The sequence below is a fragment of the Pseudarthrobacter sulfonivorans genome (genome assembly GCF_024391045.1).
Taxonomy (GTDB): domain Bacteria; phylum Actinomycetota; class Actinomycetes; order Actinomycetales; family Micrococcaceae; genus Arthrobacter; species Arthrobacter sulfonivorans_B.
The window spans coordinates 55935-111752 of the sequence record NZ_JANFCZ010000008.1 but is presented as its reverse complement, the minus strand read 5'-3'; the positions used below and the strand labels follow the sequence as shown (position 1 = coordinate 111752).

General features: G+C 66.4%; 53 protein-coding genes (2 of these 53 running past the window's edge). 27 read left to right on the top strand and 26 right to left on the bottom strand.

Annotated features, from left to right (window positions below):
* The 6 genes from NQJ30_RS07690 to NQJ30_RS07665 all read right to left on the bottom strand — a co-directional run.
* A protein-coding gene (locus NQJ30_RS07690; protein WP_255769260.1) for a dihydrodipicolinate synthase family protein crosses the window boundary here: on the bottom strand, positions 1–859 show its 5' portion. 71 nt of this gene lie to the left of the window's left edge; 859 of the gene's 930 nt are visible here — the first part of the coding sequence; its start codon is at positions 857–859; the stop codon falls past the left edge of the window.
* A 47-nt stretch (positions 860–906) separates the two neighbouring features.
* Complete coding sequence (locus tag NQJ30_RS07685; RefSeq protein ID WP_255769259.1) at positions 907–1713, bottom strand: ATP-binding cassette domain-containing protein; 807 nt, start codon at positions 1711–1713, stop codon at positions 907–909.
* A complete protein-coding gene (locus NQJ30_RS07680; RefSeq protein ID WP_255769258.1) occupies positions 1710–3845 on the bottom strand; it encodes a dipeptide/oligopeptide/nickel ABC transporter permease/ATP-binding protein in 2136 nt (711 codons plus the stop codon). Before NQJ30_RS07680 ends, NQJ30_RS07685 begins: the two co-directional genes overlap by 4 nt.
* A gap of 3 nt (positions 3846–3848) precedes the next feature.
* Complete coding sequence (locus tag NQJ30_RS07675) at positions 3849–4805, bottom strand: ABC transporter permease (protein ID WP_255769257.1); 957 nt, start codon at positions 4803–4805, stop codon at positions 3849–3851.
* A 96-nt stretch (positions 4806–4901) separates the two neighbouring features.
* Complete coding sequence (locus NQJ30_RS07670; protein ID WP_255769256.1) at positions 4902–6524, bottom strand: ABC transporter substrate-binding protein; 1623 nt, start codon at positions 6522–6524, stop codon at positions 4902–4904.
* A 133-nt stretch (positions 6525–6657) separates the two neighbouring features.
* A complete protein-coding gene (locus NQJ30_RS07665) occupies positions 6658–8415 on the bottom strand; it encodes a sialidase family protein (RefSeq protein ID WP_255769255.1) in 1758 nt (585 codons plus the stop codon).
* A 63-nt stretch (positions 8416–8478) separates the two neighbouring features.
* Here NQJ30_RS07665 and NQJ30_RS07660 point away from each other — a divergent pair, with 63 nt between their 5' ends.
* Complete coding sequence (locus tag NQJ30_RS07660; protein ID WP_255769254.1) at positions 8479–9438, top strand: carbohydrate kinase family protein; 960 nt, start codon at positions 8479–8481, stop codon at positions 9436–9438.
* A gap of 23 nt (positions 9439–9461) precedes the next feature.
* A complete protein-coding gene (locus tag NQJ30_RS07655; RefSeq protein WP_255769304.1) occupies positions 9462–10103 on the top strand; it encodes a DNA alkylation repair protein in 642 nt (213 codons plus the stop codon).
* A gap of 56 nt (positions 10104–10159) precedes the next feature.
* On the opposite strand, the gene NQJ30_RS07650 is transcribed toward NQJ30_RS07655, so the two are convergent.
* The 3 genes from NQJ30_RS07650 to NQJ30_RS07640 all read right to left on the bottom strand — a co-directional run bounded on the left by NQJ30_RS07650 (position 10160) and on the right by NQJ30_RS07640 (position 13237).
* On the bottom strand, positions 10160–10615 hold the full coding sequence (locus NQJ30_RS07650; RefSeq protein WP_255769253.1) for a GNAT family N-acetyltransferase: 456 nt from the start codon (positions 10613–10615) through the stop codon (positions 10160–10162).
* A gap of 64 nt (positions 10616–10679) precedes the next feature.
* Entirely contained in the window at positions 10680–11957 is a 1278-nt protein-coding gene (locus NQJ30_RS07645; protein ID WP_255769252.1) for a pyridoxal phosphate-dependent aminotransferase, read from the bottom strand.
* Positions 11958–12043: 86 nt separating this feature from the next.
* On the bottom strand, positions 12044–13237 hold the full coding sequence (locus NQJ30_RS07640; RefSeq protein ID WP_255769251.1) for an ABC transporter substrate-binding protein: 1194 nt from the start codon (positions 13235–13237) through the stop codon (positions 12044–12046).
* 322 nt (positions 13238–13559) lie between these two features.
* Between NQJ30_RS07640 and NQJ30_RS07635 the strand changes: the two genes are divergently transcribed.
* Positions 13560–14792, top strand: a complete 1233-nt coding sequence (locus NQJ30_RS07635; protein WP_255769250.1) for a glycoside hydrolase family 26 protein — start codon at positions 13560–13562, stop codon at positions 14790–14792.
* A gap of 21 nt (positions 14793–14813) precedes the next feature.
* Here NQJ30_RS07635 and NQJ30_RS07630 read toward each other — a convergent pair whose 3' ends face one another.
* Together NQJ30_RS07630 and NQJ30_RS07625 are read right to left on the bottom strand one after the other, a co-directional pair.
* Entirely contained in the window at positions 14814–14972 is a 159-nt protein-coding gene (locus tag NQJ30_RS07630; protein WP_255769249.1) for a hypothetical protein, read from the bottom strand.
* 3 nt (positions 14973–14975) lie between these two features.
* Positions 14976–16097, bottom strand: a complete 1122-nt coding sequence (locus NQJ30_RS07625) for a glycosyltransferase (RefSeq protein ID WP_255769248.1) — start codon at positions 16095–16097, stop codon at positions 14976–14978.
* 261 nt (positions 16098–16358) lie between these two features.
* Here NQJ30_RS07625 and NQJ30_RS07620 point away from each other — a divergent pair, with 261 nt between their 5' ends.
* The 3 genes from NQJ30_RS07620 (at position 16359) to NQJ30_RS07610 (ending at position 18361) form a co-directional block, all read left to right on the top strand.
* Positions 16359–17177, top strand: a complete 819-nt coding sequence (locus tag NQJ30_RS07620; RefSeq protein ID WP_255769247.1) for an HAD family hydrolase — start codon at positions 16359–16361, stop codon at positions 17175–17177.
* A 198-nt stretch (positions 17178–17375) separates the two neighbouring features.
* Complete coding sequence (locus tag NQJ30_RS19040) at positions 17376–17531, top strand: hypothetical protein (protein WP_308215158.1); 156 nt, start codon at positions 17376–17378, stop codon at positions 17529–17531.
* An 83-nt stretch (positions 17532–17614) separates the two neighbouring features.
* Positions 17615–18361: a glycerophosphodiester phosphodiesterase gene (locus tag NQJ30_RS07610; RefSeq protein WP_255769303.1), complete on the top strand. Its 747-nt coding sequence runs from the start codon at positions 17615–17617 to the stop codon at positions 18359–18361.
* Between the two features lie 38 nt (positions 18362–18399).
* Here the strand turns inward: NQJ30_RS07610 and NQJ30_RS07605 are convergent, their stop codons facing one another.
* The 3 genes from NQJ30_RS07605 to NQJ30_RS07595 all read right to left on the bottom strand — a co-directional run bounded on the left by NQJ30_RS07605 (position 18400) and on the right by NQJ30_RS07595 (position 22982).
* Positions 18400–19452 carry an EAL domain-containing protein gene (locus NQJ30_RS07605; protein ID WP_255769245.1) on the bottom strand — a complete coding sequence of 351 codons (1053 nt, stop codon included), beginning with the start codon at positions 19450–19452 and terminating at the stop codon, positions 18400–18402.
* Positions 19453–19650: 198 nt separating this feature from the next.
* A complete protein-coding gene (locus tag NQJ30_RS07600) occupies positions 19651–21186 on the bottom strand; it encodes a putative bifunctional diguanylate cyclase/phosphodiesterase (RefSeq protein ID WP_255769244.1) in 1536 nt (511 codons plus the stop codon).
* Between the two features lie 95 nt (positions 21187–21281).
* Positions 21282–22982 carry an ATP-binding protein gene (locus NQJ30_RS07595; RefSeq protein ID WP_255769243.1) on the bottom strand — a complete coding sequence of 567 codons (1701 nt, stop codon included), beginning with the start codon at positions 22980–22982 and terminating at the stop codon, positions 21282–21284.
* Positions 22983–23034: 52 nt separating this feature from the next.
* Between NQJ30_RS07595 and NQJ30_RS07590 the strand changes: the two genes are divergently transcribed.
* The 3 genes from NQJ30_RS07590 (at position 23035) to NQJ30_RS07580 (ending at position 25483) form a co-directional block, all read left to right on the top strand.
* On the top strand, positions 23035–23421 hold the full coding sequence (locus tag NQJ30_RS07590; RefSeq protein ID WP_255769242.1) for a DUF7793 family protein: 387 nt from the start codon (positions 23035–23037) through the stop codon (positions 23419–23421).
* Positions 23422–23498: 77 nt separating this feature from the next.
* Complete coding sequence (locus NQJ30_RS07585; protein ID WP_255769302.1) at positions 23499–24311, top strand: class I SAM-dependent methyltransferase; 813 nt, start codon at positions 23499–23501, stop codon at positions 24309–24311.
* A 47-nt stretch (positions 24312–24358) separates the two neighbouring features.
* A complete protein-coding gene (locus NQJ30_RS07580) occupies positions 24359–25483 on the top strand; it encodes a glycerate kinase (RefSeq protein WP_255769241.1) in 1125 nt (374 codons plus the stop codon).
* Between the two features lie 3 nt (positions 25484–25486).
* Here the strand turns inward: NQJ30_RS07580 and NQJ30_RS07575 are convergent, their stop codons facing one another.
* Entirely contained in the window at positions 25487–25981 is a 495-nt protein-coding gene (locus NQJ30_RS07575; protein WP_255769240.1) for a DUF6328 family protein, read from the bottom strand.
* A gap of 183 nt (positions 25982–26164) precedes the next feature.
* On the opposite strand from NQJ30_RS07575, the gene NQJ30_RS07570 reads away from it, so the two are divergent.
* The 3 genes from NQJ30_RS07570 to NQJ30_RS07560 all read left to right on the top strand — a co-directional run bounded on the left by NQJ30_RS07570 (position 26165) and on the right by NQJ30_RS07560 (position 28384).
* Positions 26165–26518: a hypothetical protein gene (locus NQJ30_RS07570; RefSeq protein ID WP_255769239.1), complete on the top strand. Its 354-nt coding sequence runs from the start codon at positions 26165–26167 to the stop codon at positions 26516–26518.
* 211 nt (positions 26519–26729) lie between these two features.
* Positions 26730–27524 carry a GAF and ANTAR domain-containing protein gene (locus tag NQJ30_RS07565; protein WP_255769238.1) on the top strand — a complete coding sequence of 265 codons (795 nt, stop codon included), beginning with the start codon at positions 26730–26732 and terminating at the stop codon, positions 27522–27524.
* Positions 27521–28384 (top strand): SGNH/GDSL hydrolase family protein, encoded by an 864-nt coding sequence (locus tag NQJ30_RS07560; protein WP_255769237.1) that lies wholly within the window; start codon positions 27521–27523, stop codon positions 28382–28384. The genes NQJ30_RS07565 and NQJ30_RS07560 overlap by 4 nt, the downstream gene beginning before the upstream one ends.
* On the opposite strand, the gene NQJ30_RS07555 is transcribed toward NQJ30_RS07560, so the two are convergent.
* The gene (locus NQJ30_RS07555) at positions 28385–29737 is read right to left on the bottom strand and encodes a uracil-xanthine permease family protein (protein WP_255769236.1); all 1353 of its coding nucleotides are present in this window, start codon (positions 29735–29737) and stop codon (positions 28385–28387) included. It lies immediately after the preceding gene.
* Positions 29738–29937: 200 nt separating this feature from the next.
* On the opposite strand from NQJ30_RS07555, the gene NQJ30_RS07550 reads away from it, so the two are divergent.
* Complete coding sequence (locus NQJ30_RS07550; protein WP_255769235.1) at positions 29938–30543, top strand: malonic semialdehyde reductase; 606 nt, start codon at positions 29938–29940, stop codon at positions 30541–30543.
* A gap of 80 nt (positions 30544–30623) precedes the next feature.
* Here NQJ30_RS07550 and pgm read toward each other — a convergent pair whose 3' ends face one another.
* Positions 30624–32306, bottom strand: coding sequence for a phosphoglucomutase (alpha-D-glucose-1,6-bisphosphate-dependent) (pgm, locus tag NQJ30_RS07545; RefSeq protein WP_255769234.1), 1683 nt, complete (start codon positions 32304–32306; stop codon positions 30624–30626).
* Between the two features lie 238 nt (positions 32307–32544).
* Between pgm and NQJ30_RS07540 the strand changes: the two genes are divergently transcribed.
* Both NQJ30_RS07540 and NQJ30_RS07535 read left to right on the top strand, forming a co-directional pair.
* A complete protein-coding gene (locus NQJ30_RS07540) occupies positions 32545–33495 on the top strand; it encodes a nuclease-related domain-containing protein (protein WP_255769233.1) in 951 nt (316 codons plus the stop codon).
* A 55-nt stretch (positions 33496–33550) separates the two neighbouring features.
* Positions 33551–34150, top strand: a complete 600-nt coding sequence (locus NQJ30_RS07535; RefSeq protein ID WP_255769232.1) for a DUF4190 domain-containing protein — start codon at positions 33551–33553, stop codon at positions 34148–34150.
* 74 nt (positions 34151–34224) lie between these two features.
* Here the strand turns inward: NQJ30_RS07535 and NQJ30_RS07530 are convergent, their stop codons facing one another.
* From NQJ30_RS07530 to NQJ30_RS07520, 3 genes are all read right to left on the bottom strand, one after another.
* On the bottom strand, positions 34225–34566 hold the full coding sequence (locus tag NQJ30_RS07530; RefSeq protein ID WP_255769231.1) for a hypothetical protein: 342 nt from the start codon (positions 34564–34566) through the stop codon (positions 34225–34227).
* Positions 34567–34743: 177 nt separating this feature from the next.
* Positions 34744–34947, bottom strand: coding sequence for a hypothetical protein (locus NQJ30_RS07525; RefSeq protein ID WP_255769230.1), 204 nt, complete (start codon positions 34945–34947; stop codon positions 34744–34746).
* Positions 34948–35031: 84 nt separating this feature from the next.
* Positions 35032–36456 carry an amidase gene (locus tag NQJ30_RS07520; RefSeq protein WP_374113231.1) on the bottom strand — a complete coding sequence of 475 codons (1425 nt, stop codon included), beginning with the start codon at positions 36454–36456 and terminating at the stop codon, positions 35032–35034.
* 154 nt (positions 36457–36610) lie between these two features.
* On the opposite strand from NQJ30_RS07520, the gene NQJ30_RS07515 reads away from it, so the two are divergent.
* The 3 genes from NQJ30_RS07515 to NQJ30_RS07505 all read left to right on the top strand — a co-directional run bounded on the left by NQJ30_RS07515 (position 36611) and on the right by NQJ30_RS07505 (position 38253).
* A complete protein-coding gene (locus tag NQJ30_RS07515; protein ID WP_255769229.1) occupies positions 36611–36937 on the top strand; it encodes a rhodanese-like domain-containing protein in 327 nt (108 codons plus the stop codon).
* A gap of 41 nt (positions 36938–36978) precedes the next feature.
* The gene (gene pheA, locus NQJ30_RS07510) at positions 36979–37959 is read left to right on the top strand and encodes a prephenate dehydratase (protein WP_255769228.1); all 981 of its coding nucleotides are present in this window, start codon (positions 36979–36981) and stop codon (positions 37957–37959) included.
* 84 nt (positions 37960–38043) lie between these two features.
* Positions 38044–38253, top strand: coding sequence for a hypothetical protein (locus NQJ30_RS07505; RefSeq protein ID WP_255769227.1), 210 nt, complete (start codon positions 38044–38046; stop codon positions 38251–38253).
* Between the two features lie 13 nt (positions 38254–38266).
* Here the strand turns inward: NQJ30_RS07505 and NQJ30_RS07500 are convergent, their stop codons facing one another.
* On the bottom strand, positions 38267–39325 hold the full coding sequence (locus NQJ30_RS07500; RefSeq protein WP_255769226.1) for a diacylglycerol/lipid kinase family protein: 1059 nt from the start codon (positions 39323–39325) through the stop codon (positions 38267–38269).
* Between the two features lie 89 nt (positions 39326–39414).
* On the opposite strand from NQJ30_RS07500, the gene serS reads away from it, so the two are divergent.
* On the top strand, positions 39415–40695 hold the full coding sequence (gene serS, locus NQJ30_RS07495; RefSeq protein WP_255769224.1) for a serine--tRNA ligase: 1281 nt from the start codon (positions 39415–39417) through the stop codon (positions 40693–40695).
* A 66-nt stretch (positions 40696–40761) separates the two neighbouring features.
* On the opposite strand, the gene NQJ30_RS07490 is transcribed toward serS, so the two are convergent.
* A complete protein-coding gene (locus NQJ30_RS07490; protein WP_255769223.1) occupies positions 40762–41769 on the bottom strand; it encodes an endonuclease domain-containing protein in 1008 nt (335 codons plus the stop codon).
* A gap of 157 nt (positions 41770–41926) precedes the next feature.
* Here NQJ30_RS07490 and NQJ30_RS07485 point away from each other — a divergent pair, with 157 nt between their 5' ends.
* Positions 41927–42778 carry an HAD family hydrolase gene (locus tag NQJ30_RS07485; RefSeq protein WP_255769222.1) on the top strand — a complete coding sequence of 284 codons (852 nt, stop codon included), beginning with the start codon at positions 41927–41929 and terminating at the stop codon, positions 42776–42778.
* Positions 42779–42861: 83 nt separating this feature from the next.
* Here NQJ30_RS07485 and NQJ30_RS07480 read toward each other — a convergent pair whose 3' ends face one another.
* Positions 42862–43461 (bottom strand): hypothetical protein, encoded by a 600-nt coding sequence (locus NQJ30_RS07480; protein WP_255769220.1) that lies wholly within the window; start codon positions 43459–43461, stop codon positions 42862–42864.
* 169 nt (positions 43462–43630) lie between these two features.
* On the opposite strand from NQJ30_RS07480, the gene NQJ30_RS07475 reads away from it, so the two are divergent.
* Entirely contained in the window at positions 43631–46060 is a 2430-nt protein-coding gene (locus NQJ30_RS07475; RefSeq protein WP_255769300.1) for a phosphoketolase family protein, read from the top strand.
* 94 nt (positions 46061–46154) lie between these two features.
* On the opposite strand, the gene NQJ30_RS07470 is transcribed toward NQJ30_RS07475, so the two are convergent.
* The 3 genes from NQJ30_RS07470 to NQJ30_RS07460 form a co-directional block, all read right to left on the bottom strand.
* A complete protein-coding gene (locus tag NQJ30_RS07470; protein WP_255769219.1) occupies positions 46155–46910 on the bottom strand; it encodes a DUF429 domain-containing protein in 756 nt (251 codons plus the stop codon).
* Positions 46907–48196: a carboxylesterase family protein gene (locus NQJ30_RS07465; protein ID WP_255769218.1), complete on the bottom strand. Its 1290-nt coding sequence runs from the start codon at positions 48194–48196 to the stop codon at positions 46907–46909. Before NQJ30_RS07465 ends, NQJ30_RS07470 begins: the two co-directional genes overlap by 4 nt.
* Positions 48197–48411: 215 nt before the next feature.
* The gene (locus NQJ30_RS07460) at positions 48412–48900 is read right to left on the bottom strand and encodes an inorganic diphosphatase (protein WP_255769217.1); all 489 of its coding nucleotides are present in this window, start codon (positions 48898–48900) and stop codon (positions 48412–48414) included.
* Positions 48901–49166: 266 nt separating this feature from the next.
* Here NQJ30_RS07460 and dacB point away from each other — a divergent pair, with 266 nt between their 5' ends.
* The 6 genes from dacB to ftsH form a co-directional block, all read left to right on the top strand.
* Positions 49167–50564, top strand: coding sequence for a D-alanyl-D-alanine carboxypeptidase/D-alanyl-D-alanine endopeptidase (dacB, locus tag NQJ30_RS07455; RefSeq protein WP_255769299.1), 1398 nt, complete (start codon positions 49167–49169; stop codon positions 50562–50564).
* Positions 50565–50703: 139 nt separating this feature from the next.
* Complete coding sequence (locus tag NQJ30_RS07450; RefSeq protein ID WP_255769216.1) at positions 50704–51837, top strand: zinc-dependent metalloprotease; 1134 nt, start codon at positions 50704–50706, stop codon at positions 51835–51837.
* 87 nt (positions 51838–51924) lie between these two features.
* A complete protein-coding gene (gene tilS / locus NQJ30_RS07445; protein ID WP_255769215.1) occupies positions 51925–52986 on the top strand; it encodes a tRNA lysidine(34) synthetase TilS in 1062 nt (353 codons plus the stop codon).
* A 30-nt stretch (positions 52987–53016) separates the two neighbouring features.
* The gene (gene hpt / locus NQJ30_RS07440; protein WP_255769214.1) at positions 53017–53568 is read left to right on the top strand and encodes a hypoxanthine phosphoribosyltransferase; all 552 of its coding nucleotides are present in this window, start codon (positions 53017–53019) and stop codon (positions 53566–53568) included.
* 96 nt (positions 53569–53664) lie between these two features.
* Positions 53665–54276: a LacI family DNA-binding transcriptional regulator gene (locus NQJ30_RS07435; RefSeq protein ID WP_255769213.1), complete on the top strand. Its 612-nt coding sequence runs from the start codon at positions 53665–53667 to the stop codon at positions 54274–54276.
* Between the two features lie 120 nt (positions 54277–54396).
* Positions 54397–55818 carry the 5' portion of an ATP-dependent zinc metalloprotease FtsH gene (gene ftsH / locus NQJ30_RS07430; protein ID WP_255769212.1) on the top strand. The gene runs 645 nt beyond the window's last position, so the window shows 1422 of its 2067 coding nt (coding positions 1–1422); its start codon is at positions 54397–54399; its stop codon lies beyond the right edge, outside the window.

Below are 55818 nucleotides of genomic sequence, written 5' to 3'. Positions count from 1 at the left end.
GGGCGCTCATGACGTTGGTCTTGATGACTCCCATGAGCTGGAGGGCGGTCTTGAAGGCGCCCAGACCCGCGGCGTTGCCGGACACGCGGCCGGCCTTGGGGGTGTAGACGATTTCGAAGACGTCGGCCAGGCGGTCCTGCTCGGCGGCGGCGCCGGCCCAGTCGCCGGCAACGGCGGCGTCGTAGAGGCGCCGGTAGCCGGCCGGGTCAACGTTGCCGAGGCCGGGCACGACGCCTTGGGCGCCGCCCAGGAGGGCTCCGTCCACTACTACTTCGTGGCCGGTGAAGATGTCGAAGTTGGGGATGTCCTTGGCGGCCAGCAGCAGCTGGCGGAAGGACACGTCGTCGCCGGAGGAGTCCTTCACGCCGGCAATGACGCCGTCGCGGCCCAGCTCAACCAGCAGGTCGGTGGGCAGCTTGAAGTGGGTGCGCACCGGCACGTCGTAGGCGAAGACGGGGACGTCGATGGCGGCGGCGATGGAGCGGAAGTGGCGGCCGTTCTCCTCGGCGTTGCTGATGGCGTAGTACAGGCTGGTGGCAACGATCGAGTCGGCGCCCAGGGCGATGACGCGCTTGGCTTCTTCGATGACGCGGTTGGTGGTCTGTTCCACGGCGCCCACGATGACCGGCACCTGGCCGGCGTTGACGCCTGCCACGGTCTGCACCACGAGGTCGCGCTCGCTGTTGGTCATGTGGGTGACCTCGCCGGAGGAACCCAGGACGAACAGGCCGGACACGCCGCCGTCGAGCAAGTGCCTGGTGACGTTTTCAAGCGACGGCACGTCGATGGCACCGTCGGCGGTGCGGGGGGTGACGACGGGCGGGATGACGCCCTGGAAGCGGGAAGCGGCGGTGGTCACAGAGTTCTCCAAATATTGATGGTTAGACGAAAAATGTTGGGGGGGAGTCAGATGTGGAGCAGGCTCGGCGCGGCGCCCAGCAGCTTCTTGGTGTAGTCGTTGGAGGGGTTGTCGAAGACCTGCGCCGCGGTGCCCTGTTCGACGATTTTGCCGAAGTACATCACGCAGATGCGGTCCGAGACGTACCGGACGGTCTGGATGTCATGCGAGATGAACACCATGCCGAGGTTCAGCTGGGTCTTCAGGTCGGAGAGCAGGTTGAGTACCTGGGCCCGGACGGAAACGTCCAAGGCCGAGGTGGGCTCGTCCGCCACGATGATGTCCGGGTCCAGGGCTAGGGCGCGGGCGATCGCCACACGCTGGCGCTGGCCGCCGGAAACCTGCGACGGCGTGACCTCGGCCGCGGACTGCGGCAGGCCTACCAGCGCAAGCAGTTCCTTGACTTTGGCCGCACGCGTTGCTGCGGTGCCGATGCCGTGGATCTGCAGGGGGTCGGTGAGGATGTCCTGCACGGTCATGCGCGGGTTCAGTGCGGTGGCCGGGTCCTGGAAGACCACGGACACGGAGCGGCCAAACTCCTTGCGCATGGCGGCGTTGCGCTTGATGGCGGGTTTGCCATGGAAGAGTACCTCGCCCGACGTCGGCGGCTGGAGTCCCACAAGCACCGACGCGAGGGTGGACTTGCCGCAGCCGGACTCGCCCACGATGCCCACGGTTTCGCCGCGGCTGATGATGAAGTCCACGCCGTCCACCGCTTTGACGATGTTGGGCCGGAAGAGCTTGCCGCCACGGGCGTGGTGGTAGACCTTGACGTCCTTGAGTTCGATGACCGGCTTGCCGGTGGAAATGCTCACTTTGCGTCCTCCTTCAGGTGGCTCGCCCAGAAGTGGTCGGCATCCCCGCCGCCGGCGGATGACACCGCGGTGAGAACCAGTTGCTGGTTGGGATCGGCGTCGGCCCGCAGGGAACGTGCCGCGAAACGGTCACCCGGGGCGAAGTCGCGCGGGGACGGGACGGTGCCGGGGATCTGGTGCAGCCGGACGGCGTCGGCCTCGATGGAGAGGACAGCGCCGAGGAGGCCGCGGGTGTACTCGTGCCTGGGGTTCTGCAGCAGCTCCGAAGCCTGCGCCGATTCCACCACCTGACCCGCGTACATCACGGTGATGCGGTGGGCCAACGAGGCCACCAGGGCAAGGTCATGGCTGACGAACACCATGGCGAAGCCGAGCTGTTCGCGCAGTTCGTTGAGCAGGTCCACCACCTGTTTCTGGACAGTGACGTCCAGTGCGGTAGTGGGCTCATCGGCCACCACGATCTTCGGCGAGCGGGACAGAGCCATGGCGATCAGGACGCGCTGGCGCTGGCCGCCGGAGAGCTCGTGCGGGTAGCTGGCGAGCGTCCGGACGGGATCGAGTTTGACCAGTTCCAGCAGCTCGGCCGGGGTTTTCCGGCCGCCGCGCTTGGTCAGCTGCTCCATCTGGTCTTTGATCTTCATGGACGGATTCAGGGAGCTCAGCGCGTCCTGGTAGACCATGGCGATCTGCTGGCCGCGCAGGCCTTCGTAGGCCTTGATGCTGCTGTGCTTGGTGGCCGGGTCGAGCAGTTCCTTGCCGTCGAACTTGATGGAACCGGTGACCTCGGCGGTCTTGGGGAGCAGGCCCATCACCGCCAGGGACGTGATGGATTTGCCGCAGCCGGACTCGCCCACCAGGCCCATGGTTTCGCCTTCGCGGACGGTGAAGGAAACGTTGTCCACGATCGCGGTGGTGCCGAAGCGGCCCGGGAAGCGGATGGACAGGTTCTTGACCTCGAGGACGTTCCGCGCGCCGGCCGGGATCTGCGGGAGGCGGTCGGTGCGCTTGGCCTCGATGGCGGAGAGCAGTTCCAGTTCCCGGTCCAGCAGCAGGTGGGGGTTCGCCGCGGCGAGCTTCGCATGTGCAAGGTCCGCGCCCTCGGTGTAGCGCTCCTCGGTGAGGACGTCGCCGTGGGCGGCGCGGACGCCGTCGAGCTCGTGCTGCTCCACCACGGAGGACTGGGCAACGGAGGTGCCGATTTCCGTATCGACGGCGGCACTTGCCGCAGCGCCGGACACCACAGCCGCCGAACCGTCGTCGTCCTTCACTGCCGGTGCCTTGCGCAGCTTCGGGTTCACCATGGCGTCGGTGAGGCCCTCGGCGAGGATGTTCAGCGACAGCACGGTGAGCAGGATGGTCACGCCGGCGAAGGTGGTGGCCCACCAGCCGCCGGACAGGACCAGGTTGCGGCCGTAGGAGATCACGTTGCCCCAGGACGGAGCGGGGTCCTGGACGCCGGCGCCCAGGAAGGACAGCGAGGCTTCGAGGATGATGGCGTCGGCCACCATCACGGTGGCGAACACCAGCACCGGGGCGGCGGTGTTGCGGACAATGTGCTTGAGCAGGATGTAGAACCGGCCGGCACCGATCACGCGCTCGGCGCGGACGTAGTCCTCGCCGTACTGGGCGAGCACGTTGGCGCGGACCACGCGGGCCAGCTGCGGGGTGTAGATGATGGCGATCGCGATGATGATCGTGGGGACGGAGTTGCCGAACGCCGCCAGCAGCACGGCGGCCAGGGCGATGCCCGGGAACGCCATCAGGATGTCCATCAGCCGCATGATCAGCTCGTTCACGGCCTTGCTGGAGGTGGCGGCGAAGGAGCCCAGCAGGGCACCGGCGATGATGGCCAGGGCCACGGCGCCCAGACCGATCATCAGGGAGGACTGCGCACCGAAGAGCAGGCGGGAGAAGATGTCACGGCCCAGGCGGTCGGTGCCGAAGAAGTGCTCGGCGCCGGGCGGGGTGGCCGGGATGAAGGTTTCCAGGGGATCGTGCGGTGCGATCACCGGGGCGAACACGGCGGCCAGCACAATCATGATGAGGAAGAGGAGCGCGATGCGCGAGCCCCAGGGAAGGGCTTTGAAACGGATGCCCGGGGCACTGAGCCGTTCGGCCAGCTTGCTACGCATGAGCTATACCGTCCTGATTCGGGGGTTGATGAGCAAGTACAGGAGGTCCACCACGATGTTCACGAGGACAAAGGTGACCGAGATGGTGAGCACCACGCCCTGGACCAGGTTGATGTCCAGGTTGGTGATGCCATTGAGGATCAGCTGGCCCATGCCGGGCAGGGCGAAGATCATTTCAATCACGACGGCGCCGCCCAGCAGATAGCCCACGCGCAGTCCCAGCACGGTCACCGGGGTGACCAGGGCGTTGCGGAGGACGTTGCGGGAAACCACCTCGCGGTAGGGGACGCCGTTGCCGATGGCGGTCCGGACGTAGTCGCGGTCCAGTTCCTCCACCATGGAGGTGCGGACCACGCGGATCAGCGAGGCGGAGACGGGGATGCCGAGCGCGAGGGCCGGGAGTGCCATGGAGTTCAGCCAGCCCCCAAAACCGGATTCCGGCGTCGCGATGCCGCCGGAGGGGAACATCGGGTTGGTGCCCAGGGCGAACCACTGGATCAGCAGGATGCCCAGCCAGAACGACGGCGTGGCGATCGCGGCGATCGAGAAGACCCGGACCAGCTGGTCCTGCCACTTGTCCCGGTACAGGGCGCCGAGGATGCCGAAGACCAGGGACACGACGATGGCGATGAGGACGCCCAGGAAGGTCAGCTGCAGCGTCAGGGGGAACGCGGAGCCGATCATGGAGGCAACCGACTTGGCCGGCGGGGTGGTGACGCCGAGGTCGAACTGCAGCAGCTTGCCGACGAAGCGGAAGTACTGCAGGACCAGCGGATCGTTCAGGCCGTTTTCCTGGCGGTACTGCTGCTTGGCTTCCTCGGAGGCGCCGTCACCGAGGGCGGAGCTGGCCTGGTCGCCGGGCGCGGCCTGCAGGACAAGGAAGACGAGCAGGGTGATGCCCAGGATCATCAATGGCAGTGCTGCGAGTCTGCGGCCGAGCAGACGCAATATCGTGACCAATTTGTTCTCCGGTTTGTTGGGGAGTGCAGAGCGCGGGGCCTGCCGGGCGTTCCCTTGGGGGCGGGTCGCCGGGCAGGCCCCGCAGTACGTGGGCTGCTAGGAGGTGCGTCCGACGTCGATGAACGACATGCCGGTGGTGGGCAGCGGCTTGAAGCCGTTGAGCTTCTTCTCGTCCCAGGCGGAGGGCAGCTGGCGGTGGAAGATCGGGTAGAGGGGGAGTTCCTCGGAGACCAGGTCCACGATGTCGCCGGTGATCTTCTTGGCGTCCGCTCCGGCGGCCTGCGAGCCCTTGTTCATCAGGTCCTGCAGCTGGGCGCGCTCCGGGGCGGTCCAGTAGGCGCGCTTTTCCATCCAGGTGGCGCCCGAGTAGAACCAGCTCAGGAGCAGGTCCGCGTCGTTGCCGAAGACCGACGGGTCACCCGGTGCCGCAACCACCGTGTAGTCGCCGGTGCCAACGCGGTCCGTGTACAGGGCGCCGGACTGGATGCTCTTCACGGAGGCCTTGACGCCCGGGATCTTGTTCCAGGATTCGAGGATCAGCGGGGCAACGTCCTTGACCCAGGCGGTGTCCGTGGTGAGCAGTTCGAACTCGAGGCTGGTGACGCCGGCTTCCTTGAGCAGGTCTTCAGCCTTCTTGGCATCGTAGCCGTAGACGTTCTTGGCCTTGATGTAGTCCGGGTGGCCTTCCTGGAAGTACGAGCTGGCCGGCTTGGCATTGCCGAACAGGGCCTTCTTGATGATGGCGTCCTTGTCCAGGCCGTAGTGCAGGGCCTGGCGGACCAGCTTGTTGTTGAACGGCGCCTTGTTGCAGTTGAACATCAGGAACATCAGGCCGAACGACTGCACCGACTCGACCTTGACCTTGGACTTCAGGCCGTCCATGTCCAGGTAGGGGACGTCCTCGATGGCCTGGACGCGGCCGGACTGGACGGCGGTGACGCGGGCGGCGGCATCGGAGAGCAGGAGCCAGGTCATGCCCTTGGCCAGTGCCGGCTTGGGGCCGTTGTAGTCGGCGAACGCTTCGAAGACGATCTTGTCGTCCTTGACGGCGGAGATGAGCTTGTAGGGGCCGGTGCCGACGGGGGCTGCGTCGAAGGCCTTGAGGTCCGTGGCCAAGGCCTTGGGGACGATCTTGACCACGGAGATGCGGGGGCCGAAGCCGGGGAATGCGTACTTGAGGGTGAACTCAACCGTCTTGGCATCCACGGGCTTGACGTCCTGGATGAACGGAATGAACTGGGAGAACAGGGACTTGTTCGCCGGGTCCATCACGCGGGTGAAGGAGAAGGCCACGTCCTCGGTGGTCACCGGGGCGCCGTTGTGGAACTTGGCTCCGTCGCGGATGGTCACCTGGTAGGTGGTGTCGTTGACCTTCTTGGGGTCTGCCGCGGCGAGGGCGTTGTACGGCTCGCGCGTGGCGGGGTGGAGTTCGACGAGGCCCTCGAAGATGTGCAGGTTCGCGGCCATCGGCGTGGCACCGGAGGAGCTCAGCGGGTCGAAGCCGGTGGACAGGGCGTAGGAGATGCCCGCCTCGATGGTGAGGTCCTTGTTGATGGCGGCGGTGTTCGCGGAGCTGCCGGTGGTGGTTGCCGCGGGGCTGCCGCATGCGGCAACGGATGCGGTGAATGCTGCGGCAGCACCCATGGCACCGGTCAGCTTGAGGAAGTTCCGGCGGCTGGCGTCATTGACCAGCGGCAGGTTTTTAAGGGTTTCGTTCATGAGTGCCTCGCCATTCCAGAAGGTTTATCGGATGTAGGACGTCCGAGCTCGTAGGATGACTGTAAGTCGGATCACAGCGTCCCGTCAAGCGCCCACCCCTCCACCGGCGCCCCTGCCGGGGACGCTCTCTCACTTAATGGGGCTTTTCCGCGAACGCTCTCTCATTTAACGTGGGTTTTGGGCCGACGCTCTCGCAGTCTCCCGCCGCGACGCCACCGCTGCGGGTATCAAAAGTGAACGCACGACGGCGGCGCACGGCCGTGGTGCCCCGCTCGGCTGCCAGGTCGAAGACGACGTCCGCGCGGCCGCGTGCCACGTCCGCATCGGTGACGGTGTAGCCGGGAGTGAAGTAGAGGGTTTCCTCGCCCGGGCCGAGGTTGGCCACGGGGAAGGCCTCCGCGCCGGGGCCGGAGAGGCGGACGCCCGTCACCGGCTCGGGGCCGTCGTTGCGCGCCCGGCCCGTGAACGCAAGGATGTCCCCGGGTTTGTAGCCAGGGATGATCGGTCCGTAGTTGAGGTCCTGCGCTTCCCTGGTACCGATCACCTGGGCCGCCTCGGCAGTGTAGCCCTGGCCGATTTCCTTCCAGGTGTGGACGGCCCATTCGGCAGCGACGGAGGGCATCACGTGGAAGTCCCCAGAGTTCTGCCAGACGGCCGGCCGGCCGGGAGTGATGGAGCGGAGCACCATGTCGAACGCCAGGCTGGCGTCCTCATCGGCGGCCGGCTCGAACGCTCCGGGGTCAGGAGGGCCCGCCGTCAGCTGTGCTGTCAGCTGTTCCGCCGGCACGGACACGAAGACGATCTCCCGGTAGCCCTGCCGCTCGTAGAGGACGCCGATGTTGCCGTTGGGGAGCCGGGCGGCGGTGGAGTAGGCAGAGCTGCCCGGGCAGAGGACCAGCTTGGCTGGCCAGCTGTGGCCATTGTCCGTGGAGAGGCTCAGGACGGTGTTCCGCCGTAGGGCCGTGTCCTGGTTGTTGGTGGCCAGCAGCCAGGCATCAGTGCCTTCGTCGGCCAAGGATGCCACCGACGGCAGGCTATCGAAGCGAACCAGCGATCCGTTGTCGCCCGGGTCCGGGAGGTCCTCAACCGGAACCAGCGCACCCCAAGTGGCGCCGCCGTCGTCGGACTTTGCGGCAAGGCGGCGCGGCGTGCCGCGGCTGTGCAGCAAAAGCCGGCCGTCGGCGAGGGTGGTCACCTTGTTTTCATTGGGACTGAAACCATGCGTGCCCGCGCCGATCAGTTCCCCGAGCGTCCAGGTCTCGCCGTGGTCGTCGCTGAAGGCGGAGGCGGCCATGATCTCACCGCCGGCGAGGACCACGTACTGCTGCACCAGCCGTCCGCGGAACGGCCCGGTGTGGATCTGGATGCCCTGGCCCGCCGCGGCGAAGATTCCCGTGATGTCCGGTTCGTCCGGGCGTGTCCGGGGCCGGAGCTTGAGCTGCGCGGTGATCCGGCGGTGCTGCCAGGTCAGGCCGTCGTCGTCGGAGAAGCTCAGGTCGCAGTGTTGAACCTGGTCGTAGGGATCCGTGCCGGCCACCGCCTCGAAGAAGCCGGCGTGCGTTCCGGCGGCGTGGAACATAAAGATGCGGCCGGTGTCCATATCCACCAAGAGGCTGGGATCGCCGTAGCCGTTGAGGCCGCCGCCGGTGCGCACTACCTGCTGGGGTTTCCAGGTCTTGCCGTTGTCCGTGCTGCGCCGGAGCAGGAGGTCGATCGGGTTGGGCAGGTCGTCGAGGTTGGGGCGTCCGTCGTACGCGGCCAGGACCGTGCCCTGCCACGAGACGGCGAGGGCCGGGATGCGGTATTGGCGGTAGCCGCCAACGCCCCGGACCGCGAGGACGTGCTCGACGGCTGGCGCAGCTGCCATCATTGGCAAGACATGGGATGTCATATCTCCATGCTAGGGGATGAACGCAGCCTGACTCGACCCGGGTCTCTCTGGCAGAGTATGAGCATGCTCACTGTTATCGGCGAAGGCCTTGTTGATGTTGTCCAGCGCGGCTCCGGAATCGAGGCCCACGTGGGCGGCAGCCCGCTCAACGTCGCGGTGGGGCTGGCGCGCCTGGACCATCCCGTGCAGTTCATTGGGCGGTACGGCCGCGACGCCTACGGGGACGCCGTCGCCGCCCACCTGCGGGCCAGTTCGGTGATGCTGCCGCAGGGCCCCGATGACCTGCCCACCAGCGTCGCCACCGCGCAGATTGACGACGACGGCGCCGCCACCTACACGTTCGACCTCGCCTGGGAGCTTCCCAACCTGGCGGACCGGCTCGCGTTTATGCTGCAGGGAACCACCCTGCTGCACACAGGCTCCATCGCCACGATGCTGGCGCCCGGCGCCGCGGACGTCCTCGCCGCCGTCGAACACGCCCACCCTTCCGCCACCATCAGCTTCGACCCCAACTGCCGTCCCAGCATCATCACCGACGTGGAATATGCGCGCCGGCAGGCTGAGAAGTTCGCCTCCCTGGCGGATGTTGTCAAGGCTTCGGACGAGGATCTGGCGTGGCTCTACCCGGGCGCTGACGTGCTGGAATCTGCCCGGCGCTGGCTGTCCCTTGGCGGCGCGGAGGGACCGGCGATGGTGGTGGTCACCCGCGGGGCGGCCGGGCCGTGGGGGATTACAGCTGCCGGTGAGGTGGAGTGTCCGGCGCCGGAAGTGGACGTGGCGGACACTGTGGGTGCGGGGGATTCGTTTATGGCGGCGCTGCTCTCCGGCATTGTTGACCGCGGCCTGGACGGCGCGCAGAACCGGGAAGCACTCCGCGGACTGCCCGCCGAAGGCCTGGCCGAACTCCTGGCCCATGCCTCCCGCGCGGCCGCGGTGACCGTCTCCAGGCCGGGGGCCAACCCGCCCACGCGCGCGGAGCTGAACGCTGTTGCGGAGCTCAACGCCGGTGAGGAGGAGCTGTGACCGGGACGACGGTGGACGAGCTGATGACCGAATTGGCCGCGCTGGAGGAGCCCAGAGCCCGTGAGGTGAATGCACGGAACGGGGACGATCACGGGGTGAACCTCAGCAAGCTGCGGGCGGTTGCCAAACGGCTCAAGACCCAGCAGGACCTTGCACGTGAACTCTGGGCAACCGGAGACACCGCGGCAAAGTTGTTGGCTCTGCTGATTTGCCGTCCAAAGGAATTCGGGCGCGACGAGCTGGACGCCATGCTGCGCCAGTCGCGCACGCCCAAAGTGCAGGACTGGCTGGTGAACTACGTGGTGAAGAAGAGCCCGCACGCGGAGGAACTGCGCGTGGCCTGGTTCGCCGACCCGGATCCTGTGGTTGCTAGTGCCGGCTGGGCCCTGACCACAGAGCGGGTGGCGAAGAAGCCTGAAGGACTGGACCTCACCGGGCTGCTGGACATCATCGAGGCGCAGATGCAGGCCGCTCCGGATCGCCTGCAGTGGGCCATGAACCACTGCCTGGCCCAGATCGGGATTGAGCACGCCGAGTACCGTGCCCGTGCCCTGGATATTGGAGAGCGACTGGAGGTGCTGAAGGACTACCCCACACCGCCCAACTGCACCTCGCCCTTCGCGCCCATCTGGATCACGGAGATGGTGAAGCGGCAGCAGCCATAACGCCCAATATCAAGGCGGAAGAGAACGGACCCACCGTCGACGTGAGCCGGGACGCTCTATCTGGCTGCCTCAAAAAGGATCAGCTCTGACTCCCCGTGATCAGCGGTCACCCCGTGAATTTCCGCGAACCTGGCGACAGGGTGGAAGCCCAGAACCTCGTGCATAGTGATGGACGCGTCGTTGTGTTCGTTCGCGAAGTAATAGGCGCTCGCGGCCCGGGCCCAGATCCATTCCATCCGGGCCCGGGTAAGGGCTGCACCTACTCCTTGCCGCCGAAAACCCGGCACCACCACGATGCCGCCCAGATAATGGCCTGCGGGCACGGCGCCGTCCGGGTCCGGATGGAAATGCGTTTTGGCCACGCCGATGATCCCGCCTGCCGTCACGGCCGCCAGAACGAGCCGGTCGCTCCGCGGGATGATCGAATCTTCGGTCCAGCGTTCGCGCCCGCTGGCATCGCATACCGCCTGCACCTGGTGCAGGTCGTCGGCGGTCACTTCACGAATTTCCATTAGCACAGCGTATTGGGCGAACTGAGGCGCATCACTCGCGGCCGGTCCCTTCGGAGCCGCGGTGTTATTCGGCTTGCGTTGCCGCCGGCGCCCCATCCGCTGGCGCGCTGCCAACCGTCTTGTGGACCTTGGTGCGGTAGCTGGCCAGGAAGGTAGCGATGCGGCTGACCGCGTCCCTGATATCGGTCTCGGCCGGAAGGATGACGAACCTGAAGTGGTCGGGTGTCGGCCAATGGAACGCGGTTCCGTGGGAGACCAGAATCTTTTGTTCCTGAAGGAGATTGATCACGAACTGCTCGTCGTTGGCGACGGGGTAAAGCTCAGGGTCCAGCCTGGGGAAGAGATACATCGCCCCCGCCGCCGGGACACAGCTGACGCCGGGGATCCCGTTGAGCAGCCTGCACGCCAGGTCCCGCTGTTCGCGCAGCCTCCCGCCGGGCTTCACGAGGTCGTCAATGCTCTGGTAACCACCAAGCGAGGTCTGGATGGCGTGTTGTGCCGGGACGTTGGGGCAGAGCCTGAGTGAGGCCAGCAGTTCGAGCGATTCCCGGTAGGCTGCCGTGGCGCTGCGCGGGCCGGTGACGGCGACCCAGCCCGCACGGTATCCAGGCATCCTGTAGGCCTTGGACAAGCCGGAGAAAGTGAGGACGGGTATGTCTTCGGCAACAGAGGCGGTGTGGATATGGACCGCGTCCTCGTAGAGGATCTTCTCGTAGATTTCGTCAGAAAAAAGCACCAGGTCATAGCGTCGGGCGAGGTCCGCGAACTGTTCGAGAACACGTCGTGGATAGACGGCGCCCGTCGGGTTGTTGGGGTTGATGATGACGATGGCCCGGGTGCGGTCGGTGATCTTCGCTTCGACGTCGGCCATGTCCGGCCACCAGTGGTTTTGCTCATCGCAGGCGTAGTGCACCGCTTCACCACCGCTGAGCATGACCGACGCGGTCCACAGAGGGTAGTCGGGTGAGGGAATGAGGACCTGGTCTCCGCTTTCGAGGAAGCCCTGGAGCGTCATGGAGATGAGTTCACTGACGCCGTTGCCAACGAAGATATCCTCGACACCGACCTGCATCAGGCCCCTGGTCTGGTAATACTGCGAGATGGCAGTCCGCGCCGAGAATATTCCTTTGGAATCGCTATATCCCTGGGCGCCGCGCAGGTGGTGGATCATGTCCACCACGATCGATTCGGGTGCCTCGAGGCCGAACGGCGCCGGATCTCCCAGATTCATGCGCAGGATGCGGTGTCCTTCAGCCTCCATTTGCTTCGCAATGTGCTGGAGAGGCCCCCGCAGGTCATATCGGACATTCTGCAAGCGGCTGGAATTCTGCATGGGACGCATGCGGCATAATTTCATGAACTCGTTGCTGGGACCAACAATGCGCGCCGCCGTGACGCAGGTACGGGCGGATCAGTCCCCGGCCACAGTTACTCCTTGCCCAACCCCGCAGCTGAGGTCTTGTCGCCGGTGACGCTGTTGAGCGCGGTGAGGTCGAAGATGCCGTTGATATCCGCCTGCTTGGTGGTTCCTGCTGTCACGCCGTCGGCCAGCAGCTTTTGGTAGGTTCCGGCCAGCGGGTCCACGGTGAACACGATGTTCTTCAGGGACCGGTCAATCACGTCCGGCTTCAACTCGGCGCCGGCCGCTTCCTTCAGGGCGGCATTGATGACGGTGGCTTTCTCGCCGGCCGCGGCGTTGTTCAGCCAGTCGACGGACTTCACGTGGCCGCGCAGGAGGGCCTGCACGGTGTCCGGGTGTTCGGCGGCGAACTTCTTGTTCACGATCAGGATGGTGGTGGGGAACTCGCCCGGCTTTCCCGAGAGCGACCCGTCCCACAGGTCCTTTTCATCCACCAGGACCTTCGCCCCGGCGGTCAGCACCAAACGGGACGCCCACGGCTCCGGCAACCACGCGCCGTCGAGCTTTCCGTCCTGGAACAGCTTCAGCGTCTGCGCATTCTCCGTCGGATTGATGGCAACGTCGCCGCTGCCGTCCACGTTCGTCTTGAAACCCTGGGAGGACAGCCACGCACGCAGCGCCACGTCCTGCGTCCCGCCCAGCTGCGGCGAGGCAAGGGTCTTGCCCAACAGGTCCGCCGCCGACGAAATCCCGGGGCGCACCACCAGCTGCGCCCCGCCCGCAGCGGCGCCCGCAATGATGCTCACCGATTCGCCGCCGCTCTTGACGAACGAGTTGATCGCCGGATTCGGGCCGATATAGGTGGCGTCAATGGCCCCGGCGTTCAAGGCCTCGATCGCGGCCGGCCCGGCATTAAAGACCTGCGTGCTCAGCTTCGTCTCACCCAGTTCCTCGGCAAGGAAACCCTGGCCGACACCCACCAACGCGGGAGCATGCGTCACGTTCCCGAAGTAGCCAAGCTTCAACTCGGCCGCGGCGTTACCCGGAGCTGCTACGGAGGCGGCGGGGGCAGCGGCGCTGTTGGTGACCGCTGAGGCGACGGCCACTCCGCCGCCCACCAGGGCCAGGACGGCGGCGGCGATGCCGATCTTCAGGCCTAGCGGCCGCTTAGGGGTGGCTGACTGTCCGGCCACAATGCGGGTGGAGGCCGGCTGGTCCTGGGGACTCTTGCGCTGGGGACTCTTGTCTTGGGAATCGGGCACAGTATTTCCTTTGCTGGTGGACGTGTTGAGATGACAGTACGGACGGCCCCCACGCGCCACAACGGCACCGGACACGGGCGTTCACCGGGCGTCGCGAAGGCTCAATACGGCGTAGCACAGCGTCAAAAAGGCGGCACCGGCCCAAGGTCCGTTACACGGGTGCGGGGCCACGCGGACACGCCGCGAGGCACAGTTTTTCCGCAAAGTTCGATCAAGCCATGATCAACTTCAGCGCATGGCCTTTACGATCAGGCATGTGCCGCCCGGCGCACCTGGCCGGCAGCGAACCTGGCTGCCATGACGATTTTGGGGACCGACCGCAGTGTTCACATCCATAAAGACATCGATTGCGGCAGTGGCCGCAGGCCTGGGCCTGGCACTGGCCATGACCGTGCTCCAGCCCGTGGCCGCCCAGGCAGCGGCGGGCTATATTTCCTTAAGCCCCGCCACAGGGCCCGCCGGATCCTCCATCACGGTCACCGGCAGCGGTTTCAAAGCCTCCACCTCGGGGACCGTGATCATTGGATCCGCTTCCTTCCCGTTAAGAACGACGTCGGCCGGTACGTTCAGTGCCCCTGCCACCATTCCGGCGGCGGCCACAGGCAAAGTGACGGTCACAGCCAAGACCTCATCAGTCCAGGGGTCGGCCGTGTTCACCGTGACCGTGGCTACCCCGGCAGTGCCCCCGGTCAGTCCGGCCAGGCTGCATTTCGGGGCTGCGACGCCGGGAGGACCCTTGGCCGGTGCCGAGCTCGACGAGGTGGCCGTCCTCGCCGGGGAGTCGCCGTCCAGCGTGCTGTTCTACAAGGACTTCCTACAGCCTGCGCCCATTGCCGAAATGAACGCAGCCCGAGCGCGTGGCGCCGTGCCGCTGGTGACCTGGGAGCCCTGGGCCTGGGGTGGAGGCGCAGTGCAGCCCGCTTACGCCTTGGCCAGGATCGCTGCCGGTGACTTCGATGCCCACATTGCGCAGTGGGGACAGGCGCTGGCGTCGTGGGGCTACCCGGTGCAGCTGAGGTTCGCCCACGAAATGAACGGCGACTGGTACCCGTGGTCCGAAAGCGTCAACGGCAACCGGCCTGGTGACTATGTCCAGGCGTGGCGGCACGTTCACGATGTTGTCGCGGCCCAGGGGGCAACCAACGTGTCCTGGGTGTGGAGTCCCAACGTCCCTTACTACGGGTCCACTGACCTCGCCGGCCTCTACCCCGGCGCGGGCTATGTGGATGTCGTGGCCTTGGACGGTTACAACTGGGGCACTTCAGCGTCATGGAGCGCCTGGATCTCGCCGCAGGACCTCTTCGCACCGGGAATTGCCCAGCTCCGCGCCTTGGCTCCCGGCACACCCATCCTCATTGCCGAGACGGCATCCAGCGAAGCCGGCGGGGACAAGGCGGCCTGGAACACGCAACTGGTCTCCTACCTTGCCGCGCAGCCGGATGTGGCGGGTTTCGTGTGGTTCAACATGCAGAAGGAAACTGACTGGCGGATCAACAGCAGCAGCACGTCGGCCGCGGCGTTCAAGAACGCGCTGCGGGCCCGGCTCGCGTCCTGACGTCAGCCGGGCCCGCCGGTATCAGGGCTTGACCTTGCTGTCCTTGCGGAGCAGCGCCAGCAGGGCCACCCCGATCAGCATGACGCCCAGGGCGGTGAGCAGTGAAGAGCCGACGTTCAGCCCTGTATAGGCCAGGGCTGCTGCTCCGGTGGCGGGAACGGCGGCGGTCATTCCGTACATAATCTAAATATCCTCTGCTGTGTATTGCGCTTCCCAACGGTCGATGCGCCGCCGGGTGATTTTTGTGGTGAGGACTGCGCACCAGGAGGCAAGAAACCATCCCGACCGCAGCCACATGAACAGTTCCTGGGGGAAGAATGTTGCGGCCATCAGGATGTCTTTCCAGTCCCGGTGCGGGATCCGCAGCGCCCGTTTGACGTCAAGGCTGATAAAAAGCACGGGAACCAGCCACCAAAAAAGGACGAACCTGAAGACCCCGAGGGTGAGCGACAGGACGATGACGGCGATCCACAGAAACTTCAGGAACACGCCCAGCAAGCCCATCGCCTGCTGCCCCCAGTCCCGTAGTGTCAGCCGGTTGATGCCCAGGTCAAGGAGGTCCTCGACGGTGCCCACCTGCCACTTCATCCTCTGGCCCCACAAGGCCTTGATGGTCTTCATGGAGTCGGTGTAGGCGCGGACGTCGGGGGAGACCTGGCAGACGTACCCCAGTTCGCGGATGCGGTAGGTCAGCTCAAAGTCTTCCACCTGGGAGGTATAGACCCAGGGGCCTTCACGGTCATCGCGGGCTGCGATCTGCCGCAGGACCCCGTTGTTGATGGCACACCCCGTTCCTGCCAGAACACTGGTCTGGCGGCGCCGGAGCGCGGTATCGGTCCAAGTGGCAAACTCGGCCTTTTGCAGCCTGCTCAGAAACCCCGGGTCCTGCATGGTGAATTTTGAGGACGATCCGCCCAGCCGTGCTGCCCGGCGTCCCGTGAACTCCCGTTCCCAGGCCGCGAGGGCGTTGGGCGGAAGGACCGTGTCGGCGTCGAGGCACACCACCACGTCAGCGTCGTAGGCGTACCTCGCCCACGCCCGGTTCAGTGCCTCCGACTTGCGGTGCTCCAACCGGGGCAGCTCCATCACGGCGACGGGGTACTTTCGGGCTACCGACGCCGTTGCGTCCGTGCATCCATTGGGGATAACAACCACCAGGTCCGCCGGGCGGCACTGGAGCATCAGGCCATCAAGGGTCGCCCCGATCGACCCGGCCTCGTTGTAAGCCGGGACGAGGACCACAACCTTCAGGGCCCGCTGAACGGCGGACGTGCTGGTCGGGGTCGAAGATAGGGTGAGCTGCATGGAGGGCTCCTTAGCTAGGTGTCAGGCCCCCCATTGGGCCGCAAATTCATTCTTCAAACGGCCACTCAAATTTCACCCCCGCATATCCTCAAGCTTTTATTAAGCTCTCCTTAAGTTCCTTGAGCCTCAACACGCATCTGACCTGCGAAAACACATTTCCTTCGGCCCCCGGCTGAGCCAAGGCTCCGCGTGGTTGTGGAGGCCGGGGAGAAGGGTGGCGGGCCGGTTCGGGATGCCCGCCACCGCACGTAGACTGAAGGAATGCGGCTGGTAGCAAGCGATATTGACGGAACCATCCTGGGGCACGACGGGAAAATCAGCGACCGCACCGTCCGAGCCTTCCACGCCTGCCGGGAGGCCGGCGTCGAGCTGGTTTTTGTCACCGGCCGGCCGCCGCGCTGGCTGCACCCGCTGCAGGACCAGCTCAGCCACACCGGAACCGTGATCTGTTCCAACGGCGCCGTGGTGTGGGACCTGGAGGCGGACCGGCTAATCTCCGCCCGGACGCTGAGCCTTGATGCCGTCCGGGAAGCACGCCGGATCATCAAGGCCCTGCGGCCCGCCTCGCTCTTCGCCGCGGAAACCCTCACCGGGTTCCATCTGGAACCGGGTTTTATCGCGAACGGCTCCAGCGAACTGCTCGCCGAATTCACCCCCGCCCCGCTGGCTGACACGCTCACCGCGGATGACGCCGTCGTGAAGTTCCTTGCGATCGTCAGGGAAGGCACCCCGGACGACTTCCTCGCGGAGGTCCGCCCCGCCGTCGCGCACCTCGCCTACGCAACGCACTCCGCACCCAGCGTGGCCATGCTGGAACTATGCCTTCCCGGCGTCAACAAGGCAGTCACCCTCGCCGAATACGCCAAGTCCCTGTCGATCGATGCCGCGGACGTCGTGGCGTTCGGCGACATGCCCAACGACGTCGAGATGCTGCGCTGGGCAGGCAACGGATATGCCATGGCAAGCGGTCACCCGGACGCCATCCGCGCCGCAGGCCAGCAGGCACCCCACTTCGACGACGACGGCGTGGCGCAGATTCTTGAGGCCAGGCTCGCGGGGCTCGGGCTGGACCTGCGCTGACCGGCAACAGCCACGCGTCTGCACAGCTTCCGCTCACCTCACGTTCACTTTCGCCACCTAGAGTGGGCCGCGCGGCATACACCATCCACAGCTTGAGGGGAAGTCATGGCAAGGAACGGCAACCAACGTAGGCCCGAGGCGCCATTGCGGCCGGCAGAGCCGGCCGCGCACTGGAAGGCACTGAAGGAGGGCGACCGCGTGCGTGTGCTCCTCAACCCAGGTTACGAAACCGGAGGCCTCGTGGACGCCATCACCTCGGACTACACCTCAGTGTGGGTGAATCTCGACGGTGGCCTGGGGCGCACGATGCTTCATTGCAGCGATGGCGTGGAGATCGTGCCGCAGGAGGCATAGCGGGCAGCTTCCGGTACGCTCGCAGCGTGACCGAGCGGTATTTTGACTCTTCCGGTGATGCCTCGCGGCCGCGCCCCATCGCCATGGCCCACCGGGGCTTCTCCCGGGAGGGGCTGGAAAACTCGATGGCCGCGTTCCGGGCCGCCGTGGACCTCGGGTACCGGTACGTCGAAACCGATGTCCACACCACGTCCGACGGCGTGCTGCTGCTCTTCCACGACGACACCCTGGACCGGGTCACCGATGGCCTCGGCCGCATCTCAGAACTGACTGCCGCCGACGTGGCGGCCGCCAGGATCGGCGGTGCCGAGGCGGTGCCGCTGTTCGACGAACTCCTCACGGCGTTCCCGGACGTGCGGGTGAACCTGGACATCAAGGACTGGGGCTCGGTGCGTACCCTGGCCGCCGGCATTGAACGTCACGGCGCCCATGACCGTGTCCTGGTGGCAAGCTTTTCAGACCGCCGGCGCCGGGCGGTGCTGAAGCTGCTCAGCCAGCCGGTTGCCTCCTCGGGCGGGGTGGTGACGAACGGGCTGCTTGTGCTGCTTGGGCCGGTCCTTCCGCTCCCGCTGCTGCGCCTGGTGCTCCGGGGGCCGTTGCGCGACGTCCAGGCGTTGCAGGTCCCCGTCCGGCAGGGGACGATCCGCGTGGTCACACCCGGTTTCATCCGCCGGGCGCACGCCCTGGGGCTGGCAGTTCACGTGTGGACCATCAATGATCCGGCCGAGATGCGCCGGCTGCTGGACCTTGGTGTGGACGGGATCGTGACGGACCGCGCGGACCTCCTGAAAGAGATCCTGCAGGAGCGCGGCGAATGGCCCTCCGGCTGAGCACCTGGCAGGCCGGGCTCAGTGCCCGTCAGCGCCCGTCAGCGCCCGTCAGTGCCCGGGATAGCGCGGCCCGAATCGGCGGAAAGGTACCGGAGCTCATCGGGGTCGAGGGGAACATTCCACGCGGCCCAGTCCTTCGGACGCACGGAGGGCCTGCCCAGCAGGTAGCCTTGCCCGGCGCTGAAACCCAGCTCGGTCAGCGCTGTCAGTTCGTCGGCGGTTTCCACGCCTTCCGCCACCACCACGCTGCCGATCTGCGTGGCAAACTCCACCATGCAGGCGGCAACGGCATGCTGCGTCGGGTCCCGGTCCACTCCGCTGATGACGCTTCGTCCCAGCTTGATGAAGTCAGGGCGTAAATGGAGCATCCGGCTCAGTGTGCCGGCACTGGAATGCGAGTCATCGATGGCAATTCTTAGCCCGCGTTCCCGCAGCGGAGTAATAGCGGAAATGAAATGCGAGTATTGATCGTCGGGAATTCCATCCGTCAATTCGAGAACGATCCGCCCTATTGGCAACTCAATGTGGTCAAACAATTCCGGCAGGCGCGGATCGAGGCACGATGCGGGCGAGATGTTCATCGCGACATAAAGGTGCTCCGGGAGATTCGCGGCGGCCAGGGCTGCAGAACCGAGGGCTGAGAATTCGAGGTTGGCACCCAGGCCCACCGCTGCAGCCTCGGCAAACCACAGTTCAGCACCCGCGCCGTCGTCACTGACAAAGCGGGACAGGGCCTCAACACCTACCACACTCCTGGATTCCAGCCCGTAAATCGGCTGGAATGCGGTCATCAGCATCTGGTTTTCCAGCAGGGCGCTGATTCTGGACAGGCTCCGCAGCGCGTCCAGCCGCTCGGCAAGATGCGGCGGCACAGCGCTCAGCGGTTGCGCGGAGCAGGCCGTATCCCGGGCGCCCTCCAGCGCGGCATCCTGCTGCCTGCGCTCGAGGAGGTACTCCAGCAGGGCCCGTTCCGGGACCCCGGGATTTTCGCCCAGGCGGTTGCTGAGGCGCTGCCGAATGGCCGCACCCGCAGGATCCTGATCCGCCAGGACAGCAGCGATAACTCCCCATGCTTGCACGCGAACAGTCATTAGCGACGCCCCCAGTTGACGAAGTAATGGCACGCTGGCCGTTTAATTTTCAAATTTGCCGTTGCTTTCCGGAATTCGATACTTCTGATTTAGGCCGATGTCCCCCAACTCTCCCCCGACGCGAAGAATCCATACCGTAAGTAGATGGTATATCGGGACACCCCAAAAGCGCAGCCCCAAACGATGCGGCCCAAACGATTAAGTGCGCATACCTTCGGCTGAACTCCTGGCCAGGAGATCAGGGATCTGTTCGGGCGAAACAGGTTTGCTGAAGTAGTACCCCTGCGCGCTGAGGCAGCCCAGGTTCCGCAGTTGCTCGGCCTGCACCTCAGTTTCCACACCCTCCCAGACAGCCTCCAGTCCGCAGGCCCGTACCAGCTGCAGGACAGCGGCCACCAGCGCGGGCTGGCTGGGATCCGTACCCAGCCCCTCGATCAGTGACCGGTCCACCTTCACCCTGTCCACGGGGAGCCTGCGCAGGTAGCTGATGGATGAGTAGCCGGTCCCGAAGTCATCGATCTCGATTCCGACTCCAAGCCCCCGCAGGCCGCCCAGCGAGTACCGGTCCAGCTCGTTGCCCCTGACGATTGCCGCTTCCGTCAGTTCGAGGACCACCTGCTCCGGCCGGACGGCCGTTTCCCGGAGCACGCCGCGGACGTCCTCGATGAACTGCAGGCTTTGCAGATCGGTGGCGGAGATGTTGATCCGCACGGAGAAGGAACTGTCCACCAGCGCATCGTCAACCCAGCGGCGCAACTGGTGCACCGCCGTCGTGAGGACCCAGAGGCCGAGCTCGGAGATCAGCCCGGCATCTTCGGCGATTGGAATGAACTCGTCCGGCATGATGAGTCCCCGGGTGGGGTGCTGCCAGCGGACAAGGGCTTCCACGCCTTCAATCCTGCCCGTGTCCAGCTCAATCACGGGCTGGTAATGGAGCATCAGCCCGTCGCCCTTGACCGCGGCCCGGAGATCGTCCAGGAGTTGGCTGCGCAGCCTGCGGACCAGAAGGAGCCCGGGCTCGAACACATGGAGCCTATTCTGGCCCTCGGCCTTCGAGGCGTACATGGCAACATCGGCTTCCATGAGTAGGTCGTCCGGGGACCGCCCGGGCTCCCCGACGCTGAGCCCGAGGCTCGCCCCGCAGCGGATGGTCCGGTCGGGCAGCTCGATCGGTTCCTTAAGGGCGGCCAGGACGCGCTGGCCGACGACGGCCGCCTGGTCGGCGCCCGTGGCAGGCATAACAATGGCGAACTCGTCCCCGCCCAGCCGGGCGACAACGTCAGTATTGCGGACCGCGCCGCGGATGCGCCGTGCCACAGTGGTCAGCACCTGATCCCCCGCAGCGTGGCCCAGGCTGTCGTTGATGGACTTGAAGGCATCCAGGTCAAGGAGGAGGATCACGGGCTGGCCGCCGGCGGCGTCGTGGTCCTGCGCGGACTTCAGAGCGGCAAGGAGCGCCGACCGGTTGGCGAGGCCGGTGAGGGGGTCCTGCATGGCCATCTTCTGCATTTCGCGGTGTGCCTCGTGGAGGAGCTGGGTGCGGTCCTCAACACGCTGTTCAAGTTCCTCGTAGATGATCTGCAGGTCCTCGGCCAGGAGGTTGGTGCCCATGATGATGGCATCGAGTTCGTCACGGGCGGGCGAGACCTCAATCCGGGACTGGAGATCGCCGGAGGCAAGCCGGACAATGCCCTCCAGAAGTTGCGACAGCCTGGGGTCGTCATCGGCGAACAAGGGGACCTCCTTTCCGGGGACCATGGTGCTGCGGTTCAGGAATTCTGCGGTTCAACGGGCTGTGTTTCAGGGGCTCTTTGTTTACGGCCTGTGTGTCAGAGGGTCCGGGCCGAATGTCTGTCGAGCGGGAGCCGCACCGTGACTGTGGTGCCCAGGCCAAGCTCCGACGCCACGTCGATGCTGCCGCCGTGGCGATCCATGATGTCCTTGGTAATGGCAAGCCCCAAACCGGTGCCCGGCACCGCGCCGGACATGGCATTGGAAGCCCGGTAGAAGCGCGTGAAGACGTGGGCCAGCTCGTCCTCGGAGATCCCCATCCCGGTATCGGAGACGCTCACAGTTGCCCAGCGGGTGCCGTCGGCTTCGGTCTCGGAGCTGCTGCGGACGTCGATCCGGCCTCCGCCCGGCGTGAATTTGATGGCGTTGGAGACCAGGTTGGTGAATACCTGCTGCAGCTGGACTTCGTCCGCCATGATGTTGAGGTCTTCGGCGGTGGGGGCCAGCACGATGCTGACGTTCTGCAGCTTTGCCAGCGGGGTGAGCGCGGCCGTGACAATCTTCAACGTCCGTGCCAGCCGGACCGGCGTCAGCTGCAGCGGGCTGAGCTCGTGGCCGTTGCGGGAGACACTCAGCATGTCTTCGATCAGCAGGCGAAGCCGTTCCGTATTCCGGACCACAATGTCCAGCATCTGGTGGACCTCGACGGACACCGGATCCGAGGTGTTCTCCTGGATCATGTCCAGGTACGCCATGATCGACGTCAGCGGGGTGCGGAGTTCGTGATTGACGGTGGCCAGGAAGTCGGTCTTGGCCTTGTCCAGCTGGCGGAGCTGCTTGACCACCTGCTGCTGGCTGGTGATCAGGTGGCTCTGGATGAGGCCGTGGGCCGCGTTTCCCGCCACATGCTGGATGAGGCCAAGCTCTGCCCGCGACCATTCCCTGGGGGAGTCCAGCAGCGCAATCCAGATGATGCCCAGCGACGAACTGCCGTCACCCATCGGCACGGCAACGTATGCTGCCGGGTTCAGGGCCGCCAGCTCGGCTGGAAGCTCGGCGTCATCGGCGCTGTCCGGCGCCCCGCCGTTCGCGGTCAAAGGCTCTGCCCGCGACCAAAGGTGGTCCGCTGCCGCGCGTGCGTCCTCGGTGGCGAACAAGGCCGGGGGCAGTGGCGACAGCCCCGCCCGGTGCCACTGCGCGGTGATCAGGGGCACCTTGTCGTCTTCGAACGTGGCGAGGCAGACCCGGTCCGCGCCGAACGTCTCCCCGAAACCCGCCACCACAAAGTCGGCGATCTTCTGGGGGTCGTTGGTGCCGCGCAGTGCCGCCGAAACCTGGCGCAGGCTTTCGCGCAGTGTCTCGGCCTCGTGCCGCCGCTCGGCCCGGCGGGACACCAGGTTGATCAGCGCGGTGGCCCGGTGGATCAGCTCCTTGGCCGCGGGCGGTTTCGCAATGCAGTCCCGCACGCCGGTATGCTCCACGGCCTTGACCTCGGACGGACTGTCCAGGTCCACAAGCGCCAGGACAGGAGCCGCAACGTTGATATCGGCCAGGGAACTGTCCAGGACCAGCACCGAGGGCGCGGCGTCCTCCAAGATCGCGGACAGGCCGGCGGCATTACCGGCGGCGCGGACCGCGAAACCCGCAGCCTCCAGCGAGGCGGCTACAAACTGCCGTCGCCCGGAGTCCGGGTCCGCGACCACGGCCAGATAGGGCACGGTTGCTACATGTGGAGTGTCCGCTGGCAACCCGTCCCCCTCGCTGCTGGTCAGGAACCGTTCAGTCCTGAATGAGTACATTGTAGGGTGACGGGGCATAGCTGGCCCCTCTTAGGAAGCGCGGAGGGTAATCGTGACGAATCAGCCTGCAGAAGGTGTGAAGGCGGAGCTGTCGTTGGATGGACAGGGTGTTCTCCAGCTGAAGTGGCCCCGCGCGGCCTCCATATCCCAGGCCGACGCCGAAGCGGCAATGCTCGGCGTGAATGAACTGTGCGGGGAACTCCGTCACCCCATGCTGGTGGATATGGCCACGACGGCGCAGGTCAGCCGCGGTGCACGCGCCGTTTTCGGCAGGCCGTGCCAGGCGTCCCGCATAGCCCTGCTGGGCGCATCGCCCGTGGACAAAGTGCTGGCCAACTTCATCCTGGGCATCAACAAGCTGCCCTGCCCCACGCGGTTTTTCACGTCGAGGCAAGAGGCCACCGACTGGCTGTTGAAGGACCAGCAGGCCGTCGCCTGAAACGCGCGGACCGTCCAGGCGACGGCGCGGGGCATTCGGGGACCTATATTTGAACGGTGCCCTCCCCTTCGAAACCGATGCGCTCCTCCTGGCGGAAGTACCTGATCCTGCCCAAGCTCATCAGGCTGTCCCGTTCCGCTCCCAAAGACCGTACCGTTGCCTGGGACAAGTACTGGGCAGGCATCGTCAGCACGGGGACCAGCAGCGAAGTGCTCTGGGATTCCGGTTCTGACAACGAGTTGCAGGGCTACCGGAGCATCCTGAAGCGGCACTTTGATCCGAACCTTCCCGTGGTTGATGTGGGCTGTGGCCATGGTGCGTTCAGCCGGGCCCTGGCGGCATTTTCGCCGCAGGTGATCGGGGTGGACGTTGCTGACCATGCGGTATCCCGCGCGCGGGACGAGTCGGCAGGGCTACCAAACGTCAGCTTTGTGACGTGCGATATGACGCGGCCGGGAGCTGGCGCCGGCCTCGCGGGACCGACGGACGCCAATGTCTTCATCCGAGGGGTGCTCCATGTCCTGAGCACCGCAGATCAGGCCGCCCTGATGGAAAACCTCCGGCAGCTGGTGGGCATCCGCGGCCGGGTTTTCCTGGCGGAGACGAACTTTCGCGGCAACCCGGTGGAGTACGTCTCGCACCTGGGTGCCTCACTCCGGCGGATCCCGGCGCCGCTGGAACTGGCTATCCGCAAGCTGCCCATGCCCGGGCACTTCGGCCCGGCGGAGCTCGCCGTCGTGATGCCGGCGGACCGGTGGACGCTCGTGGAGGACGGCAGCGCCACCATCGAAACCAATCCACTGATGGATGCTGACGGGGACAGCCGGGTCCCCGGCTACTTTGCGGTCCTCAAAGGCAAGGCCGCCGGGCAGGCCCCGCTGTCCGCATAGCGGATCTGGCAAGCGCTTTCCCTCATGGGGCTGGCATGATTGAGCGCATGCGCATTCTCATCGCCCCGGACAAGTTCAAGGGTTCCCTCACCGCAGCAGAGGCCGCCGCCGCCATCGCGGAAGGAGCGCTGCGCGTCTATCCGGATGCCGTGGCCAACCAGTTTCCGATCGCCGACGGCGGCGAGGGAACCTTGGAGGCGGCCGTTTCCGCCGGTTACGAGGAGCGGCTCAACGCGGTGGTGGGGCCCATCCTTAAGCCCGTCGGTGCGGCCTGGGCGATCCGTAAAAACGACGACGGTGGTGTTGTTGCTGTCATCGAAACCGCGCAGGCGTCCGGCCTGGCGCAGATGGAGCCCACCCCGGCCAACGCCCTGCGGGCCCACAGCTACGGTTGCGGGCAGCTGATCGCCGCGGCCCTCGACGCAGGCGCCACCGAAATTGTGCTGGGCCTGGGCGGGTCGGCCATGACCGACGGCGGCAGCGGCGCCCTGCGTGCGCTGGGCCTCAAGCCCCTGGACCGTGCCGGCAACGTGGTCCCGCTGGGCGGCGGATCGCTGGCCGATGTGGTGGCCCTGGACACTTCCGGGTTGGATCCGCGGCTGTCAGCGGTCACGTTCAGAATCGCAGTGGACGTGCAGAACCCTCTATTCGGCGCCACCGGCGCCGCCCACGTTTTCGGCCCCCAGAAGGGAGCTGACGCCGAAGCCATTGAACTGCTCGACGCCGGTCTCCGCAACTGGGCGTCCGTGCTCCGTGAAGCGACCGGCCGGGACGTCAACCTCCCGGGAGCCGGGGCAGCCGGTGGCTTCCCGGCGTCGTTCCTTGCCTTCGGCAGCGCACGCCTGGAAGGCGGATTCGCACTGGTGGCGGGGCTCACCGGCCTCGCGGGCCAGCTGGACAACGCAGACCTCGTGATCACCGGCGAAGGATCCCTGGACTCCCAGTCGCTGACGGGGAAGGCACCCATCGCGCTCGCCGACGCGGCCCGCGAGCGGGGCATCCCGGTGATTGCGGTGGCGGGCCGGATCCTGGTCACGCCCGAGGACCTGGCCGGCCACGGCGTAGTGGCCGCCGCCCAGCTGCTCGACGTCGCCGCCAGCCCGGAAGACGCCGTCGCCAACGCGGCAAAGTACCTCGCGTGGGCAACCAGCCAGGTCCTGGAAGGCGCCTGAGGGCTACCGCCCCCGGGCGCGGCGGTTCAGGCGCAGGGGGACATAGACCAGAAGGATCAGGAGCACCGCAAGCAGGACCCCGCCCGCGGTCAGGCCCGCCGGCCGGCCAGCCGTGACGTCAAAAACCAGCGCGGCCGTCCCGACGCTGAGCATGCCAACCCCGGCCAGGGCGAGTTTGGTGATGGTGTCGGCGCTGGACACGAGCATCTCCTTGAGCCGCTGGCGGAACAGGCGGCGGTGAACGCTCACCGGAAGCAGGATGAATACCGTGGTGAGGGCGGCAATAACAACGTTGACGAGGTAGAGGGTGACCTGAAAGCCGTCCAGTTTCTCAAAACGCTGCTGGAAGGGGAGTGTCAGGAGGAAACCTGCCAAAATCTGCACCCCGGTCTGTAGGACCCTGAGTTCCTGGAGCAGTTCGGACCAGTTGCGGTCAAGCTGCTCTTCCCGGGTTTCGTGCCGGCCTGACCCGCCCGTGACGTCCTCCGCGTTCGGCATCGCTTCTCCTTGCTCCGGGGGCGTGGCCACCAAGCCGTGTGATTTCAAGCTAGGCCGAAGTTGCGGCGAGATCAACAATTGCTAAGGTTGCTTATTACTCGAGTCGAACGGTGACTCGCTCTGCCGGGCGGGAGATTTTCGAAGGGCTGCTCGCAGATTCATCCACATCCACAAGGAGGAACCATGAGTCAGGAAAACCAGCGCCCGGAACCGGAAAAGGAAGTGGGCGGCTACGGTTCGCCCACCCCGGAGCAGGAGATGGGCGGTGCGGACAACAAGCCGTCCGCTCAGCACAGCGATGACGCGGACTCGAACGATCCGGGGCCCGAACCGGGGGAGCAGCAGTCCGGGTCCGGTGACGCGGATGTGCCGTCCGCGGACGCCGAAATCGACGGGTCAAACGCGGATTCCCAGGGCTCGAAGCCGTTCTCCTCGGAGTCCGAACAGGATGCTTCCGGCCTGCCCGACGGCAGCGGCAATAACCTGGACAAGGAAAAGTCACCTAACGACGACGATGAAAGCTTCGACGCCGGCTAAACCTTTGGTGCCGCCGGGATTCGCCCGGCGCACGTCACCGGCACGGTGCCGCCCGGATTCTTGAGGGCGGCACCGTGCTGTCCGCAGCCGCATATTGGTGCCGCAGAATCACACCCGTGAAACCAACTCCGGACGTATCCTAATAACAGGTTTTGCAGTGGGCCGCGCGTATCGATCCTAGGCGTGGGTTATGGCCGCGGAGACTCCACGGATGCCAGGCTGGGAATCCCTTCCCGATCCCCAGGACGTGGTGTTCGAGAGCAGGGACGTTGAGGACTTCCTTGCCTCGGTCACCGGCGAGTTCATGCGCGACCTCGACGCCGATGTCCGGTCAATCAGTTGGGCCGTCACCTTCTTCCGTCCCGGCGCGGCCCGGACCGCCGCCGCCGGAAGCGCCGCGGCCAGGGCTGCAGACGAAGAACAGTGCTCGTTCGCAGACGGACCCGTGTTGGAGTCACTGCGTACCGGTGACTTTGTGCACGTGGCAGACACGGCCAGCGACCGCCGCTGGCCGGGCTACGCCAACGCTGCCGCGGAACACGGGGTCAGATCGTTGCTGTCCACGCCCATAGTGTCCGCGGCAGGGTGGCATGCGGCGCTGAGCCTTTATGCCGCCTTGCCCCATGCGTTCAGCAGCAAGGACATCGTGCTGGCACGCCGGTATGCCCGGCAGGTGGCGAGCTCCCTGCGCCTGGTGGTGCGGGTGGCCGCCCGGACCGAGGCCGACGCGCAGCTGGCCATCGCACAGAGCTCGGCAGTCCTTCTGGACCTGGCCGTCGGCATCCTCATGGCCGACTACGGTCTCGGGCACGAGGCGGCTGTGCAGTATCTAAGGACCGTCGCCAGGCATACCAGCCAAGGGCTGCGGCAGACGGCCCTGAACATCGTGGCGGCCTCACGCCCCGACACGGCGGAACCCCGCCAGGACAACGCCGGCTTCGACCTTATCGCGGTCGAAACACCGGCGGTGCATGAAGGACCCTACAAAACAGGGAGTACACCATGAAGGCCCGGAATCAGAACAGGGCAGCCACAAGCGCCCCTGCGGAGCCAGCACTTCACCCTTGGCGCAGGCTGGTGGCGCTGGGTGATTCCTTCACGGAAGGGATCGGTGACCCCGACCCCCGCAGTGAAGGCGGCCTGCGCGGCTGGGCAGACCGCGTGGCCGAGGAATTGAGCGTCAACCAGCCGGATTTTTCCTACGCAAACCTCGCCATCCGGGGCCTGCTGCTGCAGCAGATCTTCGACCGGCAACTGGAGCCCGCGCTGGAGCTGAAGCCGGACCTGGTGACGTTATCGGCCGGCGGCAACGACATGGTGTTCAGGCGCAGCGATCCGGACCGGCTGGCAGAAAAGATCGACGTTGGGGTGGAACAACTGGCACGGTCCGGCGCCACAGTGGTCCTCTTCGCCGGACCCGACTGGGGCGCGACGCCTGTCTTCAGCCAGATCCGCGGCAAGGTGGCCATCTTCAACGAAAATCTCCATACGGTGGCTGCCCGCCATGACGCGGTGATGGTGGATCTGTGGTTCCTGCGTGAACTCTCGCACCCGGGCATGTGGGATCCGGACCGGCTGCACTTCTCACCCCTCGGTCACCACACCATCGCCATGGCAGTCCTGAGGGCCCTCGGTGTCCCGCACACGTTGGTGCCGCTTGAACCCAAGCCGTCCCTGCCGCGAGGCTGGCGGGAGGCGCGGGCGGAAGACCTGGTCTGGGCGCGGGAGTACCTTTTCCCGTGGGTGGTCCGCCAGCTCAAGCACCCGTCAGAAGAGGAGTTGACCGCCAAACGGCCCGAGCCCGGGCCGGTCTTCGGCCGGGGCACGCCGCCGGCGGCGTACCTGAGTGGAGGCCACGCGGCCTGATCAGCGTTTTTTCGGGCTGCGTTTCGTTGCGGCGTTGAGGGCGGCCTTCGCGGCCGGGGGAAGGCCGGCCAGTTCGGTTTCCGGTTCCGCCGCCGTGCCGCGTGCCTTCGCAATGGCGCTCATGCCGTGGTAGATCACCAGTGCGGCGGCGGAGCCCAGTGCGATGCCGGTGAAGGTCAGTTCCCCGATGGCCCAGGTGTAGTCCGCGATGCCGATGATCAGGGCGACGGCGGCCGTGGTCAGGTTTACCGGGTTGGCGAAGTTCACCTTGTTCTGCACCCAGATCTTCACGCCGAGAATGCCGATCATGCCGTACAGCATGGTGGCCGCACCGCCCAGCACGCCCGGCGGTACGGTGGCAATCAGTTCGCCGAACTTCGGTGAGAAACTCAGTACGATGGCGAAGATCCCCGCCACCCAGTACGCCGCCGTGGAATACACCTTGGTGGCCGCCATGACGCCGATGTTTTCCGCGTAGGTGGTGGTGCCGGAACCGCCGCCGGCGCCGGCGAGTACTGTGGCGATGCCGTCGGCCATCAGCGCGCGCCCGGAGACGTCGTCGAGGTTTTGCCCCGTCATCGCCGCCACTGATTTCACGTGCCCGATGTTCTCGGCCACGAGGACGAGGACCACGGGGACGAACAGCCCCAGTACGCCGACGTGGAATTCCGGCGTCTGGAAGTGGGGGAGGCCGATCCATGCGGCGGCGTCCATCTTGTCGTAGCTCACTTCGCCGCGCAGCATGGCCACGAGGTAGCCCGCCACTACGCCCACCAGGATGCTCAGCCGGCCGATGATGCCGCGGAACAGGACACTGACCAGGATGATGGTGGCCAGGGTGACCACCGCAGTGATGGGGGCGGCAGCGAAGTTCATCTTCGCCGCGGGGGCGAGGTTGAGGCCGATCAGGGCCACGATGGCGCCGGTGACGATCGGCGGCATCAGCCGGTTGATCCAGCCCGCGCCGAATTTCTGGACGATCGCCCCGATCAGGACCAGGGCGACGCCGGCGAGCAGCACTCCGCCCAGCGCCCCGGGGATGCCGAACTGCTGCTGGGACGCCATGATGGGCGCGATGAAGGCGAAGCTGGAGCCGAGGTAGCTGGGCACCCGGCCCTTGGTGATGACCAGGAACAACAGGGTGCCAATGCCGGAAAAGAAGAGGGTGGTGGCCGGCGGCATCCCGGTGATGATGGGGACCAGGAATGTGGCGCCGAACATGGCCACCACATGCTGCATGCCCACGCCAATGGTCAGCGGCCAGGCCAGCCGCTCGTCCGGAGCAACCACGCGCCCGGGCTTAATCGACCGGCCGGTGCCGTGCAGCTTCCATTTCATTCCGAGCATGCTCATGGACGGGGGCCTTTCAAGGGGGTTGCCGCGTGGGCTGGAATCTTCCGGTGCAAGAATACCGCGCCCGCACGCCCGCGACGGGCTGTGCCGAACGTCACGGGCCGTCACGGGAAGAAGACAGCAACGCTTGAAGTTGCAACGATGGAAAGCAGATAGCCGGCCCATCACCCCGATGAGCGGGCCCAGCGAAAGGTACGCATATGACTATTGCCCACGAAGAAGCAGTCATCGACTCGGCCGCCGTCGACGCCATCTTTGCCGAAGCCCGCACCGCCAACTCCTTCACCGGCGAGGTGACCGAGGACCAGGCCCGCGCCATCTATGAGCTGACCAAGTTCGGCCCCACGGCCTTCAACTCCCAGCCGCTCCGCGTCACCTATGTCCGTTCGGACGAGGCCCGCGCCAAGCTCGTTGACGCCATGTCCAACGGCAACAAGGCCAAGACGGCCTCGGCTCCGCTGGTTGCCGTCCTCAGCTACGACACCGCGTGGGCTGAACAGTGGGACACCTTCCTGCCCGAGTACGGCGCCCCGAAGGCCATGTACGACGCCGCTCCGGAGCTGGCTGCCTCTACCGGCAACAACAACGCGCACCTGCAGGCCGGCTACTTCATCCTTGCCGTCCGCTCCCTCGGCCTGTCCGCGGGCCCGATGACCGGCGCCGACTTCACCGCCATCGATGCCCAGCTTTACCCCGCCGGCGAGCAGAAGAGCTTCCTGGTGGTCAACATCGGCCAGCCCGGTGAAGGCGCCTGGGGTGCAGCCAAGCCCAAGTTCGCCTACGAGGACGTCGTCCGCACCGTCTGATCTAACCAAGATGCTCTATCACTTTTGGTCCTTATCCAGGTTGGATGAGGACCAAAAGTGATAGAGCATCCGCTTTTAGGTCAGGAGATGACGCTGTCCACCAGGGCCTTGGCCTCGGCCTGGACCTGCTTAAGGTGCTCCTCGCCCTTGAAGGACTCGGCGTAGATTTTGTACACATCTTCGGTGCCGGACGGACGGGCGGCGAACCAGGCGTTTTCCGTGACTACCTTCAGGCCGCCGATGGGCGCGCCGTTGCCGGGCGCCTCGGTCAGCTTGGCGGTGATGGTTTCGCCCGCCAGTTCAGTGGCCGTAACGTCCGACGGCGAGAGCTTGCCGAGTGCCGCCTTCTGCTCCCGCGTGGCGGCTGCATCGATGCGTGCGTAGACGGGGGCGCCGAACTGGTCGGTCAGGCCCTTGTACAGCTGCGAGGGGGACTTGCCCGTGACGGCGGTGATCTCCGAGGCAAGGAGCGCCAGCAGGATGCCGTCCTTGTCGGTGGTCCAAACACTGCCGTCCTTCTTGTTGAACGATGCGCCGGCCGATTCCTCGCCGCCGAACGCGCCCTCGCCGGAGAGCAGGCCGGGCACAAACCACTTGAAGCCGACGGGCACCTCGACGAGTTTGCGGCCGAGGCTTTCGGCCACGCGATCGATGATCGAGGAGGAGACCAGGGTTTTGCCCACCACGGAGTTCGGGTTCCAGCCGCTGCGGTTGCGGTACAGGTAATCGATGGCGACGGCGAGGTAGTGGTTCGGGTTCATCAGCCCGCCCACCCCGTCGACAAGAGGCGTGACGATGCCGTGGCGGTCGGCGTCCGCGTCATTCCCCGTGGCGATGTCAAAGGCGGCGCCAGACGCAGAACCAGCGCCGCCGTCGGACATCCGCTTGATCAGGGACGCCATGGCGGACGGTGAGGAGCAGTCCATGCGGATCTTTTCGTCCCAGTCCAGGGTCATAAACGCAAACTGCGGGTCAATGGTGGGGTTCACCACCGTGAGGTCCAGGTGGTGCCGCTCGGCGATCTCGCCCCAGTAGTCCACGGACGCGCCGCCCATGGGATCGGCGCCGATGCGGACTCCGGCGTCGCGGATGGCCTCCAGGTTCAGCACGGACGGGAGATCGTCAACGTAGCTGCTGAGGAAATCGAACTTGCCGGTGCTGTCCGCCGCGAGGGCGTCAGCCACCGGGATGCGCTTGACGCCGCGGAGGTCGTTCTCCAAAAGTTCATTGGCGCGGTTGGCGATCCAGCCCGTCGCGTCCGAATCGGCGGGGCCGCCGTGCGGCGGGTTGTACTTGAAACCGCCGTCTGCGGGCGGGTTGTGGCTGGGCGTGACCACAATGCCGTCCGCCTCCGGCGCCCCGGCAGCGCGGTTGTTGTTGTACGTCAGGATGGCGTGGCTCAGGGCAGGGGTGGGCGTGTAACCGTGGCGGGCGTCCACCAGCACGTTCACGCCGTTGGCAGCGAGGACCTCCAGCGCAGAATTCTGTGCCGGCTCGCTCAGCGCGTGGGTGTCCTTCGCCAGGAACAGCGGGCCGGTGATGCCCTGCCCGGCGCGGTATTCCACGATGGCCTGCGTGATGGCAACAATGTGCTTTTCGTTGAACGATGCCTTGAGGCTGGATCCCCGGTGCCCCGACGTGCCGAACGCTACGCGCTGGCCCGGATCACCCAGATCCGGCGATATGTCGTAGTACGCGTCAAGGAGCGCAGTGATGTCAACAAGGTCCTGGGGTTGGGCAACTGTGCCCGCGCGGCTAGCCATGGGACCAGCATGCCAGAAGCAGGCGGACGGCAGTACGCCCCGGTCCAAAATTCGGACGCTGTGACGCGGAAAGTCATGAACAGGTGGTTAAACCTGAGTACCTCAGCCCAAAAGTACTTATATACCGGCCCCCGCGCCCGCTGTTACGTTCGGAAAAGTCAGCGGGGAACGCTCGACGGCGGCAGCACCGTCGTCGTGCATGCGGCAGTTAAGCCGCCAGGAAAGTGAGGGGCGGGTCATGCGGGCAGGAGACGGCGCGGCCGAGCAGTCAAGGCTCGCAGCGGAGCGCGTGCAAAGGCTCAAACGCCAACTGGACCAGACCGAGCAGGCCACCAAATCCTGGGACGACGGCGCGGTGGGAGAGCGGATTGTTGCCGAACACCTGAACCTGCTTGTCCCGCACGGCTGGTTCCTGCTCCACGACGTGCACTGGCCCGGCCGGCCAAGGGCAAGCCTGGATCACGTACTGGTGGGTCCGGGCGGCGTGGTGGTGGTGGAAGCCAAGAACTGGACAGGCGAAGTCCGCGTTTCCGCCGGGGTCCTGTGGCAGGGCAGGTTCGCGCGGACACAGTCAGTGGAAGGGGCGTTGGCGCAGTGCGCCGCCGTGGCCTCGGTGTTGCCGCCGCCGCATCGCCGCTTGGTCCGCCCGCTGATCTGCCTCGCTGCGCAGCCGGACCTCTTCGCCGTCACCAATGCGGACGTCGCCGTCACAGGTGCCGAACGCGTTGTTGAGGCCGTGCTGTCCTTGCCGCCCGTGCTTGACCAGCAGGCGGTGGCGGGCCTGTACGCGCACCTCAGCCAGGAGCTCATGCAGGAACCGGCCGCCGAAGATCCCGCGCTGAGGTCTTTGGCCAGCAACCGTGTGGCTCCGCCGGTCCGCGGGCCTGAGGCGTCCCGCGGGCCCGAAAATTCGCGGCGCCCGGATGTGCCGCGGCAGGCTGATGCGTCCCGGTTGGGTTCGACCGGCCGCCCGGATGCGTCCCGGGCGGCTGATGCGTCCGGCCGTCCGGCGGAGCCGCGCGATTCCCATCATCGTCAGCTCCCGGCCGTCGCCGCCGGGGCGAGTGGCGGCTACGGATACCGGAAAGCGAATGCCCAACAGCAGGCCGCAGCGGGGATTGGCCGCTTGCTCTGCCTCGCCGGCTTTGTGATTTTTGCTGTGTACGTGCTGCCGTATTTAGGACGATAGGACCGCAGGAGGTGCGGCGGTAGGCTGGAAGCGAAGACTGCGATCGGGGGAAACCATGAGTGACCAGACAACGCCGCGCCCGGATTCCCAAGGGACCGGCGCCCAGGGGCCGGACGGTCCGCCGCCCGCGTACGAGCCGCCACAGTTTGTGCCACCGCAGGGTCCGGAGATTCCCGCGCCGCCCCTTTATGACTGGAGCAAGGGCGGAACAGAGTCCGGCTCCCAATACGGCGGGTCCCAGGATGGCGGCTCCCACGACGGCGGGTCCCAATACGGCACGGGCGCGTACAGCCAGCCTGCCGAGCAGCAGTCCGGTGCGCCCTACGCCCAACCGGGCAGCCCTTACGGCCCGCCGAGCCCCTATGCCCAGCCCAGCCCCTACGGCCAGTACTATGGCCTGCCAGCGGTCGAGCCCAAGGGCCTCAGCATCACGAGCATGGTCTGCGGTATTTCCTCGGTCCTGCTGGGCTGGTTCCTCATTCCACAGCTCGCGGCGATCATCACCGGCCACCTGGCGCTCGGCCGTGAACCTTCCGGCAAGGGCATGTCCATCACCGGGCTGGTCCTGGGCTACCTGTGCCTGCTCGGCTACGGTGCGTTCTGGCTGCTCCTGATCTTCGGGCTGTCGGCCTACCGGACCTCTTACGGATACTAGGATTCCGGACCAGCCGGCAGCAGCTCCCGGCTCCGGCAGGACTGGGTTACAACCGGACAAAGTTTCCGGCGGGACTAAGTTTCCGCGGACGGGGCCTTGGCGGCGATCCGGGCCGCCTGCTCCCGTTCCGCGTCGCTGAGTACGGCAGGCCCGCTGTCACGGAACGTCCAGTTCGTTTTCACTCCGCCCGGGCCCGTGAGTGACCCGCCGGCCAGGGCCTTTTCGATCCGGCGACGGACTTCGTTTTCCCTGGCGGGTTCGGCGGCGAAGACCACCCTGAGCCTGACCTCGTTGCCGTCCCGGGAATGGCCTGTGTGATGCGGGGCCAGCGGGCACGGCGGTTCATGGTCCCAGCTTCCGCATAGTTCAAGGGTGATGGCCGCACCCGGTGCCCCGGGATCGGATCCGGTGGCCATTAACAGGGATGCTTGGTGTACGTAGTGTCCGCGCATGTGAGTTTCCCTCCAGATTCACTGCGGTGGTGCGGGCGGCTCCCGGCGGGGCTGGCGCCGCGGCAATGCCATGCGGTGCCGTGCCGGGGCAGGGGAAAGGCCCCGGGCGGGGCCTTTCTTCAAGCAGGCTTCGCCAACGAGTCAGACTTTCTCGCTGGTCCGTGCAGCGGCAGGTTCCTCGGATTCATGGGTCTTCCGCCAGCGCGGGAAAGCCCAGAAAGTGAAGTCCTTAGCGGTGTAATGCGGCTCGGAACGGTCCGGCGGTGTCTGCTGGCGCGTCTCAGGTTCGCGAGTGGTTTCCTTCTTGGTTCCCCACCCGAAATCCTTGCTTGATGAATAGCACATCACAGGCCTCCTTTTGGTGACTGCCCCTTAATCGTCCACCCGTTTGACCTCAGAGTCGACACTCTGCGGCTGTTCAACCCGACTTCAGAATCCCAGCTGTGCAGCCACCTGCAGGAGGAGTAACTCGGAGCCCTCGGGACCAACCAGTTGGATGCCCATCGGAAGGCCCTCACCCGGTTGTCCGCCGGTCCAGTACACGGGCACGGTCACCGCCGGCAGGCCGCAAACGTTCACCATGGAGGACCACGGCGCGAATTCGCACTGCCTGCGGTAGTCGTCGTCGGCGTCCCCCGCCCAGTCAGCGGCGGGCCAGCGTCCGTCCCCGTGGGTGGCGCCGGTAAACCATCCCACCGGACGCGGCGTCTGTGCCAGGGCCGGCATGAGCATGAGATCCCAGGCCCGGTACTGGGTGATGGTGTCACGTGTGAACTGCCGGAGGAACGCGAGCGATTCGTCCAGCTTCGCCCCGCTGCGCTGCTGGGCCCGGCGGCGGAACGTTTTGGTAAGCGGGGTCAGTGACGCCTCGCGCTGCGGGCTGATCCGGGCGTTTCCGACGGCGGCGGTCCAGGCCGTCGTGAAGGCGTCGGGGTAACGGTTGTCGTAGCGGATGCCGGCCTCGGTCACGGTGTGCCCGGCATGTTCCAGCATTTCGCGGCCTGCCCGCAGCGCCGCCAGTGCCTCCGGCTCAGGAGCGAACGGGAAGGCAGCAGCCCAGGGGCTGTCCAGGCTGAGTCCGATCCGCAGCGGACGCGGTTCCTGGGCCACGGCGTCGAGGTAGCCGCTTTTTGGGGCGGGCACCAGCGCGTCCAACAGGAGGGCAGCGTCGGCGGCACTCCGGGCCAGGGGACCGGCAACCACCAGCCCTGCGGCGTCAGCCGCGCCCTCACCCGAGGGCACCAGCCCGCGGCCCGGTTTGAGTCCCACCAACCCGCACGCCGCCGCCGGGATGCGAATGGAACCGCCGCCGTCGCTCCCTGGCGCAAAGGGGATCAGGCCCGCGGCCACCGCGGCGGCGCTGCCGCCGGAGGAACCGCCGGAACTGCGGCTGGAGGCGTGGGGATTGCGCGACGGCGGAGCGATGCGGTTTTCGCTGTATGCCGTCAGCCCGAACTCGGGAACCTGGGTCTTGCCCAGCGAGATCACACCTGCAGCTTTCAGGACTGCAGCCAGCGCCCCGTCGGCGGGCGCAGGTTTGTGCTCCAGCGCCGCGCTGCCATGGGTCGTCACCACGCCCGCCACATCGGTCAGGTCCTTGAAGGCCAGCGGCATGCCGTGCAGGAGCGGCAGGCCCTCCAGGCTGGGGCCGGCAGTGGTTGCAGAACTCTTCCGGAGCCGGGCAAAGCGGTCATCGGCTGCGCCCGCATCGGCCATGGCCTGTTCGGCGGTGACGGTAATAAAGGCGCCCAGCAGGGGGTTGCGCTCGGCGATGCGGGCCAGGAAGTGGGCCGCCGTTTCACGGGCCGAGAGCTCCCCGGAGCGAAGGGAATCCCGCAGTTGGACTGCGGGCATTTTGTGCAGGTCGCTCAGGGAGCCGGTGGTCTGCTCAGCGGGCAAGGGTCCTCCTTTGGATCTTGTAGAAGCGTAACCTGACCGTTCCCGGCCAGGATGGCTGGTGGCCGGCGCTAGGCTGGGAGGAGACCATAGTCATTCGAAAGGGGATCCCGTGAGCGATTTCGAGTCCGTGCCTGTTAGTGACGTTCCGGAAGATGCGGCCATTCTGGACGTCCGCGAAGACTACGAATGGGTGGCCGGCCACGCCGAGGGCGCCCTGCACATTCCACTGGATCAGCTCCCCGCGCGCCTGGAGGAACTGGACCCGGACCAGGACCTGTACGTCATCTGCCGGACCGGCGGGCGCTCCTTCCGGGCTGCCCAGTGGCTCACCGGCAAGGGCTACGCAGCCATTAATGTCGCTGGCGGCATGGATCAATGGCTGGAGTCGGGCAAGCCGCTGGTGTCCGATAACGGGCTCAAGCCGCTGGTGCTTTAAGCCGCGGTCCCCCTGAATCCATCGCCCTGAAGGACCATGCCATGCCCGCGTCAGCCGCTATCTATACCTTCCTCGGACCCGAGGGAACCTTCACGGAAGCCGCGCTGATGCAGGTGCCCGGGGCTGCGGAGGCCGTCCGCGTCCCGGCCTCCAATGTTAATGCTGCGCTGGACATGGTCCGGAACGGTTCCGCGCATGCCGCCATGGTCCCGATCGAGAACTCCGTGGAAGGCGGCGTCACGGCCACTCTGGACGCCATTGCGGGTGGCCCGGAACTCCGGATCACCCGGGAAGTGCTGGTCCCCATTAGTTTTGTGCTGGTGGCCCGCCCGGGGGTGACGCTCGCGGACATCCGCCGCATCTCGACCCACGGCCACGCATGGGCCCAATGCCGCCTGTGGGTTGAAGCGAACATTCCTGGAGCGGAATACGTTCCGGGCTCCTCCACGGCGGCCGCCGCCATGGGCCTGCTGGCGGACGGCGCCCACTACGATGCCGCCATCTGTGCGCCGATAGTGGCTGAGGAACAGCCCGGACTCGGCGTCCTTGCAGAGGACATCGGGGATAATCCCGGCGCAGTTACGCGGTTCATCCTGGTGAGCCGGCCCGGTGCCTTACCTGAGCCGACGGGAGCGGACAAGACCACCGTGGTGGTGCCGCTGCCCGAGGACCGGCCGGGGGCGCTCATGGAAATCCTTGATCAGTTTGCCACCCGGGGAGTGAACCTCAGCCGGATCGAGTCCCGGCCCACCGGACAGTATCTGGGCCACTACTTCTTCAGCATCGACGCTGACGGCCATGTCCGGGATGCCCGGGTAGCCGATGCACTCGCAGGACTTCACCGCATCAGCCCGGCCACCCGGTTCCTGGGATCCTACGGCCGCGCGGATGCACAGAAAGTCCTCGTTGCTGCGCACACCTCCGACGAGGCATTCCGTGCAGCGCATCAATGGGTGAATGGAATTCTCGGCAGTGCATCAATCGAGCCCGAAACCGCTTCCGAAGCTTCGCCCACAGCGTAGGAAAGGGTACTTCCGCGGGATTGTTACTGTGCGTATGCTTGCTTGATCCACTTGGGGGACGGCCCCTAACGAAGGGAGCATGTCATGAATACCAGCAGCAGCACAGACGATGACGGCCAGGGCATGATTGTTAACCCCAAGCCGGCCGCAGACAACCAGGACTGGGACGGCGATGAAGCAGACCGCGCCGACCGCCTGCGTTTCGAAGAGGAACAGGCCATGATCCGCGAGCAGTCTGAGGCGCGGGCCGCCAAGGCCGCAGCCGAGGAAGCCGCGAAGAAAGCCACCGCATGACGCCCGCCTCAGCTCAGGGCTGCTGACCCTTCACCCTGATCAGGAGCGACCGGGGCGCCACCTGGACGGTGACCTTGGTCGCCAGACCGGACGGGTCGCCGTCGATCTGGGTTGGCATCGGTTCCGGGCACTTGATGATGATCTTCCCCGCCCGGTACATGGTCATGATGGGGAGGTTGCCCCTGTGCTTGAAGAGGATTTTCCCGTACATGGCGAGCCAGCCGAAGGCGCTGCGCGGGCTCATGACCACCACGTCGAGCATGCCGTCGTCGATCATGGCTTCCGGGATGAAATCAATGCCGCCGGGCACCAGACCGCAGTTGGCGAACAGGACACTGCGGATGTTCCGGACTTGTTCCGGGCTTTCATCCAGGGAGACTGATACTTTCCGCCGCCGGCCCGGCAAGTGCCGCATGCCGGCCTCGGTATACGCGAGCCAGCCCACTGCCTTCTTGAGCCCGTCGTTGGTGTCTGCCAGGATTTCCGCGTCCATTCCGATCCCGGCGATCACCAGGAAGAGATGTCCGGAGGAGTGGCCGGTGCGGGAGTTCTCGATACCCATCCGGGCGGTGTCTATGTAACGCTGCTGTCCGAACAGCGCCGTGTGGATGTTGGCGCGCAGATCGTTGACGTCCAGGTCAACATTGCGGGCCAGCAGGTTTCCGGTCCCCAGCGGAATGATGCCCATGGCAACATCGGTGTGCGCGAGGGACTCGGCCACCACCCGTACCGTACCGTCGCCGCCGCCCACCAGGACGACGTCGGCCTTGAAGTCCAGCGCCGCCTTCGCCTGGGAATGGCCGGGATCCTCCGCCGTCGTCTCCAGAAAAAGGGGTTCGTCCCAACCGGCTGTCAGGCAGGCTCGCTGGATGGCGGCTTTCGCCTCGGCGGCGCGTGCTTTGACGGGGTTGAGGATGACGGCCACGCGCTGGTGGCTCAGGCCGGCCTCGTGCGCGACCTCATTGACGGCACTGCGTACGTGCAGGGCCTTGAGCTTGCGCACACCCCACCAACTCGAGACAGCGAAAGCCAACGCTGCCGCGCTGAGGAGGTAGAGAAGCCAGTCGTCCATGGTGCTTCAACAGTAGCCCGGGCGCGGCGCCGCGCATTCCGCTTTTTGCCCCGCAGCCTTGCACGCGCCGGATTAGATACTCTTGTCTGGTGATCGACGTAAAAGAGCTCAGCGAAAACCCGGACAAGTTCCGTGCCAGCCAGCGCGCCCGCGGCGCCGACGAATCAGTGGTGGACGCGATCATCGCCGCGGACTCCGCCCGGCGGGCTGCCCTGATCCGGTACGAAAATCTCCGCGCCGAGCAGAATGTCTTCGGCAAGAAGGTGGCGCAGGCCAAAGGTGATGAGAAGAAAGCCCTTCTCGCCGAGGTCAAGGAACTGGCCAACACTGTCAAGGCAGCGTCCGCGGAGGCTGACGCTGTGCAGGCCAAGCAGGACGAACTGCTGCGGTCCATCCCGAACCTAATTGAAGACGGAGTTCCCGAGGGCGGCGAGGACGACTACGTTGTGGTCAAGACCGTGGGCACGCCCCGCGAATTCCCCGATTTCGAGCCCAAAGACCACCTGGAAATTGGTGAGCTGATCGGTGCGATCGACATGGAGCGCGGCGCGAAGGTCTCCGGCTCCCGCTTCTACTTCCTGCGCGGCGTGGGTGCGCGGCTGGAAATGGCGCTGCTTCAGATGGCGATGGACCAGGCCATCGAGGCGGGCTTCATCCCCATGATCACCCCCACGTTGGTGCGCCCCGAGACGATGCAGGGCACCGGTTTTGATGTAAAGCACGACGCCGAGATCTACCGTCTCGCGGAGGACGACCTTTACCTTGTGGGGACCTCCGAGGTTGCCCTGGCCGGTTACCACGCGGACGAAATCCTGGACCTCGCATCCGGTCCCATCCGGTTCGCCGGCCAGAGCTCCTGCTACCGGCGCGAGGCCGGCTCGCACGGTAAGGACACCCGCGGCATCATCCGCGTGCACCAGTTCAACAAGGTTGAGATGTTCATCTACACCACGGTGGAAGAGGCCGCGGCCGAGCATGAGCGGCTTCTGGCGTGGGAAGAGGAGATGCTGGCCAAGTGCGAGCTGCCCTACCGGGTCATCGACACGGCGGCAGGGGACCTCGGCATGTCCGCCGCCCGGAAGTTCGACTGCGAAGCCTGGGTTCCCACCCAGGGCGCCTACCGTGAGCTCACCTCCACATCGAACTGCACCACCTTCCAGGCCCGCCGCCTGAACATCCGTGAGCGCGTTATCAATGACGAGGGCGTAGCCAAGGGCACCCGTGCCGTGGCCACCCTGAACGGCACCCTTGCCACCACCCGTTGGATCGTAGCGCTGCTGGAGCACCACCAGAACGCCGACGGCTCAGTCAACGTCCCCGCCGCCCTGCAGAAGTACCTCGGCGGCATGGAGGTCCTCCCGGTCCTGTAAGCTCCGGCGCCGATTCGCTGAGTAGTCCCCGCCTCGTGGACTGGTCCCCCTGTAAGGCCGGGGGGATTAGTCCATGAGGCGGGGATTTCTGCGTGTGAGGCCGCCCGCCGTGAGCTTCCGCTCCAGGCGTTCCAGGCTGCTGGCGTCTTTCCAGTCCCAGCGGATGACCGTGTATCCGAGGGCCCGCAGCCGGTCCTCGCGCTTCTTTTCGGCAAGGAGGGCTTCGCGCGTGGTGCGCCCTCCCAAGAGCTCGTCGTCGAGATATTTGGCGTCCCCGTCGAACTCCCCGATGATGCCGAGTTCCCGCCAATAAAAGTCAGTCCGCCCGATAAAGCCGTCATCGTCGTGAAAGGAATGTTGCAGGGCCGGAGCAGGGAATCCCAAAACGTGGATAAGGGCACGGCTGCGTGACTCCCCGACGCTTTCGGAAGCCTCGTCGGCGAATGCCAGTACTTCCAAAAAACGGCGGCGCTTGGCAGCAGACCCCAAGCAGTCCGACGCTTCCTCAAGCTCGGCGCGGGTGAGTACTTCGCCCGCCGGGCGGCGGCTACCCATTACGTCATCAACGATGGCCACGGCATGGTGGAACTCCAGCCGGACAACGCAATCAAGGACGGTCTGCACGAGCGAGGTGACACTGAAACCGCGGCGCTCTACAGTTTCGGCTTTCCAGTGATGCCGGAACAGCCCATAGCTGCGCACCGTTTCGAGTCCGGTGAGACCTGTTTTCGGGTCCTTGGCAGCACAAGTGGTCGGTGGGAGCCGGCCGGCTTTGTGCGGTGTCGGCGTGAGGGCATGGACGTGGTCTGGAACCCGAGGGCTCGGGAGCCGCCAGATCCGAAGGGCTGTGAGGTAGCAGAAAGCTATCGCGGGGTCAGTGGCCGCCACTGCCGCCACCGTGGCCGAGTACCGTGCCCAGGGCTTGAGTGCGAGCCAGGCCGACTTATTGAAATACACACCCGCCCTGACACGGACCATCTCACCATTCGTATATGAGCTGCTCAGGCTACGGCTGCTTCCGGTGAGGGCACGCTTGCGGCTGGCGAGTATCAGGGCAGGGGGAGCGGTGGCCATGGGTCCATGCTCGGCGGAAACGTGCGGTCGACGGCTGCCGAAGCGGCCGAAGGTTAACACTCACAGCGGGGATAACCTGTGAGTATTAACCGCGAGTTCACCAGGCGCTGTGGCCTGCGTCCTAGCCGGTTTCGGGGGTCTCTGGTCTACTTGACGCATGACTATTTTGACTGAATCCACAGTCGCTGGCACCGATGACCAGCGGATCGCAACCGAAAACAAGTTCATGGTGGCCCTGGACGTGGACGGCACCCTGGTGGACCACGACGGCCACATGTCCGCCCCAGTCCGTGAAGCCGCCCAGGCCGTGGTGGCCGCGGGGCACGACGTCCTGATCGCCACCGGCCGCTCCCTGAATGCCACCCTGCCCATCATCGAACTGCTCGGCATCACCAGCGGCTACGCAGTGTGCTGCAACGGCGGCGTGACTCTCCGGCTCGATCCGGAGGTGGCGGACGGCTACGAAATCATCCACAAATCCACCTTCGATCCGGCCCCCGCTCTCCGGGCGCTCCGCGACCGGCTGCCCACCGCGAAGTACGCGCTAGAGGACGAGGACGGCAACTTCCTCGCCACTGAGCGCTTCCACGACGCCAGCTTCGGCGTTGAGGCGATCGGTGTCGACTTCCAGACACTCCTGGACTCCACCGCGGTCCGCCTGGTGGTGTACAGCACCGAAAACACGCCGGAGGAGTTCTCCGAAACCATTGAGGAGATCGGCCTGGCCGGCGTCACTTATTCCGTCGGCTGGACTGCCTGGCTGGACATCGCCGCGGCCGGCGTCACCAAGGCCAGCGCATTGGAGCGGCTCCGCGGCCAGCTGGGGACCGGGCCGCACCGGACGGTGGCCATCGGCGACGGCCGGAACGACATCGAAATGCTGGGCTGGGCGGGGCGGGGTGTGGCCATGGGACAGGCCCCCAAGGAAGTCATCGCCGCCGCGGACGAGGTCACCGCGTCAGTGTTCGACGACGGCGCTGCCCACGTGTTGCTCAGCCTCCTGCCGTAGGGCTGCTTCCGCCCGTCCCGGCATGGCTATCGTGCAAGCCGCGGTCAGGCCCGGCCCCGCAGCCCCCTGCGGCACGGGTGCGTTCAGCGAACCTCAAGGATGAGCGACAACAACCGTGCGGCGGCCGGCCGGGCGGCGTGTTCCTCAGCCCACTGGGCTCTGGCCACGGCTTTGCTGACGGCCTGCGTGGTGATTCCCAGTTCGTGGGCGACGGCTTTCTGCTGCCCGCGGACGCCCGGCGTCATCAGGTCAAGGACCCGCCACTCGGCTCCGGACCGGTCCCTGACAATGTGGCCAAGCAGCCGAAGGACCGCTTCGGCTTCGTGGGCAATGTCGGCAAGCGGACCTTCCACGGCAACCGGGATGCGTTCCTTGCTGTTGCGGAGCCTGTCCACAGCGCGCCGGGCATAGATCAGGCCGTGCCCGGAGGCGTCCTTGATCTGGTTGGGCAGAGGTTCATTAACTGGTCCCACGCCCAGGCCGACGTACCAGGAGCCGCACCGCAGGGCTATCAACGCCGCGTCCACAGCCTGCTGCGGCGAGTCGACGATTCCCTGGACTTCGTCTTCCACCGAACGGTCGAAATCCAGGCGCGCAGGTATGTGCCGCAGGTCCTTCAGCAGCTGAGGAACGCGGTCGCCGTCGCGCCGGGTATCGGTTTGGTTGATGGTCAACGTGAACATGTGAAAAACAGACTACCCGCAGGTAGCCTGCAGGAGGCAACTGCGCGAACCCCCCGCCAAAGGGGTTGTGCCGGCGCAACCAAAGATGTTGCGATGGTGGAACGGCCGCTGCATAGTGGCGCGCAGCGACGTGAGGACGGTCATGACTGGCAGCCCGAAAGACCACTTGATGCAGGACGACATGACACAGGACGAGGAGACGCAGGACGGCCTGGAACTTGTGGACCGCTGGTGGCGGGCCGCGAACTATCTCTCAGTGGGGCAGATCTACCTCCGGTCCAACCCGCTGCTCCGGGAACCCCTCGCCGCGGAGCACACCAAATCCCGCCTGCTCGGCCACTGGGGCACCACGCCGGGGCTGAACTTTGTCTATGCCCACCTGAACCGCATCATCCGCCGGGACGCGCAGGAGATGCTGTTCGTTGCCGGCCCGGGCCACGGCGGCCCCGCGGTGGTGGCCAACGCCTGGCTTGAAGGGACCTACTCCGAAATCTATGGTGCCGTCGGCCGGGACGAGGCAGGCCTGGCCGAGCTGTTCCGCCAGTTCTCCTACCCCGGCGGCATCCCCAGCCATGCGGCGCCGGAGACCCCCGGATCCATCAGCGAAGGAGGCGAACTGGGGTACGCGCTCGCCCACGCGTACGGGTCCGTGTTCGACAATCCAAAGCTGATCACCGCCGTCGTGATTGGCGACGGCGAAGCGGAAACGGGTCCGCTAGCGGCGAGCTGGCACTCTCACAACTTCCTCGATCCGGTCCACGACGGTGCCGTGCTGCCCATCCTGCACCTCAACGGCTACAAGATCGCGAACCCCACCGTCCTGGCGCGCATGCCGGAGGCGCAGTTGGAGCAGCTGCTCCGCGGCTACGGGCATGAGCCGTTCTTCGTCACCGTGTCCGATCCCGATGACGTCGCGAAGGCGCACCGCGACTTCGCGGCCACCCTCGACCACTCCGTCGCTGCGATCCGGGACATCCAGGAATCCCGCCGCCGCGGGGCTGCGGCTGAGGGGACGGACGACGGCGGCGCTGCCGCGGGCGCGCGGACGGACGGCACCGCGCCGCGCTGGCCGATGATCGTGCTGCGCTCGCCGAAAGGTTGGACCGGGCCGCGGACGGTGGACGGGAAACAGGTGGAGGGCACGTGGCGTGCCCACCAGGTCCCGCTCGCGGAGGTCCGCACCAACGCGGAGCACCTCAAGCAGTTGGGCGAGTGGCTTAAGTCGTACCGGTCCGAGGAACTGTTTGACGCCGACGGCCGCCTCCGGCCCGACGTCGCGGTGAATGCGCCGTCGGGGACCCTGCGGATGAGCGCCACGCCCCACGCCAACGGCGGCCTGCTGCGCACACCGCTGAGGCTGCCGGCCTACCGTGACCACGCCGTCGCCGTCCCGGAGCCGGGCACCGAGCGGATCAGCCCCATGATCACGCTCGGGTCGTGGATGCGTGATGTCATCGCACTGAATATGGAGAACTTCCGCCTGTTCGGGCCCGATGAGACGGCGTCCAACCGGCTCCAGGATGTCTACGAGGTCACCGACAAGGTGTGGCAGTACCGGATTGACGACGTCGACGAGCACCTCGCGCGGTCCGGCCGGGTGCTGGAGGTGCTTAGTGAGCACCTGTGCCAGGGCTGGCTGGAGGGCTACCTGCTGACTGGCCGGCACGGGGTGTTCAGCTGCTATGAGGCGTTCATCCACATCGTGGATTCGATGTTCAACCAGCATGCGAAGTGGCTCAAGGTCCACCGGAACCTGCCGTGGCGGCAGCCTGTTCCTTCCCTGAACTACCTGCTCTCCTCGCATGTGTGGCAGCAGGACCACAACGGGTTTTCGCACCAGGATCCGGGTTTCATCGACCACGCGGTCAACAAGAAGGCCGAAGTCATCCGGGTGTACCTGCCGCCGGATGTGAACACCCTCCTGTCCGTCATGGACCAATGCCTGGCGTCGACCGATTACGTGAACATCGTGGTCAGCGGGAAGCAGCCCTCGCCCACGTGGCTTGGGCCGGCCGACGCTGCCAACCACTGCCGCCGCGGCCTGGGGATCTGGGAGTTTGCCGGCTCCGAGGTGCCGGGGGAGGACCCGGACGTGGTGCTGGCATGCGCCGGCGACGTGCCCACGGTGGAGACGGTCGCTGCCGCCGAACTACTGCGCAAGGGGGCGCCTGGCCTGAAGGTCCGCGTGGTCAACGTGGTGGACCTGATGCGGCTCCAGGACGACCGCGAGCACCCGCACGGCCTCCCGCCGTCGGACTTTGACGGGATCTTTACCCCGGACAAGCCGATCATCTTCGCCTATCACGGCTACCCGGCCCTCATCCACCGGCTGACGTACCGGCGCACCAACCACGGCGGCCTGCACGTCCGGGGCTATAAGGAAGAGGGGACCACCACCACACCGTTCGACATGGCCATGCTGAACGGGATTGACCGGTTCCAGCTGGCCATCGACGCGATCGACAGAGTGCCGGGCCTGGCGGAGAAGCACTCACTGCTCCGCCAGAGCCTGCAGGACCGGCGGATCGCCGCCCGGGAACATACCCGTGCTGAAGGCGAGGACCTCCCGGAGATCCGCAACTGGACGCTCAAAGCCTGAACCAAAGCAACGCGGGGTCACTTTTCGCCCGAAAATCGGGGTTTATTGGACCAAAAGTGACCCCGCGTTGCGCCGATGGGACTAGGAAGTAAGATCAGGGACCGCTCAGGCCGGCGAGCCCGCCGGCCGGCACGTGGATCCAGCCTTCGGTCAGAGCCGCGGCGGCATGGCTTTCCGGTGGGCGCAGAGTCTGGCCAACGGCTACAGCGCGGGCGGTCAAGGCGGCGATCACTGCGTCAAAGAGGTCGTCGGAGGCGACCAGTTGGTCCTCGTGACCGGTAAGGTCCAGCCACGGAGCCGCCTCCTTCAGGTCCGCCAGGATCACGCCAAGGCGATCCGCTTCGGGACCGCCGCGGCCCTTATAGCCGCGGGCCAGGAGGCCCCAGGTCTTGAGGGACGCGGCAGGGTAGACCTCCGCCAAGCGGCCGGATCCATCCCTGGCCTGGGGCCCGTACTCAGCTGCGATCTTGGCCTGAATTACGGCGCACCGCATGGCCGGATGGGCGAGCCGGTCGGCGGAGACGCTGAGCGGGATCAGACCGGTGTGCGCCGTGACGAAGCGGTCCGTGTCCCGGTAGGCCAGCAGGCGGCGGCCTTCAATGCCGTCGTGGCCCAGGACGGCATCTGCGTCCAGATTCAGGTGGCCTGTGAGGAACGGCAGGAAGGCATCCGGCCAGCCAACCGGGCAGTCGACGCCGGTCATCGAACTCGTGCCGAAGAGCTGCACGATCTCCTCGTCTTCCACGCCGAGAGCCAGATGCTCCAAACGGGCAGCCCCGGCATTCCAATTCAGCACGGCAACGGCCGTCTTTTTGGCGGCCGCCGCGAGATCAACTCCCAGCGTCCTCACGCGGCAGCCCGGTACTGCAGCGCACCGGGAATACCGCCCGCCGGGCCCAGTCCGTCACCCCGGGCGAACGAAGCCCACATTCGCCGCACCTTGCGGCCCACGGCGTCGATCTCCTCCCAGCTGGCGCCGGTGAGGAGGCCGGCGGCGGCCCAGGTCTGCTTGTTTCCGAAGAGTAGAGGCAGGTCCACCGTGTGGGCCGCCCGGTAGAAGTTGCCGGGCGCACCCCAGGAGAGAACATAGCTGTGGGCCGTGCCGCCGGCCCGGGCATGGCGGCGGGCGAACTTCCGCGACGCCCGCCCGTACACCGCCTCGGTGACGGCCCAGTTGATGGCCCTGACCGCGGCGCTGCCCAGCACCGGAACGCTGCCGAGCTGGCTAACAAAACGGCTGCGGGGCAGGAACAGCCGGGCTTCGTCCGACGTATGCCCGATCAGCACCTCGATGCCCGGTGCGGTGGCGTTCCAGGCGTCCTCGATGTCGGCTTCCGGCGGCAGCGGGGCGTGCCCGTACTGCGTGCCGAAGGGCATGGCGGCTATCAGCCCGTATTTCCGGGCGACCTGGGATACGTGGTCTTCGATGGCCACAACTTCCATGGCAGGGGTGTCTTCGGTGACGGCCTCGGCGGCGATGCCCATGGCGCGGCTCATCTTGTGCCGGCCGCGGGTGATGCCCAGCGGCGCACTTTGAATGATGGCCCGCTGGAACAATGAAGGCGCCTCGGGCGTCGCCATCAGGTGGGCGACGGAGTCGCCGCCGGCTGACTGGCCAAACGCCGTGACCCGCGCCGGATCCCCGCCGAACGCGGCGATGTTGCGCTGCACCCAGCGGAACGCTTCCAACTGGTCCAGCAGGCCCAGGTTGGCCGGCCGGCCCGTCCCGGTGGCCAGGTACCCGAACAGGCCCAGCCGGTAGGTCACGGACACCACGATGACCCGGTTCTCCGCCACGAGGGAGGCGGCATCGAAGATCGCCAGGTCACCGGAGCCGGACGTGTAGGAGCCGCCGTGCAGCCACACCATGACCGGAACCCGTTCGTCGTCGGCAATCCCGGCCGGGATGGTGATGGACAGGCGCTGGCAGTCCTCGCTGCCGGGAAGCTCGCCGTAACGGGTACCCAGGACGTCGTCGAGGAAGGGGACGGGACCCTGCGGGCAGGCCGGCGCGAGGGTGGTTGCCGCGAAGGGCTCGGTCCAGCCGGGCGCAGCCGCGGGTGGCTGGAAACGGCCCGCGGTGGCATACGGGATGCCGGTGGCCCGCACCACCGCACCGTCCTGCCAGCCGACCACGGGCCCGCACGGCGGTTCAAAATAAGAAGGGCCAAAATAAGGAGGGGCAAACGAAGGCTCGGAACTCACAAGCCAACGATTCCACAGTTCCCCGCAGGCTGTGCAACGGAAAATCCCCGCCTCCCGGACAATTCCCCCTCGCATAACGCGGGGATTTGTCCAGGAAGCGGGGATTTGCGGCGCAGGCCGCACCAAGGCGGCCCTCCGGCAGAACGCTAGTGCGCGGCCGGCACGTAACGCTTGATGGAGGCTTCCAGCTCAGCCTCGGCGGCGGCGCGGTCGCCCCAGCCCTCAGCCTTGACCCACTTGCCCGGCTCCAGGTCCTTGTAACGCGTGAAGAAGTGTTCGATCTCCTTGATCAGGTATTCGCTGACGTCGCTGACTTCCTGGATGTGGTCGAAGCGGGCGTCAACGGGAACGCACAGCACCTTGGCGTCGCCGCCGCCGTCGTCGGTCATGTTGAAAACGCCGATGGGGCGGGACTCAACGATGACACCGGGGTGCAGGTCGAAGTCCTGAAGGAGCACCAGGGCGTCCAGCGGGTCGCCGTCCTCGCCCAGGGTGTTCTCGAAGAATCCATAGTGCGTGGGGTACTGCATGGAGGTGAAGAGGACGCGGTCCAGGCGGACGCGGCCGGTCTCGTGGTCAACTTCGTACTTGACGCGTGATCCCCTGGGGATCTCGATGGTCACGTCATGCTTCATGGGAATGCTCCTCGGCAATTGCAGGGGTTCGCGGCACTAGAGACGAACCACAAAGGAGTGTCGGTGCCGCCGACTATTATTGAGGATATAGCGAGAGGCCCAGGTTTCAGGAACTTGCGGGGAAATTTCAGGACTTGAGGACCAGCAGCAGCATGAAGCACACATCGCCCCCCGCAGGGTTCCGGACGGCAGCCAGCTCCTTTTTGAACCGCACCCGCACCCGCGGCAGCGTGCGGCGCATCTGGCCCCTCGCCGCGCTGCTGGCCATGCTCCTGGCGCTCGCCGTTCCCGCTGCGGTGATGGTGGCGCCCGGCTTCATCGGACAGGAACCGGCCGCCGCGCCCGCTACGCCAGCCTGGCAGTTGCCCCCGGCCACACTCTCCGCCCGGCAGGGCCTGTCCCCGCTCACGGACAGCGCGCCGGTGCCGCTGCCGGCAGCAGTTTCCGCCCAGTTGGACACCCTGTTAAAGGCCGACGGCGACGGCAACTTCACGGGGCTCGTCCAGGATGCGCTCACCGGCGGTGTCCTTTATGACCGCGGCGGTGCGGAGAACCGGATTCCCGCCTCCAACATGAAGCTGTTCACCGCGGTGGCCGCACTGCGTATGCTCGGACCGGACCACCGCTTCGCCACCCGGGTCCTGGCCGGATCCGGTGCAAACCAGGTGGTGCTCACCGGCGGGGGCGACGTACTCCTCGGCGCAGGTGAGTCCGCGCCGGACCGGGTGATGGGCCACGCCGGACTGGCCACGCTGGCTGCCGCCACGGTGGCAGCCCTCCAGGCCCGGGGAACCACCGGCGAACTGACGGTTCTGGTGGACGATTCCCTCTTCACCGGACCTGCCCTGAACCCGGCCTGGGCCGACGGCGATGTCGCCGCGGGCGAAGTGGCGCCGCTGTACCCGCTGGCGCTGAACTCGGCACGCTACAACCCTGCCGTCACCACGGGCCCGCGCCCCCAGGACTCGGCCGTCTCCGCAGCGGAGGCGTTCGCAGGGCAGCTCAAAGCGGCGGGCGCCGCTGCCGGACTCACGGTAGCGGCCGGCGTTGGTCGTTCCACGACGCCCGGTGGCGATTCCGGAACCGCAGGCAGCGCGGTGCTGGCGGAGGTCCAGTCCGCCACCGTGGGGGAACAGGTGGGCCTGATGCTGCAGACCTCCGACAACTACCTGGCCGAAACCCTGGGCCGGATGGCTGCCGCGGCGGCGGGGGAGCCCGCGAGCAACGACGGCGCCAGGGCCGCGGTCCGCGCCCAGCTCACGGAACTAGGCATCGCCACACCCGCCATGCGGTTCGCGGACGTGTCCGGACTGGCCATCGGGAACCAGGCCTCCGCCCGGCAGTTGGCCGAGGTGGTGCGTGCCATCACCACCGGAACGGATGGCCGGCTGCGTGCAGCGCTGGAAGGATTTCCGGTAGCCGGGCTGTCCGGAACCCTGGACGCCCGCTACACGGATGCGGCAACGTCCCGCGGCGCGGGCCTGGTCCGGGCCAAGACCGGGACGCTTAACACGGTCATCGCGCTCAGCGGGTATGTGGTGGACGCCGACGGGCGGTTGCTGGTTTTCTCCTTCGTCGGCAACGGGCTGACGCCTGGCGCAGCCGGGAACCGCGAGGCCGTGGACCGGGCCGCGTCCGCACTGGCCGCGTGCGGCTGCCGGTAGGTGGGGCCGTGGCCGCTGACGGGGCCGTCGCCAATGACGGTGCCGTGTCTGACGAAGGTGCCGACGCAGCCTGCCGGCCAGGGTTCGCCGGTCAGCGAACTTAAGGACCATCCGGCGTCGGCTGTGATCTGATGGGGAGATGGAGTCCACTGCACGTGATTCGTCAGCACCGGCATCATCCAACCCGGCCCAGGCCCTGATCAACTGGGACCTGGCCGCATCAACCGCGGCGCGGCTGGCTTCCGCGGGACCAACGCTCGGCACGGCGGAAATCAACGACGCCGTGGACAGCCTGCGCAGCCTCGCGGATGCCTCCGTCCCGCACGTCCACGAGATCACCGGCCTCGAAGCCGCACGCGACCTCCGGGACTCCACCGTCCTGGTGGTGGACCGGGCCAACTGGGCCAAGGCCAACACCCAGAGTTTCGCCGTCATGCTCAAGCCCGCCATGGAAAAAATGCTTGAAAGCCGGCGCGGATCAGTCAGTCCCGCCACGGCCAGTGTCAGCGGCGCCATCACCGGCAGCCAGCTCGGCGCGGTCCTGGCCTTCCTGTCCAGCAAGGTCCTGGGCCAGTACGATCCCTTTGCCGCGCTCGCCGAAGGTTCCAAGGCGCCGGCCGGTGGCAGGCTGCTGCTGGTGGCTCCCAACATCGTTTCCGTGGAGCGGGAACTGAACGTCACACCCGAGGATTTCCGGCTGTGGGTCTGCCTCCACGAACAGACCCACCGTGTCCAGTTCGCCGCCGCACCCTGGCTCCGGCACCACATGCTGTCCGAGATCGACAACCTCAGCGGCCACCTGCTGGGCAATGTGGACTCGCTCATGGAACGTGCCTCGGCCGCGGCCCGGTCCCTCAAGGACCGGACCGCGGCGGGCAACGCTCCCGGCCGCGGCGCCATCCTGGACCTGCTCCAGAACCCCGAGGAGAAGGCATCCCTCTCACACCTGACCGCGGTGATGAGCCTGCTGGAGGGACACGCGAACGTGGTGATGGACGCCGTGGACGCCAGCATCATCCCGTCCGTCAAGACCATCCGGCAGCGCTTCACCGACCGCGGCAAGGACCGCGGAGTGGTGGAGAAGTTCATCCGCAGCCTGCTGGGCCTGGACGCCAAGATGCGTCAGTACTCCGACGGCGCCAAGTTTGTCCGCGCCGTGGTGGACGTCGCCGGGATGCAAGGCTTCAACCGGGTCTGGGAATCCGCGGACAACCTGCCCACCGAGCCGGAAATCCACGAGCCCAAGCTGTGGGTTGACCGGATGGGCCTGTAGGTGCCGGTTTCCCCCCACCCGCCGCACGCTTCCAGCGGACGACGGCGGCCCGGCAGGTTGGCGCCCGTCGTCGGCAAAGCGCGCAAAATGCTGCAGAACGCCCTGGCCGAGGCGGGCTATCCGGCCCACGTGCTCGTGGCCTGCAGCGGTGGCCCCGATTCGCTGGCGCTCGCTGCCGTCGCCGCGTACTTCGCCCGCCGGGGCCATGTTGACGGGCACCGCGTCACCGTGGGCGCCGTGGTGGTGGACCACCAGCTGCAGGAGGGCTCGGCACACGTGGCTGAGGCCGCCGCCGCCGCGCTGAGGGGACTCGGGCTCGCCCCGGTAGAGGTCCGCACCGTTGACGTGGCGCCCACGGGCATGGGTCCGGAGGCCGCCGCCCGGGACGCCCGGCACGCGGCACTCGAGGCCGCGGCCAAGGAACAGGGAGCCACCGCCATCCTGCTCGGCCACACGCTGGACGACCAGGCCGAACAGGTCCTCCTGGGCCTGGCGCGCGGTTCCGGCACCCGTTCGCTGGCTGGAATGCGGCCTGCCCGGGGCCTGCTGCTCCGGCCCTTCCTGGGCTTGCGCCGCGAAGACACCCTGGAGATCTGCCATGTCGAGGAACTGAACCCCTGGCACGATCCCAGCAATTCCGATCCCGCCTTTGCCCGCTCCCGAACCCGGGTCGAAGTGCTCCCGCTCCTGGAGGAAAAGCTCGGCCCCGGTGTGGCCGAATCGCTGGCCCGGACGGCGTCCATCCTGCAGCTGGATGCGGACTATCTGGAGGACGTGGCGGAACGCACATATTCCGATTTGGCGCACCTGTCCGGCCCGGAAATCAGCCTTCCCGAGGATGCCCTCGCCCAGCTTTCCCCGGCTATCAGGTTCCGCGTCATCGCGAAGGCAGCGGCCGCCGTCGGAGGTCAACAACCCAGCTATCAGCGTCTTTTGGCCGCGGAAGCGCTGCTGCGGCGGCAGGGTTCGGCCGGTCCCGTAGAGTTGCCCGGCGGCGTGAGCGTTTACCGGCTGTCACTGGCCCAGCTGGACGCCGCCGGCCGGCGGACCGGGCCCGTAGAGGCGCCCGACGGCGGCACTTCCGTTCCCCGCGGGGCCGTCCGCTGTGGGAAGCTAGTATTCCGGCCTCAAAAACCGCCCCAAAATTAGTCGCACCCCGCATCTACACAGGAGCCATTGGTGGATTCAAACGACGTCCAGGCAGATCTCAAGCACGTTCTTTACACCAAGGAACAGATCCAGCAGCGCATCACCGAGCTCGCTGCCGAGATCGACAAGGACTACGAAGGCCGTGAAATCCTCGTTGTCGGCGTACTCAAGGGCGCGGTGATGGTCATGGCAGACCTCGCCCGCGCACTCCACAGCCACGTGTCGATGGACTGGATGGCTGTGTCCTCCTACGGCTCGGGCACCCAGTCCTCCGGCGTGGTCCGCATCCTCAAGGACCTCGACACCGATCTGATGGGCAAGGACGTCCTGATCGTTGAAGACATCATCGACTCCGGCCTGACGCTCTCCTGGCTCAAGACCAACCTCGAATCCCGCGGCACGGCATCCGTGGAGATCTGCACGGCCTTCCGCAAGCCCACGGCCGCCAAGGTGGAAATCGACGTCAAGTACGTCGGCTACGACATCCCCAACGAGTTCGTGGTGGGCTATGGCCTGGACTACGCCGAGAAGTACCGCAACCTGGACTTCGTGGGCACCCTCGCCCCGCACGTCTACGAGTAAACACTCTTCCGCCGAGATGGCACTTCACGGCAGTCCTTAGACTGAACATTGCCGTGAAGTGCCATCTCGCGGCGTTTAAGCGAGCTAGGGGACCTCTTGGGCAGCGCGAACAGCGGCGGCAAAACCATTGGCATCAAGGAAGTGGCGGCGGCCGCAGGGGTCTCGGCCACTACTGTTTCGCAGGCCCTGAACGAGGTGGCGTCGGCCCGGATCAGCTCGGAGACCCGGGAACGGGTCAGGTCCGTGGCCGGGCAGCTGGGATACGGACCAAACACTGTTGCCCGGGCTCTGCGGACCAGCCGGACAGCCCTGCTGGGGCTGGTCATCGAAGACTCCGGGGCCAACCCGAACGCCGGCCAGATCATGTTCGGGGCCGACCAGGCCGCCCGTGCCCGCGGCTACAACATCCTGGTCATCAGCACCCCCGGGTCGGCGGGTCCAGACGAAAGAGCGGCCGACGTCGGGTCCCTCCTGGCGCGCCGTGTGGACGGTATCCTCTACGCGCCCTTGCGCCCCCGGCAGCTTAAGCTGGGCAACCCCGGCAGTATTCCGGTGATGGTGGTGGCCGCGGAAGCTGGCGAAAGCGCTGAACCCGCGGAGCTGGCCGTCCGCGCCGCCCGGAACCTGATGGACGCCATTGAGGGCGCCACCGCAGGCGAACCGGGGGCGCCGCGCCCGGACGATGCTACGCCCAGAGGGAACTTTTAGCCGGTACCGTGCGTGAATTACTCCGGACGGTGTATAGCTAGTAGCTGATGCAGCACCACACGCGCGTAGACCACTCGCCGTGCAGCACTACCAGGAGGGACGGGGCCAGCCCCCGAACAGATGAAAGCTAAGAGTTTCTTCAAGGGCCCGGGCATCTGGATCGTCGTTGTGATCGCCATGCTCCTCGTGGCCTTTGCAACGCTCGCTCCCGGCGGCGCGGCACGGATCGACACCGACAAGGGCCTTGAGCTCCTCGCCGCGAACGGCAAGGTTGAACAGGCAAAGATTTTCGACGGCGAAAACCGTGTTGACCTGGTCCTGAAGGACAACTACAGCGTTGATGGCCAGGACAAGGGCAAGAGTGTCCAGTTCTTTTATGTCGACGCCCGCGCGTCCGACGTCGTCAAGGCCGTCACCGACGCCAAGCCCGCCAACGGCTACACCGACCAGCCGATCGAGAGCAACTGGTTCTCCGGCCTGCTGTCGCTGTTGATCCCCGTGATCCTCCTCGGCGCGCTGTTCTGGTTCCTGATGACCCGCATGCAGGGCGGCGGTTCGAAGATCATGCAGTTCGGCAAGTCCAAGGCCAAGATGGTCAACAAGGACATGCCCCAGGTGACCTTCCACGACGTTGCCGGCGCCGACGAAGCAGTCGAGGAGCTCCAGGAAATCAAGGAGTTCCTGCAGGAACCGGCCAAATTCCAGGCCGTGGGCGCCAAAATCCCGAAGGGCGTTCTGCTGTACGGCCCTCCCGGCACCGGCAAGACCCTCCTGGCCCGCGCCGTCGCCGGCGAGGCCGGGGTACCGTTCTTCAGCATCTCCGGCTCCGACTTTGTGGAGATGTTCGTCGGCGTGGGCGCATCCCGTGTCCGTGACCTCTTTGAGCAGGCCAAGGCCAACTCGCCGGCCATCATCTTCGTGGACGAGATCGACGCCGTCGGACGCCACCGCGGCGCCGGCATCGGCGGCGGCAACGACGAACGCGAGCAGACCCTCAACCAGCTGCTGGTTGAGATGGATGGCTTCGACGTCAAGACCAACGTCATCCTGATCGCGGCCACCAACCGCCCGGACGTCCTGGACCCGGCGCTGCTCCGGCCGGGCCGGTTCGACCGCCAGATCACGGTTGAGGCGCCGGACCTGATCGGCCGCGACCAGATCCTGCAGGTCCACGCCAAGGGCAAGCCGATGGCACCCGGCGTCGACCTCAAAGCCGTGGCCAAGAAGACGCCCGGCTACACCGGCGCCGACCTCGCCAACGTGCTCAACGAGGCCGCGCTGCTGACCGCGCGTTCCAACGCCAACCTCATTGACGACCGCGCCCTGGACGAGGCCATCGACCGTGTGATGGCCGGCCCACAGAAGCGCAGCCGCGTCATGAAGGAACACGAACGCAAAATCACCGCCTACCACGAGGGCGGCCACGCACTGGTGGCGGCGGCCTTGCGGAACTCCGCACCGGTCACCAAGATCACCATCCTGCCCCGCGGCCGCGCCCTGGGCTACACCATGGTGGTGCCGGATAACGACAAGTACTCCGTG

What these genes read in the sequence shown, in the direction of transcription:
- NQJ30_RS07530 (WP_255769231.1), bottom strand. Translation starts at nt 34,566, where the DNA reads ATGGCCACCGGATCCGATCCCGGGGCACCGGGTGCGGCCATCACCCTT.
- NQJ30_RS07555 (WP_255769236.1), bottom strand. Translation starts at nt 29,737, where the DNA reads ATGAGCATGCTCGGAATGAAATGGAAGCTGCACGGCACCGGCCGGTCG.
- NQJ30_RS07535 (WP_255769232.1), top strand. Translation starts at nt 33,551, where the DNA reads ATGAGTGACCAGACAACGCCGCGCCCGGATTCCCAAGGGACCGGCGCC.
- NQJ30_RS07480 (WP_255769220.1), bottom strand. Translation starts at nt 43,461, where the DNA reads ATGTTCACGTTGACCATCAACCAAACCGATACCCGGCGCGACGGCGAC.
- NQJ30_RS07605 (WP_255769245.1), bottom strand. Translation starts at nt 19,452, where the DNA reads ATGACTGTTCGCGTGCAAGCATGGGGAGTTATCGCTGCTGTCCTGGCG.
- NQJ30_RS07665 (WP_255769255.1), bottom strand. Translation starts at nt 8,415, where the DNA reads ATGACATCCCATGTCTTGCCAATGATGGCAGCTGCGCCAGCCGTCGAG.
- NQJ30_RS07580 (WP_255769241.1), top strand. Translation starts at nt 24,359, where the DNA reads ATGCGCATTCTCATCGCCCCGGACAAGTTCAAGGGTTCCCTCACCGCA.
- NQJ30_RS07485 (WP_255769222.1), top strand. Translation starts at nt 41,927, where the DNA reads ATGACTATTTTGACTGAATCCACAGTCGCTGGCACCGATGACCAGCGG.
- NQJ30_RS07660 (WP_255769254.1), top strand. Translation starts at nt 8,479, where the DNA reads ATGCTCACTGTTATCGGCGAAGGCCTTGTTGATGTTGTCCAGCGCGGC.
- NQJ30_RS07650 (WP_255769253.1), bottom strand. Translation starts at nt 10,615, where the DNA reads ATGGAAATTCGTGAAGTGACCGCCGACGACCTGCACCAGGTGCAGGCG.
- tilS (WP_255769215.1), top strand. Translation starts at nt 51,925, where the DNA reads ATGCTGCAGAACGCCCTGGCCGAGGCGGGCTATCCGGCCCACGTGCTC.
- pheA (WP_255769228.1), top strand. Translation starts at nt 36,979, where the DNA reads ATGCCCGCGTCAGCCGCTATCTATACCTTCCTCGGACCCGAGGGAACC.
- NQJ30_RS07630 (WP_255769249.1), bottom strand. Translation starts at nt 14,972, where the DNA reads ATGTACGGAATGACCGCCGCCGTTCCCGCCACCGGAGCAGCAGCCCTG.
- dacB (WP_255769299.1), top strand. Translation starts at nt 49,167, where the DNA reads ATGCTCCTGGCGCTCGCCGTTCCCGCTGCGGTGATGGTGGCGCCCGGC.
- NQJ30_RS07540 (WP_255769233.1), top strand. Translation starts at nt 32,545, where the DNA reads ATGCGGGCAGGAGACGGCGCGGCCGAGCAGTCAAGGCTCGCAGCGGAG.
- NQJ30_RS07570 (WP_255769239.1), top strand. Translation starts at nt 26,165, where the DNA reads ATGAGTCAGGAAAACCAGCGCCCGGAACCGGAAAAGGAAGTGGGCGGC.
- NQJ30_RS07625 (WP_255769248.1), bottom strand. Translation starts at nt 16,097, where the DNA reads ATGCAGCTCACCCTATCTTCGACCCCGACCAGCACGTCCGCCGTTCAG.
- NQJ30_RS07500 (WP_255769226.1), bottom strand. Translation starts at nt 39,325, where the DNA reads ATGGACGACTGGCTTCTCTACCTCCTCAGCGCGGCAGCGTTGGCTTTC.
- NQJ30_RS07475 (WP_255769300.1), top strand. Translation starts at nt 43,631, where the DNA reads ATGCAGGACGACATGACACAGGACGAGGAGACGCAGGACGGCCTGGAA.
- NQJ30_RS07525 (WP_255769230.1), bottom strand. Translation starts at nt 34,947, where the DNA reads ATGTGCTATTCATCAAGCAAGGATTTCGGGTGGGGAACCAAGAAGGAA.
- NQJ30_RS07645 (WP_255769252.1), bottom strand. Translation starts at nt 11,957, where the DNA reads ATGCGTCCCATGCAGAATTCCAGCCGCTTGCAGAATGTCCGATATGAC.
- NQJ30_RS07460 (WP_255769217.1), bottom strand. Translation starts at nt 48,900, where the DNA reads ATGAAGCATGACGTGACCATCGAGATCCCCAGGGGATCACGCGTCAAG.
- pgm (WP_255769234.1), bottom strand. Translation starts at nt 32,306, where the DNA reads ATGGCTAGCCGCGCGGGCACAGTTGCCCAACCCCAGGACCTTGTTGAC.
- NQJ30_RS07620 (WP_255769247.1), top strand. Translation starts at nt 16,359, where the DNA reads ATGCGGCTGGTAGCAAGCGATATTGACGGAACCATCCTGGGGCACGAC.
- NQJ30_RS07655 (WP_255769304.1), top strand. Translation starts at nt 9,462, where the DNA reads ATGACCGAATTGGCCGCGCTGGAGGAGCCCAGAGCCCGTGAGGTGAAT.
- NQJ30_RS07610 (WP_255769303.1), top strand. Translation starts at nt 17,615, where the DNA reads ATGGCCCACCGGGGCTTCTCCCGGGAGGGGCTGGAAAACTCGATGGCC.
- NQJ30_RS07575 (WP_255769240.1), bottom strand. Translation starts at nt 25,981, where the DNA reads ATGCCGAACGCGGAGGACGTCACGGGCGGGTCAGGCCGGCACGAAACC.
- NQJ30_RS07595 (WP_255769243.1), bottom strand. Translation starts at nt 22,982, where the DNA reads ATGTACTCATTCAGGACTGAACGGTTCCTGACCAGCAGCGAGGGGGAC.
- NQJ30_RS07550 (WP_255769235.1), top strand. Translation starts at nt 29,938, where the DNA reads ATGACTATTGCCCACGAAGAAGCAGTCATCGACTCGGCCGCCGTCGAC.
- NQJ30_RS07680 (WP_255769258.1), bottom strand. Translation starts at nt 3,845, where the DNA reads ATGCGTAGCAAGCTGGCCGAACGGCTCAGTGCCCCGGGCATCCGTTTC.
- NQJ30_RS07450 (WP_255769216.1), top strand. Translation starts at nt 50,704, where the DNA reads ATGGAGTCCACTGCACGTGATTCGTCAGCACCGGCATCATCCAACCCG.
- NQJ30_RS07505 (WP_255769227.1), top strand. Translation starts at nt 38,044, where the DNA reads ATGAATACCAGCAGCAGCACAGACGATGACGGCCAGGGCATGATTGTT.
- NQJ30_RS07560 (WP_255769237.1), top strand. Translation starts at nt 27,521, where the DNA reads ATGAAGGCCCGGAATCAGAACAGGGCAGCCACAAGCGCCCCTGCGGAG.
- NQJ30_RS07565 (WP_255769238.1), top strand. Translation starts at nt 26,730, where the DNA reads ATGCCAGGCTGGGAATCCCTTCCCGATCCCCAGGACGTGGTGTTCGAG.
- NQJ30_RS07520 (WP_374113231.1), bottom strand. Translation starts at nt 36,456, where the DNA reads ATGCCCGCAGTCCAACTGCGGGATTCCCTTCGCTCCGGGGAGCTCTCG.
- NQJ30_RS07490 (WP_255769223.1), bottom strand. Translation starts at nt 41,769, where the DNA reads ATGGCCACCGCTCCCCCTGCCCTGATACTCGCCAGCCGCAAGCGTGCC.
- NQJ30_RS07670 (WP_255769256.1), bottom strand. Translation starts at nt 6,524, where the DNA reads ATGAACGAAACCCTTAAAAACCTGCCGCTGGTCAATGACGCCAGCCGC.
- NQJ30_RS07585 (WP_255769302.1), top strand. Translation starts at nt 23,499, where the DNA reads ATGCGCTCCTCCTGGCGGAAGTACCTGATCCTGCCCAAGCTCATCAGG.